The sequence below is a fragment of the Rhodococcus sp. 2H158 genome (assembly GCF_053764755.1).
In genome coordinates, this window is record NZ_JBSNCE010000027.1 from 1 (window position 1) to 57,671 (window position 57,671).

Annotated in this window: 21 protein-coding genes and 1 pseudogene (1 of these 22 running past the window's edge); 17 read left to right on the forward strand and 5 right to left on the reverse strand. The window is 72.4% G+C overall.

Going from position 1 to position 57,671, the window contains the following annotated elements; genetic code table 11:
* The 6 genes and pseudogenes from ACWPOB_RS22855 to ACWPOB_RS22880 all read left to right on the forward strand — a co-directional run.
* Nucleotides 1-4,463 (forward strand): condensation domain-containing protein (locus ACWPOB_RS22855; RefSeq protein ID WP_455402227.1); only part of this gene is annotated, 4,463 nt, incomplete at its 5' end.
* A 220-nt stretch (nucleotides 4,464-4,683) separates the two neighbouring features.
* A pseudogene (locus ACWPOB_RS22860) lies at nucleotides 4,684-12,118 on the forward strand (amino acid adenylation domain-containing protein).
* Between the two features lie 184 nt (nucleotides 12,119-12,302).
* Nucleotides 12,303-24,413, forward strand: coding sequence for an amino acid adenylation domain-containing protein (locus tag ACWPOB_RS22865; RefSeq protein WP_455402228.1), 12,111 nt, complete (start codon nucleotides 12,303-12,305; stop codon nucleotides 24,411-24,413).
* A gap of 613 nt (nucleotides 24,414-25,026) precedes the next feature.
* Nucleotides 25,027-30,837, forward strand: a complete 5,811-nt coding sequence (locus ACWPOB_RS22870; protein ID WP_455402242.1) for an amino acid adenylation domain-containing protein — start codon at nucleotides 25,027-25,029, stop codon at nucleotides 30,835-30,837.
* Between the two features lie 215 nt (nucleotides 30,838-31,052).
* On the forward strand, nucleotides 31,053-44,720 hold the full coding sequence (locus ACWPOB_RS22875) for an amino acid adenylation domain-containing protein (RefSeq protein ID WP_455402229.1): 13,668 nt from the start codon (nucleotides 31,053-31,055) through the stop codon (nucleotides 44,718-44,720).
* A 106-nt stretch (nucleotides 44,721-44,826) separates the two neighbouring features.
* Complete coding sequence (locus ACWPOB_RS22880; protein WP_455402230.1) at nucleotides 44,827-45,891, forward strand: alpha/beta hydrolase; 1,065 nt, start codon at nucleotides 44,827-44,829, stop codon at nucleotides 45,889-45,891.
* An 84-nt stretch (nucleotides 45,892-45,975) separates the two neighbouring features.
* Here ACWPOB_RS22880 and ACWPOB_RS22885 read toward each other — a convergent pair whose 3' ends face one another.
* From ACWPOB_RS22885 to ACWPOB_RS22905, 5 genes are all read right to left on the reverse strand, one after another.
* A complete protein-coding gene (locus tag ACWPOB_RS22885; RefSeq protein ID WP_100057769.1) occupies nucleotides 45,976-46,950 on the reverse strand; it encodes a lipase family alpha/beta hydrolase in 975 nt (324 codons plus the stop codon).
* Between the two features lie 118 nt (nucleotides 46,951-47,068).
* Nucleotides 47,069-47,926, reverse strand: coding sequence for an ABC transporter permease (locus ACWPOB_RS22890; RefSeq protein WP_100057768.1), 858 nt, complete (start codon nucleotides 47,924-47,926; stop codon nucleotides 47,069-47,071).
* Between the two features lie 7 nt (nucleotides 47,927-47,933).
* Nucleotides 47,934-48,785 carry an ABC transporter permease gene (locus ACWPOB_RS22895; RefSeq protein WP_050035539.1) on the reverse strand — a complete coding sequence of 284 codons (852 nt, stop codon included), beginning with the start codon at nucleotides 48,783-48,785 and terminating at the stop codon, nucleotides 47,934-47,936.
* On the reverse strand, nucleotides 48,782-49,783 hold the full coding sequence (locus tag ACWPOB_RS22900) for a daunorubicin resistance protein DrrA family ABC transporter ATP-binding protein (protein ID WP_006947144.1): 1,002 nt from the start codon (nucleotides 49,781-49,783) through the stop codon (nucleotides 48,782-48,784). Before ACWPOB_RS22900 ends, ACWPOB_RS22895 begins: the two co-directional genes overlap by 4 nt.
* Before the next feature lie 131 nt (nucleotides 49,784-49,914).
* A complete protein-coding gene (locus ACWPOB_RS22905) occupies nucleotides 49,915-50,610 on the reverse strand; it encodes a GntR family transcriptional regulator (protein WP_006947145.1) in 696 nt (231 codons plus the stop codon).
* A gap of 142 nt (nucleotides 50,611-50,752) precedes the next feature.
* On the opposite strand from ACWPOB_RS22905, the gene ACWPOB_RS22910 reads away from it, so the two are divergent.
* The 11 genes from ACWPOB_RS22910 to rpmC form a co-directional block, all read left to right on the forward strand.
* The gene (locus ACWPOB_RS22910; protein ID WP_455402231.1) at nucleotides 50,753-52,420 is read left to right on the forward strand and encodes an amidase; all 1,668 of its coding nucleotides are present in this window, start codon (nucleotides 50,753-50,755) and stop codon (nucleotides 52,418-52,420) included.
* 434 nt (nucleotides 52,421-52,854) lie between these two features.
* Nucleotides 52,855-53,160: a 30S ribosomal protein S10 gene (gene rpsJ / locus ACWPOB_RS22915; protein ID WP_003938093.1), complete on the forward strand. Its 306-nt coding sequence runs from the start codon at nucleotides 52,855-52,857 to the stop codon at nucleotides 53,158-53,160.
* A 45-nt stretch (nucleotides 53,161-53,205) separates the two neighbouring features.
* On the forward strand, nucleotides 53,206-53,859 hold the full coding sequence (rplC, locus tag ACWPOB_RS22920) for a 50S ribosomal protein L3 (protein ID WP_006947147.1): 654 nt from the start codon (nucleotides 53,206-53,208) through the stop codon (nucleotides 53,857-53,859).
* Nucleotides 53,856-54,539 (forward strand): 50S ribosomal protein L4, encoded by a 684-nt coding sequence (rplD, locus tag ACWPOB_RS22925; protein ID WP_455402232.1) that lies wholly within the window; start codon nucleotides 53,856-53,858, stop codon nucleotides 54,537-54,539. Before rplC ends, rplD begins: the two co-directional genes overlap by 4 nt.
* Nucleotides 54,536-54,841: a 50S ribosomal protein L23 gene (gene rplW, locus ACWPOB_RS22930; RefSeq protein WP_003938090.1), complete on the forward strand. Its 306-nt coding sequence runs from the start codon at nucleotides 54,536-54,538 to the stop codon at nucleotides 54,839-54,841. Before rplD ends, rplW begins: the two co-directional genes overlap by 4 nt.
* Nucleotides 54,842-54,878: 37 nt before the next feature.
* Entirely contained in the window at nucleotides 54,879-55,712 is an 834-nt protein-coding gene (gene rplB / locus ACWPOB_RS22935) for a 50S ribosomal protein L2 (RefSeq protein ID WP_003938089.1), read from the forward strand.
* A gap of 19 nt (nucleotides 55,713-55,731) precedes the next feature.
* On the forward strand, nucleotides 55,732-56,013 hold the full coding sequence (gene rpsS / locus ACWPOB_RS22940) for a 30S ribosomal protein S19 (protein WP_100058165.1): 282 nt from the start codon (nucleotides 55,732-55,734) through the stop codon (nucleotides 56,011-56,013).
* The gene (gene rplV / locus ACWPOB_RS22945; RefSeq protein ID WP_100058166.1) at nucleotides 56,010-56,408 is read left to right on the forward strand and encodes a 50S ribosomal protein L22; all 399 of its coding nucleotides are present in this window, start codon (nucleotides 56,010-56,012) and stop codon (nucleotides 56,406-56,408) included. The genes rpsS and rplV overlap by 4 nt, the downstream gene beginning before the upstream one ends.
* Nucleotides 56,408-57,205 carry a 30S ribosomal protein S3 gene (gene rpsC / locus ACWPOB_RS22950; protein WP_165037749.1) on the forward strand — a complete coding sequence of 266 codons (798 nt, stop codon included), beginning with the start codon at nucleotides 56,408-56,410 and terminating at the stop codon, nucleotides 57,203-57,205. Before rplV ends, rpsC begins: the two co-directional genes overlap by 1 nt.
* 3 nt (nucleotides 57,206-57,208) lie before the next feature.
* Complete coding sequence (gene rplP / locus ACWPOB_RS22955) at nucleotides 57,209-57,625, forward strand: 50S ribosomal protein L16 (protein WP_100056280.1); 417 nt, start codon at nucleotides 57,209-57,211, stop codon at nucleotides 57,623-57,625.
* Nucleotides 57,625-57,671, forward strand: partial view of a 50S ribosomal protein L29 gene (gene rpmC / locus ACWPOB_RS22960; RefSeq protein ID WP_003938084.1) — the start only. Its footprint extends 190 nt past the window's final position; the window shows 47 of its 237 coding nt (coding positions 1-47); the start codon lies at nucleotides 57,625-57,627; its stop codon lies beyond the right edge, outside the window. The genes rplP and rpmC overlap by 1 nt, the downstream gene beginning before the upstream one ends.

Below are 57,671 nucleotides of genomic sequence, written 5' to 3' on the forward strand. Positions count from 1 at the left end.
ACGTGCTCGACGCGCGCCTGAATCCGGTCCCGGCCGGCGTGCCCGGTGAGCTGTACCTGGCGGGTGCGCAGCTGGCGCGCGGCTACCACGGCCGGGCGGATCTGACGGCGGAGCGGTTCGTCGCCTCGCCGTTCGGCGACGGCGAACGGCTCTACCGCACGGGTGACCTGGTGCGGTGGGACCCGGCGGGTCGCCTGGAGTACGTCGGACGCACGGACTTCCAGGTCAAGATTCGCGGTTTCCGCATCGAGCTCGGCGAGATCGAGGCCGCGCTGCGCGGCGTCGACGGTATCCGGGACGTGGCGGTGATCGTCCGCGAGGACGACCGGGTCGGACCGCAGGCGATCGCCTACGTGGTGCCGCAGCCCGGCGTCGTGCTCGACGTCGCCGACGTGAGCACGCAACTCGGGCGGGACCTGCCGTCGTACATGGTGCCGGCGGCGTTCGTGGTGCTCGAGGCGCTGCCGCTGAACGTCAACGGCAAGCTCGACCGCAGGGCGCTGCCGGCGCCGGTGTTCGAGGCCCGGGAGTTCCGGGCCCCGACCACCGTCACGGAGGAGGCCGTGGCGCGGGTGTTCGCCGAGGTGCTCGGCCTCGAACAGGTCGGCCTCGACGACGACTTCTTCGCCCTCGGCGGCGACAGCATCGTCTCGATCCAGCTGGTCTCGCGCGCGAAGGCCCGCGGCGTGGTGTTCACCCCGCGGGACGTGTTCGAACGCAAGACCGTCGCGGGTCTGGCGGAGATCGCCACCCTCACCGGCGGTGGGGAGGGTGCACCGGCCGAACTGCCCGGCGGCGGTGTCGGCGACGTCCCGCTGACGCCGGCGATGCGTGACGCGCTCGACGCCGCCGGCCCCGTCGAACGGCTCGCCGTGTCCACGGCGGTGACGCTGCCCTCCGGCGTCGACCACGACGCCCTGGCCGGGGCGATCGGCGTGCTCGTCGACCACCACGACGCGCTGCGTGCGATCGTCGAGCACGACGGCGACGGCGCCGTCGCCCTGCGGGTGCGTGCCGCCGGCACCGTCGACCCGGAACCCCTGCTGGCGCAGGCGGAACCGGCAGCCGGCGCGGCCGACGACGTGCGGGCCCGCGCCGAGCGGGCCCTCGGGGCGGCCGTCGAGCGACTCGACCCCGCCGCGGGCCGGATGGTGCAGTTCGTCCGCGTCGACGACGGGCGCGGCGAGGCGCTGCTGATCGTCGCCCACCGGTTCGTGGCCGACGACGCGTCCTGGCGCATCCTGGTCGACGATCTGGCCGCCGCGTACGACGCCCTCGCGGCCGGACGCCCGGTGGTGCTGCCTCCGGTCGGCACCTCCCTGCGCCGCTGGGCGCACGGGCTGGTCGAGGCGGCCGGCCGCCCCGAGCGCCGCACGGAACTCGCACTGTGGCGGTCGATCCTCGACGGACCGGACTTCCCGATCGGGGACCGCCCGCTCGACCCGGCCGTCGATCTCGGCGCCACGGTCGAGCAGGTGCGCAGCACCGTCCCGGCCACGGACACGGAGGCGCTGCTCACCGCGGTGCCCGAGCGGTTCCACGGCACCGTCCGTGACGGTCTGGTCACCGCGCTCGGCCTGGCGCTGGTGCGGTGGCGCCGGGACCGGGGGATCGACATGACGTCCACGCTGCTCGCGGTGGACGGGGACGGACGCGACGCGGCCGTGGTCCCCGGTGCCGACCTGTCCCGGACCGTCGGATGGTTCGCCACCGCGTTCCCGTTCCGCGCCGGGTTCGAGGGAATCGACCTCGACGACGCGTTCGCCGGGGGACCGGCGATGGGCACCGCCGTCAAGGCGGTCAAGGAACAGCTGCGGGCCCTGCCCGACGGTGGTGCCGGCTTCGGGCTGCTGCGGCACCTCGACCGCGATTCCGCCGGGGAACTCGGCGCTCCGCGGCCGCAGGTTGCGTTCCACTACGGTGAGCCGGTCCCGGCCGCCGCGGGCGGCGCGTGGGCGCCGGCGGATGCGTTCGGCGACCTCACGGTCCGCCCCGCCGGCCTGCCCGTCACCGCGACGGTCGACGTCGCGGCGACCGTGTCGTACGGCCCGGAGGGCCCGCAGCTCGAGGCGCGCTTCGGCTTCCCCGCCGGGGTGGTCGAGCGCTCGGAGATCGAGGAGCTGGCACAGCACTGGCACGAGGCGCTCGCTGCGCTGGCCCGCCACGTCCGGGAGCCGGGCGCCGGGGGCCTGACCCCGTCGGACGTGCCGCTCGTGTCGGTCGCCCAGCACGACCTCGACGTGTGGCAGTCGCGGTACCCGTCGGTGACCGACGCGTGGCCGCTGTCGCCGCTGCAGGCGGGTCTGCACTTCCACGCGCTCATGACCGAGGCGAGCGTGGACGTCTACACGATGCAGGCGGTGCTCGAGCTCGGCGGTGTGGTCGATCCGGGACGGCTGCGTGCCGCGGCGCAGGCGCTGCTGGACCGGTACCCGAACCTGCGGGCGGTGTTCGTCACCGATAGCGGCGATCCCGTGCAGCTGGTGCTGGGTGACGTCGAGGTGCAGTGGCGGCACGAGGACCTCGGCGGCCTCGCCGAGGACGACCGCGACGCCGACCTGGCCCGCATCCTGCGCGACGAGCAGGTCCGGCGCTTCGACCTCGGCACCGCCCCGCTGATCCGGTTCCTGTTCGTCGACGTGGCCGAGGGCCGCTCGCTGCTCGCGGTGACGGTCCACCACATCCTGCTCGACGGATGGTCCATGCCGGTCCTCATGCAGGACCTCATGGCGCTGTACGTCACGCACGGGGACACCACTGCGCTCCCGGCCGTCCGCTCCTACCGGGAGTTCCTCGAGTGGCTGGCGGAGCAGGACCGGGAGGCGTCGCTCGCGGTGTGGGCGAAGGCGCTCGCCGGCGTCGAGGAGCCGACCGTCCTCGCCCCGTCGGTGCGGCATCCCGACGCGGACGCCATCTCCTCGGTGCACGTGGTGTTCGACGAGGAACGCGCCGCGGCGGTGACCGCCCTGGCCGCGAGCCTCGGGGTCACCGTGAACACCCTGGTGCAGGCGGCGTGGGCGGTGCTGCTCGGCCGGATCGTGGGACGCCCCGACGTGACCTTCGGCGCCACCGTGTCCGGCCGGCCGGCCGAGCTGCCCGGCGTCGAGTCGATGGTCGGCCTGTTCATCAACACCCTGCCGGTGCGGGTGGACACCGATGACGACGAGACCGTCGCGCAGCTGCTGCGCCGCGTGCAGGCACAGCAGGCGGAACTGCTCGGCCACCACTACCTGGGTCTGACCGAGATCCAGCAGCGGGCGGGCGGCAGGATCGGATTCGACACGCTGCTCGTGTTCGAGTCGTACCCGATCGACCGGGCCGCGCTGTCCTCCGCCGCCACGGACCTCGACGGCATGACCGTCACGGACGTCCGGCTCGACGACGCGACCCACTACCCGCTGACGCTGCTCACCCTCGCGCAGTCGGAGATCGTGTTCACCTTCAAGTACCTGGAGCGGTACTTCGACGAGACGGAGGTGACCGTGCTCTCGCAGCGGTTCGTGCGGGTCCTCGACGCCTTCGTGGCCGACGCCCAGGCGGCGGTGGGGGACATCGACCTCATGGACGCCGCGGAGCGGGCACACCTCGTCGCCGAGGCCGAGCCGGCGGCGGCCCCGGTCGCGAGCACCGGCCGCACGCTCGCCGCCGTGCTGGCCCACGTGGTCGAGGAGGATCCGGAAGCCCCGGCCGTGGCCGTCGACGGCACCGAGGTGCCGTACCGCGAGCTGGACGCGCGGTCGTCGCGGCTGGCGCGGCTGCTCATCGCGGGCGGCATCGGCACCGGCGACGTCGTCGCCGTCGCCGTCCCGCGGTCGGTGCAGTCGGTGGTGGCGCAGTGGGCGGTCGCCAAGACCGGCGCGGCCCTGCTGATGGTCGATCCCGGCGGCCCGTTCGTCGGGACGCCGGGCGCCGCAGGGGTGACGCTGGGCTTGACCGTGGCGGAACTCACCGCCGGCCTGCCCGGCACCGTCACGTGGCTGCAGCTCGACGACGAGCAGCTGCGCGCCGAGCAGGCGGCGCAGGCCGCACACCCCGTCTCGTACGCGGACCGGCTCCGCGTCGTCGAGTCCGAGAGCCCGGCCCTGATCACCGCGACCCGCACGTTCACCCAGGCCGAGCTGATCGACCGGATCGGCGAGCTGCGCGAGCAGTACGGCCTGACGTACGAGTCGCGCAGCGCCGCGGTCGGGTCGACCGCGGCGGAGGCCGGTGCGCTCGAGCCGCTGCTGGTCACGGCCACCGGCGCGACGGTCGTCGTGGTGCCCGAGGGCGCCGACTCGGGGGAGGCACTCGACGCCGCCCTGTACGACGAGTGGGTCACCCACGCCCACCTGACCGCCGACGCGCTCGACACCCTCGAACCCGGGGGGCTCGAGGATCTGGCGGTGGTGGTCGTGGTCGATCGGGCGCCGGAGGACCTGCTCGAGCGGTGGCGCACGGCCAATCGGGTCGTCGTCGACTGAGGTCCGGCCCGCCGCGGGGGGGGTCCCCCTTTTTTTTGGGGGGCGCCCCCCCGCGTCCGGTCCCGGCGGGGGCCCGAGGGTAACGTCGCGGGCGCATCGGTGGATGAACGAGTGGCGGCTACCGGCCGGTACGGTCCCGCCGAGGGCGCCGGGCGCAGTGACTATGCTTGCTCGTTCGCGCGCGAGCAACGGAACCGAAGCGAAGGATGTGGGCATCTACATGCGGTCTTCTCGACACGACGGCAGCCTGGGCGGGAGCGATCCGGCGATCGCTCCCCAGTCGCCGGCCGTGGAGCGCCGCGAACGTCCCGCCCGCAGCCGCCGGCCCGCCCCCACCCGCCCCCAGCGGGGCTCCCGCACCCGCACCCAGGCGACGTTGCTGCCGCAACTGCTGGTATCGGCCGTGGAGGAACGCGGCGACCACCCGGCGGTCGTCGCGGCGGGCGGGGCGACGCTCACGTACCGGGAGCTGGACGAGAAGTCGTCGCAGCTGGCGCGGCTGCTGATCGAGCGGGGCATCGGCCCGGGCGATGTGGTGGCGGTCGCCGTGCCCCGCTCGGTGGAGTCCGTCCTGTCCGTGTGGGCGGTGGCGAAGTCGGGGGCGACGTTCCTGCCCGTCGACCCGAAGTACCCGGCCGAGCGGGTCCTGCACATGGTGTCCGACTCCGGCGCGGCCGTCGGCCTGACCCTCACGGCCTTCGCCGCGGACCTGCCGGGCTCGGTGCGGTGGACCGCGCTCGACGATCCCGGCGTGGCCGGTGACATCGCCGCCCGCCCCGGCCACCCGGTGTCGTACGCCGATCGGATCCGGCCGCTGTCCGAGCTGCACCCGGCCTGGATGATCTACACCTCCGGGTCGACGGGCCTGCCGAAGGGCGTGTCCGTCCCGCACACCGGCATCGCCGGCCTGATCACCGCCGAACGCGAGCACTACCGGGTCACCGCCGAGGCGCGGGTGCTGCACATCTGCTCGCCCAGCTTCGACGTGTCGATGCTCGAGCTGCTGAGCGCCTTCACCGCCGGCGCGACCCTGGTGGTCTCGCCGCCGACGATCGTCGGTGGCACGGACCTGGCGGAGCTGCTCGCGGCCGAGCGCGTCACCCACACCTTCATCACCCCGGCGGCGCTGGGGTCCGTCGACCCGCAGGGCCTGGACGACCTGCGCGTGGTCGTGGTGGCGGGGGAGAGCTTCGGTCCCGATCTCGTCGAGCGCTGGGCCGCGCCCGGCCGCGACTTCTTCAACGGATACGGGCCGACCGAGGCGACCGTCCTCGCGGTGAGCAGTACCCCCTTGCACCCGGGGGAGCCGATCCGCATCGGCACCCCGATTCCCGGCGTGGGGGCATACGTGCTCGACACGCACCTGCGCCCGGTCCCCGCCGGTGTCACCGGTGAGCTGTACCTGGCGGGCGCACAGCTCGCGCTGGGGTATCACGCCCGTCCGGGCCTGACCGCCGACCGGTTCGTCGCCAATCCGTTCGCCGACGGCGGGGCGCGCATGTACCGCACCGGCGACCTCGTGCGCCCGACGACAGCGGTGTGACCGAGTACCTCGGTCGCTCCGACTTCCAGGTCAAGATCCGCGGCTACCGCATCGAACTCACCGAGATCGACGCGGTCCTCGTCCGGCACCCGGACGTCGAGTTCGCCACCACCGTGGGCCGCGCCCTGCCGTCCGGGGAGACCGCGCTCGTCTCCTACGTCGTGCCGGCCGCCGGGGGCGCGGACCTCGACACCGGCGCTCTCGTCGAGTTCGCGGCCGGCTTCCTGCCCGACTACATGCTCCCGGCGGCGGTCGTCCCCATCGCCGAGGTGCCGCTCAATCCCGTCGGCAAGCTCGACCGCGCGGCCCTTCCCGCCCCGGTGTTCGCGGTCCGGGAGTACCGGGCGCCGCAGACCCCGGCCCAGCAGGCCGTCGCCGACGTCTTCGCCGACGTCCTCGGCGTCGAGCGGGTCGGTCTCGACGATTCGTTCCTCGACCTCGGCGGAAACTCCCTCGTCGCCACCCGGCTCGTCGCCCGGCTCGGCGCGGCCCTCGACACCCGGGTGCCGGTGCCGCTGGTGTTCGAGGCGCCGACGGTGGAGGCGCTCGCGGCGCGGCTCGAGTCGCAGGCCGGCTCGGGTGCCGTGGCGCTGGTCGCCCGCGACCGCCCCGAGCGGATCCCGTTGTCGCTCGCCCAGCAGCGCATGTGGTTCCTGAACCGGTTCGCGCCCGAGTCGGCGGTGGACAACATCCCCGTCGCGATCCGGCTCGCCGGGCGCCTCGACGTCGACGCCCTGCACGGCGCGGTCGCCGACCTCGTCGCCCGGCACGAGTCGCTGCGCACCGTCTACCCGGAGATCGACGGCGACGGCTACCAGGTGGTGCTGCCGGCGGGCGAGGTCCTGCCGGATCTCGCTCCCGTCGAGGTGGCCGCCGAGGACGTTCCCGCTCGCGTGCTCGAACTGGTCGGCACCGGGTTCGACGTCACCGCCGCCGTGCCGTGGCGCGTCGCGCTGTTGCGGATCTCCGACGAGGAGCACGTGCTCGTCTTCGTCGTGCACCACATCTCCGGCGACGGTTTCTCCATGACGCCGCTGACCCGCGACGTCGTCGCCTCCTATCGGGCGCGCACCCGCCACGAGCCGAATCCGCTGCCGCCGTTGTCGGTTCAGTACGCCGACTATGCGCTCTGGCAGCGCGAGGTGCTCGGCGACGAGGACGACCCGGAATCCGTGCTGTCGCGGCAGCTCGACTACTGGCGCGCGCAGCTCGCCGACCTGCCCGAGGAACTCACCCTCCCGGCGGACCGGCCCCGTCCCGCTGTGGCGTCCAATCGTGGTGCCGCCCTTCATGTCCCGATCGACGGCGAACTGCATGCGGCGCTCGCCGACCTGGCCCGCACCCACAACGCGAGCGTGTTCATGGTGGTGCACACGGCGCTGGCCGTGCTGCTGGCCCGGCTGTCCGGCACCGACGACATCGCCGTCGGCACCCCCGTCGCGGGCCGCGGCGAGGCCGCCCTGGACGACCTGATCGGCATGTTCGTCAACACGCTGGTGCTGCGCACCGCCGTCGAACCCGGTGAGCCGTTCGCCGACCTGCTCGCCCGGGTGCGCGGCACGGACCTCGAGGCGTTCGCGAACGCCGACATGCCGTTCGAACGGCTCGTCGAGGTGCTCGACCCGCCCCGCTCGCAGGCCCGGCACCCGCTGTTCCAGGTGATGCTCACCTTCCAGAACCTGCCGCAGTCCGCCCTCGAGCTGCCCCACCTGAGCATCTCCGGGGTCGAATTCGACACGGCCATCGCGAAGTTCGATCTGCAGGTCACCGTCGCCGAGCATCTCTCGGAGCGCGGCGCCCCCGGCGGCATGACCGTCGAACTCGCCTACGCCACCGATCTTTTCGACGCCCCCACCATGCGGTCCCTCGCCCACCGGTTCACCCGGATCCTGCGCGGCGTCACCGCGGACGCCGCCACCCCGGTCGGCGCGCTGCCGTTCCTGGACGACGCCGAGGCCGAGCGGATCCTCACCGAGTGGAGCACCCTCGGGCCCGGGGCCCGGGTGCCCGCAGCGGCGACCCTCGTCGACCGCTTCGACGCCGTCGTCCGCCGCAGCCCCGACGCCCCGGCCGTCACGTTCGCCGGACGCACCCTCTCGTTCGCCGAACTCGACGCGCGCGCCAACCGCCTCGCCCGCCGGCTCGTCGCGGCCGGAGCGGGCCCGGAGGAGCTCGTGGCCGTCGCGCTGCCCCGGTCGGCCGAGTTGATCGTGGCGCTGCTGGCGGTGCTCAAGTCCGGTGCCGCGTATCTGCCCACCGACACCACGTATCCGGCGGAGCGGCTGCGGTACATGCTCGAGGACGCACGTCCGCGCTGCGTCGTCACCACCACCACCACCGGTGACGGCGACGCTCTGCCGGACGTCGGCGTGCCCCGGGTGTACGTCGAGGACGACGACCCGCACGCGCCGTCCGGGCCGCTCGCCGACGCCGAGCGGAGCGCGCCGCTGCATGCGGACAACCGCGCCTACGTCATCTACACCTCCGGCTCCACCGGCCGCCCCAAGGGCGTCGCGGTCACCCACCGCAACGTGCTGACCCTGTTCGCCAACGCCGAACCGCTGTTCGGGTTCGGTGCCGACGACGTGTGGACGCTGTTCCACTCCTACGCATTCGACTTCACGGTGTGGGAGCTGTGGGGACCGCTGCTGTACGGCGGCCGGCTCGTCGTCGTCGACTACCTCACCTCCCGCTCGCCCGAACAGTTCCTCGAGCTGCTGCGGGCCGAGCGGGTCACCGTGCTCAACCAGACCCCCTCGGCGTTCCTTCAGCTCGACGAGGCCGACCGGGTGGCGTCCGTGGAGCGGCCCGACGCCGATCCGCTCGCACTGCGGTACGTCGTGTTCGGCGGTGAGGCGCTCGACCTCGGCAAGCTCGACGGCTGGTACCGGCGCCGGCCCGTGGCGCCGACGCTGGTCAACATGTACGGCATCACCGAGACCACGGTCCACGTGTCGTTCCTGGCCCTCGACCGCGGCGCCGCGCGCCCCGGTGCCGCCAGCCGGATCGGCCGCTCCCTGCCGGGGCTGCGGCTGCGGGTGCTCGACCGGCGGCTGCAGCCCGTCCCGGTCGGCGTGCCGGGCGAGAGGTGTACGTCTCCGGTGACCAGCTCTCCCGCGGCTACCTCGGCCGGCCGGGACTGACCGCCGCGCGGTTCGTCGCCGACCCCTTCGGGGCGGGCCGGCTGTACCGCACCGGCGACGTCGCGCGGTGGAACGCCGACGGCGAGCTCGAGTACGCCGGGCGCAGCGACGCGCAGGTGCAGTTGCGGGGCTTCCGCATCGAGCTGGGCGAGGTCGAGGCGGCGCTGCTGCGTGCCGACGCGGTGGCCCAGGCGGTCGCCGTGGTCCGCGACGACGGTCTCGGCGACCGGCTCGTCGGCTACGTCGTGCCGCGCGCCGGCGCGGACGTCGACGTGGCCCGCGTGCGCGAGCAGCTCGGTGCCTTCCTCACCGGCTACATGGTTCCGGACATCGTGGTCGTCCTCGACGAGCTGCCGCTCACCGTCAACGGCAAGCTCGACCGGCGCGCCCTGCCGGTGCCGCAGGCGACCGCCACCACCGCGGGCGCGCGCCGCGAACCGGCCACCGACGCCGAACGCGCCGTCGCGCAGGTGTTCGCCGACGTGCTCGGCGTCGAGCGGGCCGGTGCGGACGACTCGTTCTTCGAGCTCGGCGGCAACTCGCTCATCGCGACGCGGGTGATCGCGCGGATCAACGAGTCGCTCGGAACCGCCCTCGCGATCCGCGAACTGTTCGAGGCACCGACGGTCGCCGAACTCGCGGCCCGGGCCGACGCGCACGCGGAGTCGGCTCCCCGGCCCGCGCTGACCGCCGGGCCCCGCCCCGACCGGGTGCCGCTCTCGCTCGCCCAGCAACGCATGTGGGTGCTCAACCAGCTCGATCCCGCCTCCGCGAGCTACAACATCCCGCTCGCGATCCGGCTGCGTGGCCGCCTCGACACCGCGGCGCTCACCGCCGCGGTGCGCGACGTGATCGAGCGGCACGAGTCGCTGCGCACCCGGTACCCACAGGACGAGACGGGGCCCTACCAGCACGTCCTCGACGCGGACGCGGTCCTGCCCGCGGTCGTGCCGGTCGAGGTGGCGTCCGAGCAGGAGGCGTTCGCCGAGGTCGTCGCCCTCGCCGCCGAGGGCTTCGACGTCTCCGCGCAGGTGCCGGTGCGCGGCCGGATCGTCTCGGTCGGCGTCGACGACCACGTGCTCGCTCTCGTCGTCCACCACATCTCCGCCGACGGTGCGTCGCTGGCGCCGCTGGCACGGGACCTGATGACCGCCTACGCGGCGCGGTTGTCGGGCGGCACGCCGTCTTGGGCGCCGCTCGAGGTGCAGTACGCCGACTACGCGCTCTGGCAACGCCGGGTCCTCGGCGACGCCGACGATGCGCAGTCGCCGGCCGGCGCCCAGCTGTCCTACTGGCGTTCCCGCCTGGCCGGGGTTCCCGAACTGCTCGACCTGCCCACGGACCGGCCCCGGCCGCCGCAACCCTCGCTGCGCGGCGGCACGGTGGCGGTGGAGGTCGACGCGCAGATCCGGCAGCGGCTCGACGCCCTCGCACTCGAGCACCGGGCGTCGCTGTTCATGGTCGTCCACGCGGCGCTCGCCGTGCTGCTCGCCCGGCTCAGCGGCACCCACGACATCGTCGTCGGCACGCCGGTCGCGGGCCGCGGTGACCGGCGCCTCGACGACCTCGTCGGGATGTTCGTCAACACCCTCGCCCTGCGCACGGACGTGGACCCGGCGGCGACCTTCGCCGAGCTGCTCGACCGGGCCCGCGCCGTCGACCTCGAGGCGTTCGGCCACGCCGACGTGCCGTTCGAGCGGGTGGTCGACGACGTGGTGGCCGTGCGCTCCCCGGCCCGGCATCCCGTATTCCAGACGGTGCTGTCGTTCCAGAACACCGAGGCCGCGCGCCTCGAACTGCCGGGTCTCACCGTCGAGGCCCTCGACGCCGGTGAACTCGCCGCGAAGTTCGACCTGCAGGTGACGGTCGATCCGCGTGAGCACCCGGGCGGCTCGGCCGCCGGCGAGCACCCGGGCGGCTCGGCCGCCGGCATGCACGTCGGATTCACCTACGCCGTGGACCTGTTCGAGGCCGGCACCGTCGCGACGTTCGCCGAACGCTTCGTGACCGTCCTGCGCGCCGTCGCGGAGACCTCCGACGCGGTGGTCGGGGACATCGACATCCGCACCGAGGCCGAGCGCACGGCGCCCACGGTCCTCGAGCCCGAGCCGGTGGCGGCCCCCGACCGCGTCGAGCGGACGGTGCCGCAGGAGTGGCAGGTCGCCGTGGAGTCCGATCCCGAGGCCCCGGCATTCGTCGCGGACGGCGTCGAGGTCACCTACCTCGACCTCGACCGCCGGTCGTCGCAGTGGGCGCGGTATCTCATCGCCCAGGGCGTCGGGCCCGGCGACGGCATCGCGGTCGCCGCGCCGGCGGGCCCCGAGCTGATCACCGCGCTCTGGGCGGTGACCAAGGCGGGTGCCGCGATCGTGCCCGCTGTGTCCGGCTCCACCACGCCTGCGGAGACGCCCGGGCTCGGCTTGACGACGACCGGGGCGGATGCCCGTCGGTCCGCCGCCGCGCGCTGGGTGTGCCTCGACGACCCGGCGACGGTGGCCGCCGTGGACACGCTGTCCCACCGGCCGGTCGACTACTCGGAGCGGGTCCGGGTCCTGCAGCCGCAGCACCCCGCGCTGTGGGTGGCCGGCCGCGTGCTCGACCACGGCGAACTGGTCGCCGTCGTCCGCGGCGGTGCGGCCGCGCTGAAGCTGGACTACGAGTCGCGGTCGCTGGTGTGCGACCTCACGGCGGAGCAGTGGCGCATCTTCGCGATCCTTGCTGCCGGGATCGCGGGGGCGGTGGTGATCGTGCCCGAGCCCGGCGCCGACCTCGCCGCCGTCGTGGCCGACGAATGGGTGACCCACGCGTTCGTGCCGTCTTCGCTGGTAGACGCGTTGAACGACGCGCCGGGCGACGACCTCGGGGTCGTGGTCGTCACCGACCGCGACGAGGTCCCGGCGGGGTCCGTCGCGGCGGGCGGGCAGTGGACAACAGTGGCCGCCGTCGACCCATGGAGTATGCGGAACTGAATACCGGCCGGTAGATTCCTCCCGGGCGGGACGAGTTCTCCATGCTCTTCCCGCGTGTGGAAGGAGCTGTATCCGTAGTGCAACGCAGGAGCCCGGTCCGGGCAGATCGAGGTCCGGGCGCGTGAGGCGAGAGCCGGGGGTGCGGCGCCGGGAACCAGGCCGGTCGCGTAATCGGGCCACGCGCGTGGCACTGCTGCCGACTCTGCTGACCTCCGCGGTGGAGGAACGCGGAGACCATCCGGCGGTGGTGGGCGCCGCCGGTGGCCCCTCCCTGTCGTATCGCGAGCTGGACGAGAGGTCGTCGCGGTGGGCGCGGTGGCTGATCGGCCGGGGCATCGGGCCGGGCGACGTGGTCGCGGTGGCGATACCCCGTTCGGTGGAGTCGGTGCTCGCGTTGTGGGCGGTGGCGAAGTCGGGCGCGACGTTCGTCCCCGTCGATCCGCGCTACCCGCTCGAGCGGGTGGAATTCATGCTGGCCGATTCCGGCGCGGCGCTGTGCATGACGGTGAGCGACTTCGCGGCCGCGGTGCCGGCCGGAGTCGAACAGGTGCTGCTCGACGATGCGGCGGTGGCCGGGCAGGTCGGGCAGCTGCCCGGGCATCCGGTCTCGTACGCCGACCGGACGCGCGCGCTCGACGGGCCGGACGTCGCCTGGATGATCTACACCTCCGGCTCCACGGGCCGCCCGAAGGGGGTGGCGGTCACCCACGCCGGGATCGCCGGCGTGATCTCCGCCGAGCGGGAGCACTACGGGGTCGGCGCGGACGCGCGGGTGCTGCATGTGTGCTCGCCGAGTTTCGACGTCTCGATGCTCGAGTTGCTGATCGGGTTCTCCGCGGGTGCGACGGTGGTGGTGGCGCCGGCGTCGGTGGGCGGCGGTGCCGACCTGGCCGAGGTGCTGGCGGCCGACGCGGTGACCCACGTGTTCATCACGCCGGCGGCATTGAGTTCGGTGGATCCCACGGGTCTGGCCGACCTGCGGGTGGTGGTGGCGGCCGGGGAGGCCTTCGGGCCGGAACTGGTGAGCCGGTGGGCCGGTCCCGGCCGGCGGTTCTTCAACGCGTACGGGCCGACCGAGGCGACGATCCTGGCGACCAGCAGCGCGCCGCTGGTGGCGGGCGGGCCGATCACGATCGGCACCCCGATCCCGGGACTGGCGGCGTACGTGCTCGACGGCCGGTTGCGGCCGGTGCCGCCGGGTGTGGTGGGTGAGCTGTATCTGGCGGGCGCCCAGGTGGCGCGCGGTTACCACCGCCGGCCGGGACTGACGGCGGAGCGGTTCGTGGCCGATCCGTTCGGGTCGGATCCGGGAACCCGGATGTACCGGACGGGAGACCTGGTGCGTCGCGCGGCCGACGGCCCGATCGAGTACCTCGGGCGCAGCGATTTCCAGGTCAAGATCCGCGGGTTCCGGGTGGAACTGGGTGAGATCGACGCCGCCCTGACAGCCCGGCCGGACATCGAGTTCGCCGCGACCGTCGGGAAGGTGCTGCCGTCGGGGGAGACGGCACTGGTGTCGTACGTGCTGCCCGCGGCCGGAACCCGGGTGGACGTGCCGGCGGTGCTCGCCGGGTTGGCCGAGACGCTGCCCCGCCATATGGTGCCGGCCCTGGTGATGGTGCTCGACGCGGTGCCGCTGACGCCGGTGGGGAAGCTCGATCGGGCGGCGCTGCCCGAACCGGTGTTCGCGGAGCGGGAATACCGGGCGCCGCGCACCCCGGTCGAGGAGACGGTCGCGTCGGTGTTCGCCGAGGTGCTCGGGCGCGAGCGCGTCGGCGTGGACGACTCCTTCCTCGAGCTGGGGGGAAATTCGCTCCTCGCGACCCGGTTGGTGGCGCGCCTGGGTGCGGCCCTGGAGACGCGGGTGCCGGTGCCGGTGGTGTTCGAGGCGCCGACCGTGGCGGCATTGGCGGCGCACCTGGAGTCGGGTGGTGCGGCGGCACACGCTGTTCCGCTGGTGGCGCGGGAGCGCCCGGACCGCGTACCGCTGTCGTTCGCGCAGCAGCGGATGTGGTTCCTCAATCGGTTCGATCCGGCCTCCGCGGCCGACAACATCCCGGTGGCGATCCGGCTGACGGGCCGGCTCGACGTCGACGCCCTGCGAAAGTCGGTGTCCGACATCGCGGTCCGGCACGAGATCCTGCGGACCAGGTATCCCGAAGCGGACGGGCGCCCGTACCAGACGGTCGTTCCCGCCGCCGGATACACGCCCGACTGGGCGTCGGAATCGGTGCCCGGAACGGATCTGGCGGACCGGATCGCCGACGTGGTGGCCACCGGATTCGACGTGACCGCCGAGGTGCCGTTCCGGGTGCGGCTGTTCCGGGTCGCGGACGACGAGCACGTGCTCGTGTTCGTGGCACACCACATCAGCGCCGACGGCTGGTCGATGGCGCCGTTGACGCGCGATCTGATGACCGCGTATTCCGCGCGTGCCGCCGGCCGGGAACCGGGATGGGAGCCGTTGCCGCTGCAGTACGCGGACTTCGCGCTGTGGCAGCGTGAGGTGCTCGGATCGGAGCGGGATGCGGACAGTCCCCTCTCGGCACAGGCGGAGTACTGGCGGCGGGTCCTCGCGGATCTCCCCGCGGAACTGCACCTCCCGACGGATCGGGCCCGCCCGCCGGTGCAGTCCTTCGCCGGCGGCCGGGTCGAATTCGATATCGACGCCCCGACGCATCGGCGGGCGGGGGAACTGGCACAGCAGTGCGGGTCGACCCTGTTCATGGTCCTGCACACCGCGCTCGCGGTGTTCCTCGCCCGGATGTCGTCGTCGCACGACATCGCCGTGGGTACCGCGGTCGCCGGCCGCGGTGACGCCGCGCTGGACGAGATGGTCGGCATGTTCGTCAACACCTTGGTGCTGCGCACCCGGGTCGATCCCGGTTCCGGGTTCGCGGAGCATCTCGCGCGGGTCCGCGAGAGCGACCTGGAGGCGTTCACCCACGCGGAGATCCCCTTCGAGCGCGTCGTGGAACTGCTCGCGCCGGAGCGTTCGACCGCGCGGCACCCGCTGTTCCAGGTGGCCATCGCCTTCGAGAACCTGCCCCCCGCGGGTCTCGAGCTGCCGGGCCTGAGCGTGGCGGCGATGCCGTTCGATGTGGCCACCGCGAAGTTCGATCTGTCGTTGACGCTGCGCGAACACACGGACCCCGACGGGGGACCGGCGGGAATGTCGGCGGAATTCGTCTTCGCCAGGGATCTGTTCGACGACGAGACGGTGGCCGGATTCGCGCGACGGTTCGTGCGGCTGCTGGCCGCCGCCGTGGCGGACCCGGCCGTGCCGGTCGGTGACCTGGCGCTCCTTGCCGACGACGAAGCCGACCGGCTCACCCGTGCCCCGGACGACGCCCCGAGCGGTGCCCGCACGCTCGCCGAGATCCTGACGGCGGCGGTCTCCCGGGACCCCGAGGCGCCGGCCGTCCGGTACCAGGACCGCACGATCAGCTACCGCGAGCTCGACGAGTCGTCGTCCCGGCTCGCGCGGGAGCTGGCAGCACGCGGCGTCGGCCCCGAGGACGTGGTGGCGCTGGCGCTCCCGCGTTCCTACGAGATGGTGCTCGGCGTGTGGGCGGTCGCGAAGGCCGGCGCCGCGCACGTTCCGGTGGATCCGTCCTATCCGGCGGAGCGGGTCCGGTACATGCTCGCCGATTCCGGTGCGGCGGTGTGCCTGACCACTACCTCGTACGCCCCCGCACTGCCCGAGTCCCCGCCCCGGCTGGAGCTGGACGATCCCGAGGTCGTGCGGGCCGTCGCGGCACGATCCGCCGCCCGGATGTCCGACGCCGAGCGGGTACGGCCGCTGTCGCTGCAGCACGCGGCGTACGTCATCTACACGTCGGGGTCGACCGGGCATCCCAAGGGTGTGGTGGTCACCCACGCGGGTCTCGACCCGCTGCTCGGTGCCGCGGTGACGCTGTACGGCGTGACGTCGCGCGCGCGGTTCCTGCACGTGTGCTCGCCCAGCTTCGATCCGTCGGTGCTCGAGTGGATGGCCGCGTTCTCCCAGGGCGCGACCCTGGTCGTGGTGCCCTCGACGGTCGTCGGCGGACCCGAACTCGCGGAACTGCTACGGGCCGAACGGGTCAGTCACACCATCGTCACGCCGGCGGTGCTGGGGACGGTCGATCCGTCGGGACTCGACCGTCTCGAGGTCGTGTCCGTCGGCGGGGACGTGACATCGCCGCAACTGCTGGCGCGGTGGGCGCCGGGACGGAGCTACTTCAACGGCTACGGGCCGACGGAGACGACGATCATCTCGTCGTTCGCGCGGCTGCAGCCCGGGCGTCGGGTCACCATCGGCCGGCCCGTACCGGGGGCGGCCGCACTGGTGCTGGACTCCCGGCTGCGGCCGGTGCCGTCCGGCGTGGCCGGCGAGTTGTACCTGGCCGGGGCCGCGCTCGCGCGGGGCTACCACCGGCGCAGCGGGTTGTCGGCGGCACGGTTCGTGGCGAACCCGTTCGGAGCGCCGGGCACGCGGATGTACCGGACCGGGGACGTGGTCCGGTGGCGCAGCACCGGCGCGGTCGCCGAACTGGAGTACCTCGGGCGCAGCGACTTCCAGGTCAAGCTGCGTGGATTCCGGATCGAACTCGGCGAGATCGACGCCGCCCTGGAACGGAACCCCTCCGTCGCGCAGGCCACCACGGTGCTGCACACCGATCCGCGCGGCGGGGACAGGCTCGTCGGCTACGTCGTCGGCGCGGCCGGCGTCGTGCCCGACCCGGCGCACCTGCGCGAGTTCCTCGCCGGGGAACTGCCGAACCACATGGTGCCCGGCCACCTCGTCGTGCTCGACGCCCTGCCTCTCACTGCCGGTGGCAAGCTGGACAGGCGGGCACTGCCGGTGCCGCTGCCCGAGTCGGCCGAGTACTGCGCCCCCGCCACGTCCGACGAGCAGGCGGTCGCAGACGTGTACGGGGCCGTGCTCGGGGTCGAGCGGGTCGGCCGCGCCGACGACTTCTTCGCGCTCGGCGGCAACTCGCTGCTCGCGATGCAGGTCATCGCGCGGCTCGATGCCGCCCTCGGCGTCCGGGTCCCGGTGCGGACGTTGTTCGAAGCGCCGACCGTGTCGGCCCTGGCGGCGCGGATGGGGGATCCGGTCGCGGTCCCGTCCCGGATGCCCCTGCGCCGCCGGCGGCGCCCCGAGCGGATTCCGCTGTCGCTCGCGCAGCGGCGGATGTGGTTCTTCAACCGGTTCGACCCGGACTCCGCCGCCTTCAACATCCCGCTCGTGCTGCGATTGACCGGGGCGCTGGATGTGCCGGCGCTGCAGGCGGCACTGCGCGACCTCCTCGCCCGGCACGAGGCCCTGCGCACCGTCTTCCCCGACTCCGACTCCGGACCGTTCCAGGTCATCGTTCCGCTCGAGGACGTACCGCTCGATCTGGCGGCACAGGACGTGGCCGAGGACGAACTGCACCCGCGGATCGCCGCACTCGTCTCCCGGGGGTTCGACGTCACCGGTGCGGTACCCGTCCGGGCGGCCCTGTTGCGGCTCACCGACCGGGACCACGTGCTGGTCGTCGTCGTTCACCACATCGCGAGCGACGGCGGATCCCGGGCCCCGATGGCGCGGGATCTGGCCACCGCGTACCTGTCCCGCAGAGCGGGCAGGGCACCGGAGTGGACTCCGCTGCCGGTGCAGTACGCCGACCACGCACTGTGGCAACAGGACGTGCTGGGCTCCGAGGACGACCCCGATTCGGCGCTCGCGCGCCAGTTGAACTACTGGACCACGGCGCTGGCGGACCTGCCGGACCTGGTGGAACTGCCCACCGACCGCCCGCGGCCCGCCGTGCAGACCGGGCGCGGCGCGAGCGTCGACTTCACCCTGGACGAGGCGTTGGCCGCCCGGCTCGATCGGCTCTCCCGGGATCACGGGGTGACGTTCTTCATGCTCGCGCACGCCGCGCTCGCGGTCCTGCTGGCCCGCCTGTCCGGTACCGACGACATTCCCGTCGGGGCACAGGTCGCCGGCCGCGGCGAGGAGGCACTCGACGATCTCGTGGGGATGTTCGGCAACACCCTCGTGCTGCGTACCCGGATCGACCCGGGCGCCACGTTCGCCGAGATCCTCGCCGCCGTGCGGGAGGTCGACCTCGCCGCCTTCGGCAACCCCGACGTTCCGCTCGAACGGCTCGTGGAGATCCTCGATCCCGTCCGGTCCACCGCGCATTCGGCCCTGTTCCAGGTGCTGCTCGTGGTGCACAACTTCACCCGCTCCGAGATCGCGTTGCCGGACCTGCACATCGCGCCGGTCGGCACGGCCACGGGCGGCGCCAAACTCGATCTCGAGATCCACCTGACCGAGATGCGCGACGAGCAGGGGCGCCGGGAGGGGATCGCCGGATCCGTCGTCTACGCGTGTGACCTGTTCGACGAGGACACCGTGCGGACGTTCGCCGCCCGGCTCGCGTCGATCCTGGAGGTGGCGGCGGACGATCCGGGCGTTCCGGTCGGTGGCATCGACCTGCGCACCGCGGAGGAACGTGCCCGGCTCGACGAGCTGAACCGGACCGCCGCGCCGCTCGGCGACCGGTTGGTACTGGACGCGTTCACCCGGCAGGTGCGGCGCACCCCCGACGCGACGGCAGTCGTCTTCGAGGACACCGCGCTGACCTACGCGCAGTTCGCCTCTCGGGTGGACCAGCTCGCACGGCGCCTCGTCGCGTGCGGCGTCGGTCCCGATCGGCTGGTCGGCGTCCACATGAGCCGATCGGTCGAGATGATGGTCGGCATCTATGCGGTTCTCCGGGCCGGTGGCGGGTACGTGCCGCTCGACCCGGAGCATCCCGCCGAGCGAACGGCGTACGTCCTGGCCACCGCCGAGCCGGTGGTGGTGCTGACCACGACGTGCGATCGGGGCTCGCTCCCCGATTCCGTCCCGGCCCTCGTGGTCGACGAAGCGGACTTCGCCCCGGCGCCGGTCACCGAGTTCGCCGACCACGAGCGCCTGGCGACGCTGCATCGGGCGAACATCGCCTACGTGATCTACACCTCCGGGTCGACGGGCCGGCCCAAGGGCGTTGCCGTCACCCACGGCGCCGTCGTCAACCAGATGACGTGGATGCGCGAGCGCTACGAATTCGGCATCGGGGACACGGCGCTGCAGAAGACCCCCATCACGTTCGACGCGTCGGTGTGGGAGCTGTTCTTCCCGCTGCAGGTCGGTGCGCGGCTCGTGATCGCGGCACCGGGAGGCCATCGCGACCCGGACTACCTGGCCCGCCTGTCGCGGCAGTGGGCCGTCGGCATCCTCGAGTTCGTTCCGGCGATGCTCGCCGTGTTCCTCGCCGATCCCGCACTCGAACTGCCGGCGACGCTGAAGTACCTGTCCGTCGGTGGCGAGGCGCTGCCGGCAGAGCTCGCGGCCCGGTTCGCCGAACGCTCGGATGCGCTGCTGGACAACACGTACGGCCCGACCGAGGCGACCGTCACCGCGACCGTGCTGCGCTGTGCCGGACGTCGCGCCGATGCCGGCACCGTGCCGATCGGCCGCCCGATCCGCAACACCACCACGCACGTTCTCGACGAGCGGCTGAACCCGGTGCCGATCGGGGTGCCGGGGGAGCTGTATCTCGGTGGGGTGCAACTTGCCCGCGGTTACCATGCCCGCCCGGATCTGACCGCGGAGCGGTTCGTCGCGCACCCCGGCGGGGCGCGGCTGTACCGCACCGGTGACCGGGTCCGGTGGTTGCCGGACGGTACCCTCGAGTTCCTGGGCCGCAACGACTTCCAGGTGAAGGTGCGCGGTCTGCGGATCGAGCTGGGGGAGATCGAGGCGGCACTCCTGGCGCAGCCGGAGGTGGCGCAGGCCGTCGTGACCGTCCACGACGGGACCCACGGCGCGCAGGTCACCGCGTACGTCGTGTCCGCGGACGGTGCCGAGGCCGACGCGGACGCCGTTCGCACGGCAGTGGGGCGCCTACTGCCGCGGTACATGGTGCCCGACGTGGTGACCGTGCTCGGGGCACTCCCGCTCACCACATCCGGAAAGGTGGATCGCCGGGCCCTGCCCGAACCGGTCCTTGCCGTGCGGGAGTTCCGGGCGCCCACCACCACGATCGAGAAGACCGTCGCCTCGGTGATCGGTGAGGTGCTCGGCGCGGAGCGGCTCGGTCTCGACGACGACTTCTTCGCGCTCGGCGGGAATTCGCTGATCGCCACGCGCGTCGTCGCCCGGATCGGGTCGGCGCTGCGCGCGTCGGTGCCCGTGCGCGTGATCTTCGAAGCGTCGACGATCGAGTCGCTGTCGGCAGCCGTGGAACGGTACATCGGGTCCGGCGGCCTGCCCGCCCTGGTGGCCCGGCCGCGTCCGGAGCGGATCCCGCTGTCGCCGGCCCAGCAGCGGATGTGGTTCCTCAGCCGATTCGAGGCGACGGCGGCGGCCTACAACATCCCGATGGCCGTGCGGCTGACCGGGCGACTGGATCCGGCCGCGCTGCAGTCGGCGGTCGCCGACGTGGTCGCCCGGCACGAGGTCCTCCGGACCGTCTACCCCGAGGTCGACGGGGTCCCGGTCCAGCAGATACTGCCCGCGGGCGCCGGTGTGCCGGCCCTGCGCCCGACGGACGTCGACGAATCGGAACTCCAGGCCGCCGTCCGGTCGGCGGCGACGGTCGGATTCGATGTCACCCGGTCCGTTCCGGTTCTCGTGCGGCTGTTCCGGCTGTCCCCGGCCGAACACGTCCTGCTCGTCGTGGTGCACCATATCGCCGCCGACGGCTATTCCGTGGCGCCGCTCGTCCGGGATCTCGCCCTCGCGTACAGCGCGCGACGGGAGGGCCGTGAACCCGCATGGCGGCCATTGCCGGTGCAGTATGCGGACTACACGCTGTGGCAGCGGGACGTGCTGGGCAGCGAAGCCGATCCCGCCTCGCGCGTCTCCCGCCAGCTCGCCTACTGGGCCGACGAACTGGCCGGGCTGCCCGACCAGTTGCCCGTGCCCACGACCCGGCCGCGGCCTCCGGTGCAGTCCTACCGGGGAGACCGGGTTCCCGTCACGATCGACGCGGACCTGCACGGCAGGGTGGCCGCGCTCGCGGCGGCCACGAGGACCACCCCCTTCACGGTCGTGCACACGGCCTTCGCGGTGCTGCTGGCCCGGCTGTCCGGCACCGAGGATGTCGCGGTGGGCACCCCGGTGGCCGGTCGAGGTGAGGCGGCCCTCGACGACCTGATCGGGATGTTCGTGAACACCCTCGTGTTCCGCACGCGGGTCGACCCCGCCGCCTCCTTCGCGTCGCTGCTCGCGCAGGTCCGGGAGCAGGACATCCAGGCCCTGGCCCATGCGGACGTCCCGTTCGAACGGCTCGTCGAGGCGCTGGCGCCGGCCCGGTCCATGGCGCGGCATCCGCTGTTCCAGGTCGGATTGTCGTTCCAGAACCTCGGAGCGGTCGCCTTCGAACTCCCGGACCTGGTCGCGGCTCCGGTCGACGTCGCAGGGGAGATCGCCCAGTTCGACCTGCACCTGATCGTCGGCGACAGTTACGGCGCAGACGGGACGCCGGCGGGTATCGGCGGGCATCTGTCCTACGCCACCGATCTCTTCGACGTACGCGCGGCCACGTCCATCGCGGACCGGTTCGTTCGGATCCTGGGCGAACTCGTCTCGGTTCCCGATCGGGCGGTCGGCGACGCCGATCTGCTCGGCGCCGAGGAGCGGCGGGCGCTGCTCGAGGCGGCGAACGACACCCGGGTCGAGGTTGCGGGCGGCGACCGCCTCCCCGATCTGTTCCAGCACCAGGTGCACGAACGCCCGGGGGCGGTCGCGCTCGTCGGGGACGGGGTACAGCTGACCTTCGGGGAGCTCGGCGCTCGCGTCGCCCGGCTGGCCCGCGCGCTGGTGGCGGCCGGCGTCGGGCCGGAAACCCGGGTCGGTCTGATGATGCCCGGCTCCGTGGACCTCGTCGTCGCCATGTACGCGGTGTCCGCCGCCGGGGGCGCGTACGTTCCGCTCGACCCGTCGCTGCCGATCACCAGGCTGACCCGCATGGTCGAGGCGGCGCGGCCGGCGACGGTGCTCGCGACGGCGGTGTCCACGCGCGTCGCGAGGGAGGTTGTGCCGGAGCCGATCCCGGTCATCGATACCTCGAGCGTGGACCTGTCGCGGTACTCGGCCGCCCCGGTGACCGACGCCGATCGGAGTGCGCCGCTGCGGCCCTCGAACCTCGCCTACATACTGTTCACGTCGGGATCGACCGGTGTGCCCAAGGGCGTGGCGGTGGCCCACGGCGCGGTGATCAACCAGTTGCGCTGGATGCATGCGGAGTTCGGGTTCGGTCCGGACGAGGTGACGGTGCAGCGGACCGTGGCGACGTTCGACCTGTCGGTGTGGGAGTTCTGGGGCGCCACGACATGTGGCGGCCGGCTGGTGGTGGCGGATCCCGAGGCTCGCCGCGATCCGCTCCGCCTGCTCGCGCTCGTCGAGCGCGAGTTCGTGACGACGCTGTACCTGGTTCCGTCCCTGCTGAGCGCCCTGATCGCGGGTGCAGACCGAGAGCTGCCGACCTCGGTGCGGCGGGTGCTCTCGATCGGGGAGACGCTACCGGGTGCCGTGGCCGGGACGTGGCGCCGGTCGAGCCGGGCGGAGCTCGTCAATCTGTACGGACCCACCGAGGCGGCCGTGTCGGTGACGGCGCACCGGGTCACGGGAGCGGACACCGACCAGGTGCCGATCGGGGTGCCCGGGTGGAACACCCGCGTGTACGTACTCGACCGGCGGCTGCGGCCCGTGCCGGCGGGAGTGACCGGAGAGCTCTACCTGGCGGGCCGGCAACTCGCGCGGGGCTACAGCGGCAGCCCCGGGGTGACCGCGGACCGGTTCGTCGCCGACCCCTTCGGGGCCGGGGGCCGTCTGTACCGCACCGGTGATCTGGCCCGGTGGACCCCTGCGGGCGTCCTCGAGCACGTGGGCCGCGGAGACTCCCAGGTCAAGCTGCGCGGTTTCCGGATCGAACTCGGGGACATCGAGGCGGCGCTGCTGCGTCTGCCCGCCGTGGCGGCCGCGGTCGCGACGGTGCACCACGACGCCGCGACCGGCGCTCGGATCGTCGCGTATGTCGTTGCCGCGCAGTGCGAGTCGGCCCTCGATGGGGCGGCCCTGCGGAGCGCGCTCGCGGACGAGCTGCCGAACTACATGATGCCGGCCTCGATCATGCGCCTGGACCGGCTCCCCGTCGGAACGACGGGCAAGGTCGACCGCGGCGCGCTGCCCGCGCCGATGCCCGAGCGGGCGTCCTACCGGGCTGCGGCGACGCCCGTCGAGCGCGCGGTTGCGCAGGTGTTCGCGGACGTCCTCGCTGCGGACCGGGTCGGATCCGACGACGACTTCTTCGTCCTCGGCGGATCCTCGCTCGTGGCCGTGGGGGCGACGCGGGAACTCGCGCGCCGGCTCGGCCGTCCGGTGCCGCTCGAGTGGGTGTTCGCCCATCCGACGGTGGGGGACCTTGCGGCCCGGATCGAGCGGTCGGCGGGGGAGAAGCCGCCGGCGAGCGGGTCCGCCGACTCCTCCCTGGACGTGCTGCTGCCGCTGCGCGAGGGCGACGACGGACGCGATCCGGTGTTCTTCGTCCATCCGGTGATCGGCCTCGCCTGGAGCTTCGCCTCGCTCGCCGGCTACGTCGAGCCGGGCCGTGCGGTCTACGGACTGCAGTCCCCGGCGCTGTCCGGGGAGTCGGACCTACCGGATTCGATCGAGTCCTGGGCGGCGCGGTACGTCTCGGAGGTCCGGCGGGTCCATCCGGACGGTCCCTTCCACCTGGTCGGATGGTCCCTCGGCGGGGTGATCGCCCACGAGATGGCGGTCCAGCTCCAGCGAGCCGGACTCGAGGTCGGTTCGCTCGTGCTGCTCGACGCCTATCTGCCCGATGCCGTGCGCGGCCCGGTGGATCCGGTCGCGGTGGCTGCGGCGGCCTTCGGTGCGAACCGCGCCGGCGGCGGGGAACCGGCGTACGCCCTCGGTGACATCGGGATGCTCGCCGACGAGATCGATCCCACCCTCGCCTCGTCCGTCCTCACGAGCATCGACTGCTCGTTCGAGGCGCTCGAGCGGCACGTGCCGGCCCGGTACGAGGGACGCATTCTCTTCGTCGGCGCCGCGCCGCAGACCGTGCCGGATCCCGAATCGGGCCGGGACTGGTCACCGTACGTCTCCGGCGGCGTGCACCGGCACGACCTGCCGACCTCGCATTGGGAGATGACCGGGCCGAGTGCGTGCGCTCGTCTCGGGCCGCTGCTGGCGCGCTGGACGTCCGACGGCTCCTGCCCGGAATGCGAGGGCGTGGATCGCTGACCCATGTGTGAGCGGCGGCCGTGTTCGAGCTCACATTCGACATCGAACGTCTGCTGTCCAACAGTTGGATCAAACGTGTGCATTGTCTAGGCTTGGCGGGGTCCGTGGGTGCGGTCGGAACGGCCGAACGGCCGGAAGGCGGTGCCGAACGGCCGGGAGGCGGTGCCGAGGTCCTTCGCCTCGCGCCACCGAAACCTGCAGGTGACGAGTCGGATCCGGTGCGAGCGCTGGAATCTCCCCGCCGCCGGTCGCGCGCGGTGGTCCGGGCCGTCCGTCCCGTGCGGGGCGGCCCTGTGTCGCGCGACGAACGTCGCGTCCGGGCCGCGCCGACGCTCACGACGGGCCGGCGGCTCCTGTCCGGAATGCCGGTCTACCCGTCGGTAACTTAGTTTCCGGACATACGTACAGGTGGCACGGTTTGTTTTCGTGTGGAATGGTGGCGAAGTGCTCTAGCGCCGGGAATCGTCGGGGTTCCGGTGCGCGAGGCGCAGTGGAGCGGCGACCGCCGGGGGAGGGCGGGCGTCGCCGTAGTTCTTGACACCCCGGCGGTGAACGGAGCCGGGATACGCACGCGCGCAACGGCTCCGGAATTCGGAGGGGAGAGCCGATGAAGGTGATCGACCGAACCGTCCGCGGACGTCTCCGCGGTTCGCGCCGCCGGACGCCCACGGCACTGCTGCCGCACCTGCTGTCGGCCGCCGTCGAACGCGATCCCGACGCGCCGGCCCTCACGTCGGAGGGACGCACCCTCACCTACCGCGACGCCGACGCCGAATCGTCCCGGCTCGCCCGCCTGCTCATCGCTCGGGGAATCGGCCCCGAGGACCGCGTCGCGGTGCTGCTCACCCGCTCGATCCGGTCCGTTCTCGCCGTCTGGGCGGTCGCCAAGGCGGGCGCGGCGTTCGTCCCGGTGGACCCCCGCTACCCGGCCGATCGGGTCCGCTACATGCTGTCGGACTCGAACGCCCGCCTCGCCCTCACGGTGACCGGGCACCGGCACGTCGTCCCCGAGGGGTTCGACACCGTCGTCCTGGACGGCGCCGAGATCCGGAAGGAACTCGACGCCTGCCCGGCCGACCCGCTCGCCTTCGTCGACCGCGTGCGGCCGCTGCGCCACGACCATCCCGCCTACGTCATCTACACCTCGGGCTCCACGGGACAGCCGAAGGGCGTCGTGGTCACCCAGGCCGGGCTCGCCGCCTTCTGCGCCGAGCAGGTCGAGCGCTACCACCTCACCCCCGGCGCCCGCACCCTGCACTTCGCGTCCCCCAGCTTCGACGCGTCGGTGCTCGAGCTGTTGCTCGCCGTCGGCGCCGGGGCGACGATGGTCGTCGCCCCGCCCTCCGTGTACGGCGGCGACGAGCTGGCCGAACTGCTGCGCAGCGAACGGGTCACGCACGCCTTCGTGACCCCGGCGGCCCTCGCCTCGGTGGATCCCGCCGGCCTGGACGACCTCGGTGTGGTGGTGGTCGGCGGCGAGGCGTGCCCGCCGGACCTGGTGGCGCGCTGGGCGCCCGGCCGCCGGTTCCACAACGGGTACGGCCCCACGGAGACCACGATCATGACGAACATCTCCGGGCCGCTACGGCCCGGCGAACCCGTCACGATCGGCCGGCCGATTCGCGGAGTCGCCGCCGAGGTCCTCGATTCCCGCCTTCGGCCCGTGCCGGCGGGCACGGCCGGCGAGCTGTACCTGACCGGGCCCGGCCTCGCCCGCGGCTATCACGATCGCCCCGGACTGACGGCCGCGCGGTTCGTCGCCGCGCCCGGTGGCGACCGACGGTACCGCACCGGTGACCTGGTGCGGTCCCCGCGCTCGGCCCGCGAGGGCATCTCGTATCTGGGCCGGAACGACTTCCAGGTCAAGGTGCGCGGCTTCCGCATCGAGCTCGGTGAGATCGATGCGGCATTCGCCGCACACTCCACGGTCGACTTCGCCGCCACCGTCGGTCACCAGGGCGCGACGGGGGACACCCGTCTCGTCACCTACGTGCACGCCGCCCCCGGTTCCGCGATCGACGCCGCCGAGCTCACGGCCTTCGTCGCCGAACGGCTTCCGTCGCACATGATTCCGTCGTCGGTGATCGCGCTGGAGACCATCCCGTTGACACCGGTGGGCAAGCTCGACCGCGCGGCCCTGCCCGAGCCCGAGATCGCGTCGGCCCCGTACCGGGCGCCGGCCACCGTCGCGGAGATGGCCGTCGCGGAGGCGTTCGCCGACGTGCTCGGGGTGCCGCGGGTCTCGGTCGACGACGACTTCTTCGACCTGGGCGGCAACTCGCTGCTCGCCACTCGCGTGATCGGCCGGATCAGGGCGGCGCTCGACGTCACCGTCTCCGCCGCCGACCTGTTCGACGCCACCACGGTCGCGTCGCTCGCGGCCCGGGTCGAGGCCGCGCCGGCGGCCGTCCGCGGCCTGCTGCCGCGGCGCCCGCGACCCGACCGGATCCCGCTCTCTCCCGCGCAGCAGCGCATGTGGTTCCTCAACCGCCTCGATCCGGACTCGGCGGTGTTCAACATCCCGCTCGCCGTGCGGCTGTCCGGCAGGCTCGACGTCGACGCGATGCGCGCGGCCGTGCGGGACGTCGTCGCGCGGCACGAGACGCTCCGGACGGTGTACCCCGAGGTCGACGGCGTCGGCGAGCAGCGCATCCTCGCCGTCGGCGACGTTCCGCTCGACCTCGGGCCGGAGGACGCGACCGACTCCGACGCCCCGGCCCGCCTCGCCGGCTTCGCGGGCAGGCGCTTCGACGTCACCGGCGAGGTTCCCGTCCGCGCCCGGCTCTTCCGGATCGCCGACGACGAGCACGTGCTCGCCGTGGTCCTCCACCACATCGCCGGCGACGGCTCGTCGCTGGGGCCGCTCGTCCGGGACCTCGTCACCGCCTACACTGCCCGGTCGGCGGGACGGGAACCGTCGTGGGAGCCCCTGCCCGTCCAGTACGCCGACTACACGCTGTGGCAACTCGACGCCCTGGGCGACGAGGACGATCCCCGGTCCGGGACGGCCCGGCAGCTGGCCTACTGGCGGCGTGCGCTCGCCGGCATCCCCGAGCACCTCGAGCTCGCCACCGACCGGCCGCGCCCCGCGGTCATCGGCCATGCGGGCGAACGGGTCTCGGCGCAGGTCGACGAGGCCGCCCGCGACGCGATCGCGGCTCTCGCGCGCGAGCACGGCGTGACCCCGTTCATGGTGCTGCACGCGGTCCTCGCGGTGCTGCTCGCGCGGGTGTCGAACACCCACGACGTGGTCGTCGGCACCCCCGTCGCGGGACGCACGGCCCCCGAACTCGACGGCCTGATCGGCATGTTCGTCAACATGCTCGCCCTGCGGACGGACGTCGACGTCGCCGCGTCGTTCACGACGCTGCTCGGGCAGGTCCGCGACACCGATCTGCAGGCGTTCGCGCACGCCGACGTGCCCTTCGAACGCCTCGTCGAGGTGCTCGACCCGGTCCGGTCCACCGCGCGCCATCCCCTCTTCCAGGTCGGGTTCTCGTACCAGAACTTCGCCCGCGACGCCCTCGAGCTGCCGGATCTGCGGATCGCACCGGTCGAGAGCGGTTCGTACGCAGCGCGTTTCGATCTCCACGTCACGGTGGTCGATCACGGTGCGGGCGGCGGTCCGGGCGGTTTCGACGTCGAGTTCGGTTACGCCACCGACCTGTTCGACGCGCCGTCGATCCAGCGCATGCTCGACCGGTATCTGCGGATTCTGCGGGCGATCGTCGCCGAACCCGACACCGTCGTCGGCGACATCGATCTGCACGACGCCACGGAACTCGCCGGGATGATGCGGGCATGGGAGGCCGAACAGGCCGACCTCACCGTCGGCCGGACCCTCGTCGACCTGTTCGACGAGCAGGTCGCGGCCACCCCGGACGCACCCGCGCTGGTGTTCCGCGGCGGCAGCCTCACCTACCGGGAGTTCGACGAGCGCGTCACCCGGCTCGCCCGTCACCTCGTAGCGCAGGGAGTGGGACCGGAATCCACGGTGGCCCTGTGCATCCGGCGTTCGGTCGACCTCGTGGTGGCGATGTACGCCGTCGCCAAGGCCGGCGGCGCCTACCTGCCGCTGGACCCCGACCACCCCGCGGCCCGCAACGAGTACATCCTCGGCGCCGCGGCCCCGCAGTGCGTGCTGTCGACCACCGCCGACCGGGTCGACGCGCTGGCAGGGCGGACGGTGCTCGACGTCGACCGCCTCGACCTGAGCGACGTCGATCCCGCGCCGCTCGGTGACGCGGACCGGCGGGCACCGCTGCGCGCCGCGAACACCGCCTACGTCATCTACACCTCCGGATCGACCGGACGCCCGAAGGGCGTGGCCGTGCCACACGAGGCGATCGTCAACCAGATCGCCTGGAAGCGGGCGCACTACGAGCTCGGCCCCGACGACGCGGTACTGCTCAAGACCGCCGCGACCTTCGACCTGTCGGTGTGGGAGTTCTGGTCGGCGCTCACCTGCGGGGCCCGCCTGGTGATCGCCGCCCACGACGGGCACCGCGACCCGTCCTACCTCAACGACCTGATCCGCCGGGAGAAGGTCACGACCCTGCACGTGGTGCCGTCGATGCTCGAGGCGCTGCTCGAGGACTCGGCCGGCGAGCTGCCCGACACCCTGCGCCGCGTCCTCGCCATCGGCGAGGTGCTGCCCACCCCGACGGCGGAGCGCGCGCTCGGCGCCTCGAACGCGGACCTGGTGAACCTGTACGGCCCGACGGAGGCGGCCGTCTCCGTGACGGCGCACGCGGTCACCGCACTCGCGCACACGTCGGTGCCGATCGGCGACCCCATCCCCAACACCCAGACGTTCGTCCTCGACGAGCGGATGCACCCCGTGCCGCCGGGCGTGGCCGGCGAACTGTACCTCGCCGGGGTGCAGCTCGCCCGCGGGTACCTGGGCCGCCCCGGCCTGACCGCGGAGCGGTTCGTCGCCAACCCGTTCGGTGCGCCCGGCTCACGCCTCTACCGCACCGGGGACGTGGTGCGCTGGCGCGTCGACGGTGACGACCCCGGCCGCGGCACCCTGGAATACCTCGAGCGCGCCGACTTCCAGGTCAAGGTGCACGGGTTCCGGATCGAACTCGGGGAGATCGAGGCCGCGCTGCGCGCCCTTCCGGCGATCCGCGACGCCGCGGTCACCGTCCACGGCGGGGACCGGCTGGTGGCCTTCCTGGTCCCGGCCGCCGGGCCGGTGGACGTGGCCCGGCTGCGCGCCGCGCTGGCCGAGACCCTGCCCTCCTACATGGTGCCCGCCGGCTTCGTCACCCTCGACGCGTTGCCGCTCAACCCGCACGGCAAGCTCGACCGCGCGGCACTCCCCGAGCCGGTGATCGCCCCGCGGAGCCACCGCCCGCCGCGCACTCCGCTCGAGACGGAGGTCGCCGCCGCATATCGGGAGGTCCTCGCGCCGGCGGGGGGAACCGACACCGGGGCGTTCCCGGTCGGCCTCGACGACGACTTCTTCGACCTCGGGGGGAACTCCCTCAGCGCCGTGCGGGTGATCGCCCGGCTGCGCGAGCGCACGAGCCTGCCGGTGTCGCTGCAGTGGCTGTTCCTCACGCCCACCGTCGAAGCCCTCGCCGCCCGGATCGAGGCCTCCGCCGGCGACCCCGGTCCGGCCGATCCCACCGCAGGGTTCGACGCGGTGCTGCCCCTGCGCCCGGGCGGTTCCGCCGAACCGGTGTTCTGCATCCACCCGGTGATCGGTCTGTCGTGGAGTTTCGCCGGCCTGGCCCGCCACCTCGACCCCGAGCGTCCCCTCTACGGACTGCAGTCCCCGGCCCTGCGCGACGACGAACCGCTGCCCGAGAGCATCGACGCGTGGGCGGCCGACTATGCGGCCCGGATCCGGCATGTCCAGCCGGCCGGTCCGTACCACCTGGTCGGCTGGTCGCTGGGCGGCATCCTCGCCCACGCCGTCGCGGTCCGCCTGCGCGCCGACGGTGACGAGGTCGCCACCCTCGCCCTGCTCGACGCGCATCCGCCCACCGCGCCGACCGGGACTGTCCCCTCCGCGGTCACCGTCGCAGACCTGCTCGGCGCGATCGGAACCGACGTCGGGGCCGACGTCGACCTGGCGGAGTTCACCCCCGAGCGGGCACTGGAGCTGGTCGCCGACCTGCCGGCCCCGTTCGACGCGCTGTCCCTGCCCCGGCTCGAACGCCTCTTCGAGGGCGTGCGCCTGTCCTACCGGCTGCTCGGCGAGCACCGGCCCGCCCGATACGACGGTGATCTGCTGTTCTTCGCCGCGGGGGAGGACGGAACCTCGGCCGCCCGCGCCGCGCAGCAGTGGCGGGCCCACGTCACCGGCACGCTGGCGGTCGAATCGGTCCAGGCCACCCACTGGAAGATGACGTCGCAGGAAGCCCTCGCCCGGATCGGTCCGGTGCTGGACCGCTGGATCGGGGGCGCCCGCTGACCCGTATCCTCCGGCGACCGCGGCGGGTGATCCGCGGTCGACCGCCCGGTTTCGGCCGTAACGAAGCGCCCGACGCCCCGATGGTCTAATGGGGCTGGCGCGTGCCACCCTGCACTGTCGTGTGCAGAGGGCAGCGGCTGGGACGATGAGGGATACGCGAGGTGGATGATGCCTGGAGTGCACGCGCAGGACGACCGGCGACGGAGCACGCGGGGATGAGTGTCGACGGTTCGGGGGACCGACGACCGGACGAATCACACAGCCGCCGGCCGGTCCGGCAGCGGCCCACACGCCGGCGCGGACCCCGCGTCGCCCTTCTGCCCCAGCTCCTGGCCGCCGCGGTCGAACGGGACCCCGGCGCACCCGCCGTGGTGTTCGAGGACCGCACCCTGAGCTACGGCGAGCTCGACTCGGCCTCCTCTCGGCTGGCGCGGCTGCTCATCCGGCGGGGGATCGGCCCGGAGGATGTGGTGGCGGTCGCCGTACCCCGCTCGATCGAGTCGGTGCTGTCGGTGTGGGCCGTCGCCAAGACCGGCGCCGCCTTCGTGCCCGTCGACCCGAACTATCCGGACGACCGCGTCCGGCACATGATCGACGACTCGGGGGCCCGGGCCGGTCTGACCCTCGCGGCCTCGGTGCCCGGCCTGCCCGGCTCCGTGCCCTGGATCGCCCTCGATTCCGCCGAGACCCGCACCGCCCTCGACGAGCAGTCCGCAGCGCCCGTCGCGCTCGACGACCGGGTCCGGACGCTGCGGGCGGAGCATCCGGCCTACGTGATCTACACCTCCGGTTCCACGGGCCGGCCCAAGGGCGTGGTCGTCACCCACACCGGTCTCGAGGGCTTCTGCGCCGAGCAGGTCGAGCGGTACACGCTGACCCCCGGCTCGCGGACCCTGCACTTCGCCTCGCCCAGCTTCGACGCCTCCGTCCTCGAGCTGCTGCTCGCCGTCGGCGCGGGCGCCACCATGGTGATCGCCCCACCGTCCGTGTACGGCGGCGCGGACCTCGCCGAACTGCTGCGCAGCCGGCGGGTCACCCACGCCTTCGTCACGCCCGCCGCCCTGGCGTCCGTCGACCCCGCCGGGCTGGACACCCTCGGCGTGGTGATCGTGGGCGGCGAGGCGTGCCCACCCGACCTGGTCGCGCGATGGGCGCCCGGTCGCCGCTTCTTCAACGGCTACGGCCCCACCGAGACCACGATCATGACGAACATCTCGCACGCGCTGCAGCCCGGCGAGCAGGTCACCATCGGCCGGGCCGTCCGCGGGATGACCGCGCACGTGCTGGACGAGCGCCTCAATCCCGTCCCGGCCGGTGTCGTGGGGGAGCTGTATCTCGAAGGACCCGGCCTCGCCCGCGGCTACCACCGCCGCACCGCGCTGACGGCCGAGCGGTTCGTCGCCGGGCCCGGCGGTACCCGCCTGTACCGGACCGGTGACCTCGTCCGATCGGGCGAGACCGGCCTGATCTACGCGGGGCGCAACGACTTCCAGGTCAAGATCCGCGGATTCCGCATCGAACTCGGCGAGATCGACGCCGCGCTGGCCGCACACCCCGATGCCGACTTCGCCGTCACGGTGGGACGGCCGACCCCGTCGGGGGAGGCCCGGCTGGTGTCGTACGTCCACCCCGTACCGGGTGCGGTCGTCGACCCCGACGCGCTGACCGAGTTCGTCGCCCGTCGGCTGCCGGCGCACATGGTGCCGACCGTGATCGTGCCGCTCGACCGGATCCCCCTGACGCCGGTCGGCAAGCTCGACCGGGCGGCCCTGCCCGAGCCGGAGCTGCCCACCCACGAGTACCGCGCTCCCCGCTCCGTCGCGGAACAGGCGGTGGCGGAGGTGTTCACGGAGCTGCTCGGCACCGAGCGGGCCGGCCTCGACGACGACTTCTTCGAGCTCGGTGGCAACTCGCTCGTCGCCACCCGCGCGGCCGCCCGCCTCGGAGAACGGCTCGCCACCCGGGTCCCCGCGCGGCTGCTGTTCGAGGCGTCCACCGTCGAGGGTCTCGCCGCACTCGTCGAACCCTCCGTCGGTGAAGGAGCGCAGCGATCGCTCGTCGCCGGCCCGCGCCCCGACCCGATCCCGCTGTCGCTGGCGCAGCAGCGGATGTGGTTCCTCAACCGGTTCGATCCGGCGTCGGCCGCGAACAACATCCCTGTCGCACTGCGCGTCCGCGGCGGGCTCGACGTCGATGCCCTGCGCCGGGCCCTCGCCGACGTCGTGGCCCGGCACGAGGTGCTGCGCACCGTCTATCCCGAACACGACGGCGTCGGGTCCCAGCTGGTCCTCCCGCCGGAGCAGGCGGCGCACTCCCTCGACCCGGTGCCGACGCCGCCCGACGAGATCCCCGGAGCGGTCGCCCGGCTCGCGACGGCCGGCTTCGACGTGACCGTCGAGGTGCCGCTGCGGGTCGCACTGCTGCGGTCGGCCGACGACGAGCACGTCCTCGTCGTGGTCGTCCACCACATCGCCGCCGACGGCGCGTCCATCGCCCCGTTCGTGCGGGACCTGGTCACCGCGTATGTCGCCCGCACCGGCGGCACGGCCCCCGCGTGGGAACCGCTCGCGGTGCAGTACGCCGACTACGCCCTCTGGCAGCGCGCGGTGCTCGGTGACGAGTCCGACCCCGCGTCGCCGGCCGCGCGGGAGATCGAGTTCTGGCGCGGCGCGCTCGCCGACCTCCCGGATCGGCTCGACCTGCCGACCGACCGGCCCCGCCCGGTGGAGGCGTCGGGCCGCGGCGCCACCGTCGACTTCGAGGTCGATGCCGCCCTGCACGAGGCGGTCGAGGCCACCGCCCAGGCGACCGGCACGTCCGCGTTCATGGTCGTCCACGCCGCGCTGGCGGTGCTGCTGTCGCGCCTGTCGGGCACCGCGGACATCGCGATCGGCACGCCCGTCGCCGGCCGCGGCGAGCGTGCGCTCGACGACCTCGTCGGCATGTTCGTCAACACCCTCGTGCTGCGCACCCGCATCGAGCCGGACGCCACGTTCGCCGAACTGCTCGGCCGGGTCAAGGACACCGACCTCGCCGCGTTCGACAATGCGGAGCTGCCGTTCGAGCGGCTCGTGGAGGTGCTCGATCCGGTGCGGTCGACCGGGCACCACCCGCTGTTCCAGGTGGCGCTGTTCTTCCAGAACCTCGACCGTGCCGAGGTGACCCTGCCGGACGTCGAGATCGAGCCCGTCGACCTCGGCGGGGCCATCGCCAAGTTCGATCTGCAGCTGACCGTCTCGCCGCGGGAGGACGCCGGGAAGCCGGCCGGAATGTCGGCGCAGTTCACCTACGCCACGGACCTTTTCGACGAGTCCACGGTGCGGGATTTCGCCGGCCGCCTGATGCGGGTGCTCGCGGCGCTCACCGCCGACGCCGGCCGCGTGGTGGGCGACGTCGACCTCCTCGACACCGCCGAGCGCCGCGCCCTCGCCGCCGGCAACGACCGTGCGGTGCATCCGGTCCGGGCGGCCGGGCTCCTCGCCGCGTACCGGGACGCCGTCGCCCGCCACCCGGACGCGGTGGCCGTCGTCTTCGGTGACGAGTCGCTCACCTACGCCGAGTTCGATGCGCGCGTCAACCGGCTCGCCCGGCACCTCGTCGGTCTCGGTGTCGGACCTGAAACCCTTGTGGCCCTCGCGATCCGGCGTTCGATCGAGCTCCCGGTCGCGCTGTACGCGGTCATCGCGGCCGGCGGCGCCTACGTCCCGCTCGACCCCGACCATCCGGCCGAGCGCATCGGGCACATCCTGACCACGGCACAGCCGGTGTGCGTCCTGAGCACCCGCGCGGACGCGGCGGACCTGCCCGGCACGGTCGCCCCCGTCCTGGTCGACGACCCCGACCTGCAGTGCTACGCGCCCGACCCGATCCGGGACGGCGAACTGGCCGGTCCGATCCGCCCGGACACCCCCGCCTACGTGATCTTCACGTCCGGTTCCACGGGCCGCCCCAAGGGCGTGTGCGTCTCGCACGAGGCCATCGTCAACCAGCTCGAGTGGATGGCCCACGAGTACGAGATCACCGGCGGCGACGTCTATCTGCAGAAGACCGCCACCACCTTCGACGTGTCGCTGTGGGGCTGGTTCCTGCCCCTGCGCGCCGGCGCCACCCTCGTCGTCGCCACCCACGACGGTCACCGCGACCCCGTGTACGTCGCCGAGACGATTGCCCGGCACGGCGTGACGCTGACCGACTTCGTGCCCTCGATGCTCACCGTGTTCGCCGCCCACGCGCCGGCCGGCACCTGCTCGACGCTGCGGCACGTGTTCGTGATCGGCGAAGCCCTGCCGCCCGAGACCGTCGACGCGTTCCGCCGCGTCTGCGATGCCGCGGTGCACAACCTGTACGGCCCGACCGAGGCGGCGGTCTCGGTGACCTACTGGCCCGCCGGTGACGAGCGGCAGAGCGTGCCCATCGGCGTGCCCGAGTGGAACGTGCGCGTGTACGTCCTCGACGGTCGGCTGCACCCCGTCCCGGTCGGCGTGCCCGGCGAGTTGTACCTCGCCGGAGGGCAACTCGCACGTGGCTACGTGGGCCGCCCGGACCTCACCGCGGATCGCTTCGTCGCCGACCCGGTCGGCGCCCCCGGCGCTCGCATGTACCGCACCGGTGACCTCGTCCGGTGGCGCCGCACCGCCGGCGGAGAGCCCGTCCTCGACTACATCGGCCGCACCGACTTCCAGGTGAAGTTCCGCGGTCAGCGCATCGAGCTCGGCGAGATCGAGACGGCTCTGCTCGCCCAGCCCACGGTCGGTCAGGCCGTGGCGCTCGTCGTGCCCACGGCCACCGGCGAGCAGCTCGTCGGATACGTCGTTCCCACCCCGGGCACGGCGGTCGAGAGCGCGCAACTGCTCGCCGCCGTCAAGGAGACCCTGCCCGCGTACATGGTGCCGTCGGCGCTCGTCGCGCTCGACGCCTTCCCCCTCAACGCGAGCGGCAAGCTGGACCGCAAGGCGTTGCCGGAGCCGGTGTTCGAAACCCGCGGGTTCCGCGGGCCGCGCACACCCGTCGAGGAGATCGTCGCGGGCATCTTCGCCGACGTGCTCGGCCTCACCCGCGTCGGGCTCGACGACGACTTCTTCACCCTCGGCGGAAACTCGCTCGTCGCGACCCAGGTCGCGGCGCGGCTCGGCGCAGCGCTCGACACCAAGGTGGCCGTCCGCGTGCTGTTCGAGACCCCCGAGGTGGAGGCTCTCGCGGCCCGGCTCGAATCCGAGGTCGGCCGGACCGGACGCGTCGCCCTGCGCCCCCGGCCGCGACCGGAGGTCGTCCCGCTGTCCCTGGCCCAGCAGCGCATGTGGTTCCTCAACCGCTTCGACCCCGACTCCGCGGTGAACAACCTGCCGCTGGCCATCCGGCTCCGGGGTGACCTCGACGTCGGGGCGCTGCGGGCGGCGATCGACGACGTGGTGTTCCGGCACGAGTCGCTGCGCACGGTCTACCCGGAGGTCGACGGGGTGGCGCGCCAGGTCGTCCTGCCCACCGCGGATCCGGCCGCCGGGCTGGAGCCGACGCCGGTGAGCGAGGCCGACCTCGCCGCCGCGATCGCCGCCGAGATCGGTGCCGGATTCGACGTGACCACCGGAGTCCCGCTGCGGCTGACACTGTTCCGGCTGTCCGAACGGGAGCACGTGCTCGTCGTCGTGCTGCACCACATCAGCGGCGACGGATTCTCGATGGGGCCGCTCACGCGCGACGTGATGCTCGCCTACGCCGCACGGGCCGCCGGACGGGAACCCGACTGGGCGCCGCCGGCGATCCAGTACGCGGACTACGCGCTGTGGCAGCGGGAGGTTCTCGGCGCCGAGGACGATCCCCGGTCGGTGCTCGCGCAGCAACTCGGCTACTGGCGCAGAACGCTGTCCGGGATCCCCGACCAGCTCGACCTGCCGGCGGACCGGCCCCGTCCGCCCGTCGCGTCGAACCGCGGCGCCGTCGCCGGCTTCTCCGTGGACGCCGGCACGCACGCGGCGCTGACGGCCCTCGCCCGGGAGCACGGCGTCACGCTGTTCATGGTCGTCCACGCGGCACTGGCCACCGTGCTGGCGCGGCTGTCCGGCACCGAGGACATCGTGATCGGTACGCCCGTCGCCGGGCGTGGCGAGGCCGAACTCGACGACGTCATCGGCATGTTCGTCAACACCCTGGTGCTGCGCACCCCGATCGGGCCCGGCGACACGTTCGCCGCCCTCCTCGCTCGCGTCCGCGAGACCGACCTCGAGGCGTTCGGGCATGCCGACGTGCCGTTCGAGCGCATCGTCGAGGTCCTCGATCCGGAACGGTCCCAGGCGCGGCACCCCCTGTTCCAGATCGCGCTCAGCTTCCAGAACCTGGCGCGCACCCGCCTCGAACTGCCGGGCCTGGCCGTCGAACCGGTCGACTTCGCCTTCGACCAGGCGAAGTTCGATCTGCAGGTGACCGTCTCGGACGTGGTCGCCGAGGACGGTGCGCCGGGCGGGCTGTCCGTGGCGCTGACCTATGCGACCGACCTGTTCGACGCCGGCACCGTGGAGGCCTTCGCCCAGCGGTTCACCCGGGTGCTCGCGGCGGTGGCCGCCGATCCGGCCACGGTGGTCGGGGACATCCCGCTGCTGCCGGACGAGGAGCGGGCCGTCGTGCTCGAGGCGTGGAACGCGCCGGGCACCCGCGCCGCCGGCGAGACGCTCGTCGACCGGTTCCAGGCCCAGGCCGGCCGGACCCCCGACGCGGTCGCCGTCACCGCCGGCGACCGCAGCCTGACCTACGGGGAGCTGGCGTCGCGCGTGAACCGCCTCGCCCGCACCCTGATCGACCGCGGCGTGCGGCCGGACAGCCTCGTGGCCGTGGCCCTGCCGCGCACCGAGGAACTCGTCGTCGGACTCCTCGCCGTGCTCCAGGCCGGCGGTGCCTACCTGCCGTTGGATCTGACGTATCCGGCGGACCGCCTCGAATTCATGCTCGCGGACGCCGCTCCCGTCTGCATGCTCGTCTCCGGCACCGATCGGGAGGCGCTGCCGGACACCGCCGTCGAGGTGATCGACGTGTCGGCGCTCGATCTGTCCGCGGTCCCCGACGCACCGGTCGGGGACGACGAACGACGGGCCCCGCTGCGCGTCGACAACCTCGCGTACGTCATCTACACCTCCGGCTCCACCGGCCGTCCCAAGGGCGTGCAGGTTCCGCACCGGACGGTCCTCGAACTGTTCGAGAACACGTGGCCCGCCTTCGAGTTCGACGAGCGGGACGTGTGGACGATGTTCCACTCCTACGCGTTCGACTTCTCCGTGTGGGAACTGTGGGGACCGCTGCTCTACGGTGGCCGGCTCGTCGTCGTCGACCACTACACCTCGCGCTCGCCCGAGGACTTCCGCGCCCTGCTGGCCCGGGAACGGGTGACGGTGCTCAACCAGACCCCGTCGGCGTTCTACCAGCTCGCCGAGGCGGACCGCGCGGCCGCGGAACACGGCGGCGGCGAGACGGGCCTTCCGGCACTGCGGTACGTGATCTTCGGTGGTGAGGCGCTCGATCTGCGGCGGCTCGCCGGCTGGTACGCCCGGCACGCCGAGGACGCGCCGCGTCTGGTCAACATGTACGGCATCACCGAGACCACCGTGCACGTCTCGCACCTGCCGCTCGCCGCGGCCGACGCGGGACTCGCCGCGAGCGTGATCGGCCGCGGCATCCCCGGGCTGGGCATCTACGTCCTCGACGCGCGGCTGCAGCCCGTTCCCGTCGGCGTGCCGGGGGAGATGTACGTGCGCGGAGCGCAGCTCACCCGCGGCTACCTGGGACGCGCCGACCTCACCTCCGGCCGGTTCGTCGCCGACCCGTTCGGCGCGCCCGGCACCCGCATGTACCGGACGGGCGACATCGCCCGCTGGAACGCGCGAGGGCAGCTCGAGTACGCCGGGCGCAGCGACTCCCAGGTCCAGTTGCGCGGCTTCCGCATCGAACTCGGGGAGATCGAGGCCGCTCTCACCGGCGTCGACGGTGTGGCGCAGGCCGTCGCGGTCGTGCGCACCGACGAACGCACCGGTGACCGCCTCGTCGGCTACGTGGTGCCGCGCGCGGGCCACGACCTCGAGCCCGCGACGGTCCTGGACTCGGTGGCCCGGTTCCTCACCGGATACATGGTTCCCGACGCGATCGTGGTGCTCGAGACGCTGCCGCTGACCGCGAACGGCAAGCTCGACCGCAAGGCTCTCCCCGCCCCGATATTCAAGGGCGACAAGAAGTTCCGTGCGCCCGGCACCCCCACCGAGGTCGCGATCGCGGCGGTCTTCGCGGAGGTCCTGGGAGCGGAGCGGATCGGCGCCGACGACTCGTTCTTCGCGCTCGGCGGCGACAGCATCGTCTCGATCCAGCTGGTGTCGCGGGCGAAGGCCCGCGGTGTGGTCTTCACCCCCCGCGACGTGTTCGAACGCAAGACCGTGGCCGGGCTCGCCGAGGTCGCGCGCGTCGGTGCGGAGGCGGCGGCACCCGCACTGGCCGAGCTTCCCGGCGGCGGCGTCGGCGACATGCCGTTGACGCCGATCGTCCGGTTCATGGTCGAACGCGGCGGCCGATTCGATCGCTACACCCAGACGCTCGCGCTGGAACTGCCGGCCGGCATCGACCGCGACGGCGTCGTGGGAACCCTCACGGCCGTCGTCGACCGCCACGACATGCTCCGGGCCCGGCTGCGCCGCAACGACTCCGGTGACTGGGAGCTGTCGACCACGCCGCCGGGCAGCGTCGACGTCGACGCGCTCGTCGCCCGCGTCGAGGTCGCGGCCGGGACGGACGAACAGGCGCTCGCCGACCTCGCCGCGCGGGCACTCGACGAGGCCGAGTCGCGGCTGCGGCCGGCCGAGGGCGTCGTGCTGCAGTTCGTGTGGCTCGACCCGGGCGCGGCGCGCACCGGGCGGCTCGTCGTCGTCGCGCACCACCTCGTCGTCGACGGCGTCTCCTGGCGCATCCTCGTCCCGGACCTCGTCACGGCGTGGGCGCAGCTGTCGAACGGTGCACCTCCGGAGCTCCAGCCGGTCGGCACGTCGTTCCGGCGCTGGGCGCACGCCCTCGCCGAGACCGCGGTCCCGGCCCGTTCGGCCGAACTCGGGCTGTGGCGCTCGATCGTCGACGGGCCCGATCCGATGCTCGGCGCGCGCCCCTTCGATCCCACCGTCGACCTCGCTTCCACGGTGGAAAAGGTGCGGATCCAGGTCGATCCCGCGACGACCGACGCGTTGCTGACGACGTTGCCCGCACGGTTCCACGGAGGCGTCAACGACGCACTGCTCGCCGCGCTGGCACTCGCCGTCGCCCGGTGGCGCCGCGACCGGGGCGTCGCCGAGCCGTCGGCGCTGGTCCGGCTCGAGGGGCACGGCCGCGAGGAGGAGGTCGTCCCCGGCGCGGACCTCGGCCGCACCGTCGGCTGGTTCACCACCATCTACCCGGTCCGGCTCGACCTGTCCGGGGTGGATCTCGACGACGCGTTCGCCGGGGGCCGCGCCGCGGGCGCCGCGATCAAGGCCGTCAAGGAAGACCTGCGCGCCGTTCCGGACAAGGGCATCGGCTACGGGCTGCTGCGCTATCTCGATCCGGCCGCCGGCCCCGTGCTGCGGGCGCTGCCGTCCGGGCAGATCAGCTTCAACTACCTCGGCCGGATCGACGCCGGCGAGATCCCCGAGGGCGCGGCCGGTCTCGGCTGGCTGCCCGCCGGGGACCTCGGCGACCTGTCGGGTCGCGACGACGCCGACGCGCCCGCGATGGCCACGGTCGACATCAACGCCGTCGTGATCGGCGGCCGGCTCGGCGCGAACTTCGGATACGCGAGCGGTCTGCTCGACCGCGGCGACGTCGAGGAACTCGCGCAGCTGTGGGTGCGCGCCCTGGAGGCGCTCGCCGCCCACGCCGCCCGACCCGACGCGGGCGGCCTGACGCCGTCCGACGTCCCCCTCGTGCACGTCGGCCAGAGCGACCTCGACACGTGGGAGACGCGGTACCCCGCCCTGGTCGACGTGTGGCCGCTCGCCCCGCTGCAGTCCGGTCTGCTCTTCCACGCGATGCTCGCCGACGGCCGGCCCGACGTCTACACCACCCAGGTGCTGCTCCACCTCGCGGGCCGGGTCGACGTGGCCCGGCTGCGCCGGGCGGCGGAGGCACTGCTCGAGCGGCATCCCAACCTGCGCACGGCGTTCGTCGCCGGCGAGTCCGGCGAGCCGGTACAGCTGGTACTCGACGACGTCTCCCTGCCGTGGCGCGAGGTCGACGCCGTCGGCGTGGACGGCTCCGACCTGGAGACGATGGTGCGGGCGGACCAGGACGTCCCGTTCGACATGGCCGCACCGCCGCTGATCCGTTTCCTCGTCGTGCGCACCGCCCCGGACGCGTGGACGCTGGCCGTCAGCAGCCACCACATCCTGCTCGACGGGTGGTCGATGCCGCTGCTGCTGAAGGACCTGCTCACCCTCTATGCGACCGACGCCGATGCGACGATCCTGCCGCGGGTGCCCGCGTATCGCACCTACCTGGAGTGGTTGGCCGCGCGTGACCACGACCGGTCCCGCCGGGCCTGGGCGGACGCGCTGGCCGGCCTCGAGGAGCCGGCCATGCTCGCCGAGGTGCTCGGTGACGGTGAGGCGGGAGCCGTGGGCGGCGCGGAGCACCGCGTCGCGATCGACGCCTGCACCACCGCCGCGCTGACCGAATACGCGAGCCGGCTCGGCGTCACCGTCAACACCGTTCTCCAAGCGGCCTGGGCCGTGCTGGTGGCCCGCTCCACCGGCCGCGACGACGTGGTGTTCGGAACCACCGTCTCCGGCCGGCCCGGCGGGCTCGAGGGTGTCGAGTCGATGGTCGGGTTGTTCATCAACACGATTCCGGTGCGCGTCCGCCTCGACCCGGACATGGCGGTCGACGCGACGCTGCGTGCCCTGCAGGCCGAGCAGGCCGACCTGCTCGACCACCACCACATCGGGCTGGCGGAGATCCAGCAGCTCGCGGGGACCGGCGCGTTGTTCGACACCCTGCTCGTGTACGAGTCCTATCCGATCGACCGGAGCGGCCTCGAACAGGCCAGCTCGATCGACGGCATGACCGTCGCCGGCGTGAACACCCGGGACGCGACCCACTATCCGCTCACGGTGGTGGCCACGGCCGAGGAGTCGCTGGCCTTCGGGTTCAAGTACCGCCGGGACGCCTTCACGGCCTCCGCCGTGCAGAACCTCGCGCAGCGCTACCTCCGGGTGCTCGGCGGCCTCGTCGCCGGGACGGCCGGCACGACCGGGCGGCTCGAGATCCTGGGCGACACCGAGCGCGACGATCTCGTCCGACGGACCGGGCGCCCGGCGGAACCGGCCGTGCCCCTGGCCGACCTGCTGGCCGCGGCCGCCACCCGCGACCCGCAGTCCACCGCGCTGTCGTACCGGGGTCGCGAGCTGACCTACGCCGACCTCGACGCCCGCTCGTCGCGGCTCGCGCGTCTGCTCATCGCCCGCGGCGTCGGGCCCGAGGACGTCGTGGCCGTGGGGCTGACCCGGTCCTTCGAGTCCGTGATCTCGGTGTGGGCGGTCGCGAAGACCGGCGCCGCGTACGTGCCGGTCGATCCCGGCTACCCGGTCGACCGGGTCGTGCACATGGTCACCGACTCGGGGGCGCGGGCAGGACTGACGGTCGTCGCCGAACGCACCGGCCTGCCCGACACGATCCCGTGGGTGGTGCTCGACGACGAGGAGGTCGAGTCCGAACTCGCCGCGCTGTCGCCCGCGCCGGTGACGGACCGTGACCGGGCGCGTCCGCTGCATGTGGACAACCCCGCCTACGTCATCTACACCTCCGGCTCGACCGGGCTGCCGAAGGGCGTGGTCGTCACCCACACCGGTCTGGCCAACTTCGCCGCCGAACAGCGCGATCGTTACGGACTCGGACCGGACACCCGGGCGCTGCACTTCGCGTCGCCGAGCTTCGACGCCTCGGTGCTCGAACTGCTGCTCGCGGTCGCGCCCGGGGCCACGCTGGTGATCGCACCGCCTACCGTCTACGGCGGCGCGGACCTGGCGGAACTGCTGCGGGACGAACGCGTCACCCACGCATTCGTGACGCCCGCGGCACTGGCGTCGGTCGATCCCGAGGGCCTCGACGACCTGCGGACCGTCGTGGTCGGTGGTGAGGCCTGCCCACCGGAGCTCGTCGCGCGATGGGCGCCGGGCCGGGCGTTCCACAACGGATACGGGCCCACCGAGACCACCGTCATGACCAACATCAGCGATCCGCTGACCCCCGGCGGGCCACTCACCATCGGCGGGCCGCTCCGGGGCACGCGCTCGCTCGTCCTCGACGACCGGCTCCGGCCCGTGCCGGTCGGGGTGGCGGGCGAGCTGTATCTGTCCGGCGTCCAGCTGGCGCGGGGCTACCACGCCCGGCCGGCGCTGACCGCGTCCCGGTTCGTCGCCGATCCGTACGGCACCGGCAGCCGCCTCTACCGCACCGGCGACATCGTGCGATGGACCGAGGCGGGCGAGATCGAGTACGTGGGCCGGTCGGACTTCCAGGTGAAGGTCCGCGGCTTCCGGATCGAACTCGGGGAGATCGACGCCGTGCTCCGCCGCGATCCGTCGGTCGACTTCGCCGTCACCGTCGGACGGACCTCGGGGGCGGGCGTCGTGCGGTTGGTCTCGTACGTGACGTCGCGGCCGTCGGCGACCGTCGACACCGCCGCGTTGCTGGCCTCGGCGGCGAGGGCGCTGCCGGGACACATGGTGCCGTCGGCGATCGTTGCCCTCGACGAGGTACCGCTCACGCCGGTGGGCAAGCTCGACCGTGATGCGTTGCCGGAACCGGACACGGCCACGCGGCCGTACCGGGCCCCGGAGACCGATGCGCAGCGGGTCGTCGCGGGCATGTTCGCCGAGGTGCTCGGCCTCGACCGGGTCGGGCTCGACGACGACTTCTTCGAACTCGGTGGCAACTCCCTGGTGGCGACGCAGGTCGTCGCGCGCCTGCGGGACGCGCTCGGGGTGGAGGTGCGGGTGCCGTGGTTGCTCGCGGCGCCGACGGTGGAGTCGTTCGTCTCACGGATCGGGGGCGACGACGCCGGCGGGGACGCGGCGCTCGCCGTGGTCCTGCCGTTGCGCGTCGGCGAGCCCGACGTGACCCCGCTGTTCTGTATCCATCCGATGATCGGCCTGGCCTGGCCCTATGCGCCCCTGGCCGCGCGGCTCGCTCCCGGCCGGCCGGTCTTCGGGCTGCAGACGCCGGCGCTCGCGGACCCGGGATTCGTCCCGGCGTCGATCGAGGCGCTCGCGCGGCGATACGCCGACGAGATCGCGCGGGTCCGTCCCGAGGGGCCGTACCGGTTGGCCGGCTGGTCGCTCGGTGGGGTGCTCGCCCACGCGGTGGCGGTGGAGTTGCAGGCCCGCGGCGCCCGGGTCGAGCACCTCGCGATGCTCGACTGCGTCCCGCGGATCGACACGGACCGCTTCGGCGCCGAGTTCGCCGAGAATCTCCGCAGTCTCGGAGTGGACGCGGATCCGGACGCGCTGCGCGACGGTTTGCCGGCGGAGGCGGCGAACGCTGTGGCCGCCGCGGTGCCGCGGGAGCTGATCGAACTCGACGCGCCGCGGGTGCAGCGCATCTTCGCCGCGGCGGTGCTCTCCCCGGAGCTGATCAACCGGCACGAACCGGGGCTCTTCGCCGGCGACGTCGACTTCTTCAGCGCGCGGGACGAGCACCCGACGGAGGCGGACGCGGCAGGCCTGTGGGCCCCGTACGTGTCCGGCCGGGTCCGGAACCGGTTCGTGCCCGGCGCGCACGGCGCGATGATGGATCCCCCCGCCCTCGACGTGATCGTGCCGGCGTTGGATCGTGACGCGATCGATGTGACGGATGTGAACAGTGAGGTTTCTGGCCCGCCGTCCGCAAGGTAACGTTCGTCCGCGTGCTGTCGATTCAGTACATGCTGCGCCGCAGGGCGCACCCCGGTTCGCCGGGGCTTGGGGACGCCCGCCTGCCGGGCCTGAGGAGGTTGACGGAATGAGTGTTGTCGAGTCGCGGAGCCGCGCTCGGAGGCTGGGAACAGCCGCGATCTCGGCGGCGGTACTCGCGCTGCCGCTGTTCACGGGTGCCTCGTTCGCCTCGGCCGACCCGGTGGCCGACACCCTGCAGCCCATCACGGCCGTCACGTCCGAGAACGGGTCGTACATCACCAAGATCGAGAACTACGGGGAGCAGCAGCTGCTCGTCTGGGTCTACTCGGCGTCCATGGACGAGGAGATCCTGCTGGACGTGTGGCGCCCGGCCGACACCAGCAAGCCCGCGCCGACGCTGTACCTGCTCAACGGTGCCGGCGGCGGCGAGGACATGGCCACCTGGCGGGGACGTACCGATGCGATCGCGTTCTTCAAGGACAAGCACGTCAACGTCGTCTCGCCCGTCGGCGGCATGTTCAGCTACTACACCGACTGGAAGAACCCCGATCCCAAGCTCGGCGTGAACAAGTGGGAGACCTTCCTGACCAAGGAGATCCCGCCGCTGGTCGACGGTGCGCTCGGCACCACCGGCGTCAACGCGGTCGCGGGCATCTCCACCTCGGGCACCTCGGTGTTCCAGCTGCCCCTCGCCGCGCCGGGACTGTACCGGGGTGTCGCCGCCTACAGCGGTTGCGCGCAGACGTCCGACCCGATCGGCCAGCAGTTCGTCAAGACCACGGTCGAGACGTGGGGCAGCGGCGACACCGAGAACATGTGGGGACCGACGAACGACCCGACGTGGGCGGAGAAGGACCCCTACGTCAACGCCGACAAGTTGCGCGGGCTCGAGATGTACATCTCCAACGGCAGCGGTCTGCCCGGTCCGTACGACACGCTGACCGGACCGGAGATCGACGGGGACGCCGGAGTCCTGGCGAACCAGATCGTCGTCGGTGGCGTCATCGAGGCAGCCACTAACTACTGCACCCACAATCTGAAGAACCGGCTCGATGCCCTGGGCATCCCCGCCACCTACAACTTCCGCGACACCGGAACCCACTCGTGGGGCTACTGGCAGGACGACCTGAAGGACTCGTGGCCGGTGCTGCAGCGGGCCCTCGGGGTCTGACACCCGGCCCTCGGGCCACACCGTGATCATGCGAACGGCCCCTCCCGCCGGGAGGGGCCGTTCGCATGCCCGGACCTGCGGGTGTCAGCCGGCGGGCGGCGCCGTGCAGGGCGCGGGCACGGTCTCGGCGTACTGCGGATCGAGAGCCGACTTCACCAGGTGCAGCGATTCCGGAAGTTGCAGGAGGGCGAGGTGATCGGCCGGGCTGGTCGGACACACGTCCTCGACCCACACGTTGTGCACCACGCTGTCCGCGCCCGGTTGCAGGAACGCATTCTCCGGCGGTGTGGCCACAGTGTCCTGACGGGTGGCGATCGACGTGTAGTCGATCCCCGGCAGGGCCTCGGTTCCGGAGTTGAGCCGGGCCAGCACGCGCGATCCGATCAGCTGCTGACGACCGGCGATACCGAACACCATCTGCGCGACGCGCTCGGTGGCCCATTCCTGGTTGGCCAGCCCCAGGCGGGCGAACAGGGAATACAGCTGCTGCAGCCCGTTGAAGGTGGTGCCGTGGTTGGTCGCGCCCAGCATCACCAGCTTGTCGACCTCGTTGCGGGCCGGGTCCGCCGGGTCCGCGCCGCCCTCGAACCGCAGGTACTGGCGGGAGACCGGTCCACCCTGCGAGTGGCCCACGAGATCGACCCGGTCGGCCCCGGTGTGAGCGCGCACCGCATCGACGAACTCGCCGAGCTGCTTCGCGGATTCCTCGATGCTCCCGACGCCCCAGATCATGAGGTCGGGGTCGACGAGCGAGCGGATGCCCCCGTAGTTCAGGGCATAGACGCAGTAGCCGAGGTCGGCGAGCTGCGGGGCCGCCACGGCCCACGAGCTGGTCATGTCCATTCTCGTGCCGTGCACGAGAACCACCGGCCGGGGATGTTCGGGGGAGGGCACGCAGTCGAGGTTGTTCGCCCCCGCGGGGCTCGGCCCCATCGATTCGAGCAGCGCCGGCAACGAGGCGGCGTCGGTGGTGTCCGCGGCGGCCGTGGGCAGCGCCGGCCCGGCGGCGGTCAGGGCGGCGGCCATCACGGCGACGGTGATCCGGCGGGCATACTTCATCGGCATTCCTCCGAGGGGCCGCACTGCGGTGACAGTGCCGTGGCTGCAGCAGCCGTTGTGCGGCCGCGGGTCGGCGGACAGGATAACAGCCGGGGACGGCCGTTCGGGGTCGCCGAGGTCAGCCCTCCTCGGCTGCACGCCGGTAGCCCCGGATCGCCGGAACCGTGAAGACCGCGATCATGAGGGCCGACCACATCAGCGTCTTGATCAGCGGTTCCGCGAGCGGACCGCCCATCGCCAGGGCCTTCATCGTGTCGATCGCACACGACATGGGCTGGTTCTCCACGACCGGCTGCAGCCACCTCGGATAGGCCATGACCGGCACGAACCCGGAGTTGAAGAACATCAGCAGGGTGCACGCGATCGACACCAGTTCCACGAGGGGCAGCTTGCTCGACATGGTGGCCAGGACCGTCACCATCAGGGCGAACCCGATGCCGAAGAGAACGGGGATGACGAGGATCGCGAGTCCGGCGGCGAGACCCTGGGTGAAGCGGAAGCCCAGGCCGACGCCGGCCGCCAGGATGATGAGGGTCGTGGCGAGCACGCGGACGGCCTCGGCGAGCATGCGGCCCAGCAGCCCGGCCGCCCGGTGGATCGGCAGGGTGTAGAAGCGGCCGAGCAGGCCGCTCTGCCGCTCCGTGCGCAGGCCGACGGCGCTGACCACCGACCCGAACATGGCACCGACCAGGATGATCATCGGGACCGTGCCGTAGATCGCGGGCTGTCCGGTGGCGGCGGTGACCGTGTTGCCCAGGACGACCCGGAACATGAGCAGGGTGAGCGCCGGGTAGACCAGCGCCTGGATCATCGTTGCGGGATCGCGCGCCCAGCGCAACAGCAGCCGCTGGCACTGGATGCGGCTGTGCTCCCACAGGGCGCCCCACGATCGCTCCGGACGAGCGTGCTCGGGCGGCGGGAAGGTGAAGGCGGCGCCGTTCGCGTCGACGGGACGGATGTCGGGAGGTCCGTTCATCTGCCGCTCACCCCCGCCTCGTGCTGGCCCACACGGCGAGCGGGGCGAACACCAGCGCGAGACCCGCGCACCAGGCCACGGTGGGGAACAGGACCGACCACGTGACGCCGCCTTCGGCCATGTCCTGCATGGCGAACGAGAACTGCGAGATCGGCTGGTTGCGCACGAACGGCCGGATCCACTCGGGGAAGCCCTCCTCCGGGACGAAGCCGCACGACAGCATGCCGAGAATCAGCTGCGGCAGCGTCAGGGCCTGCGCGGTGGCCTCGGGACTCTTCGACAGCGTGCCGATCGCGTCGGCGCCCAGCGACAGGACGAGGCTGATGGCCAGGGCGGTGACGCAGAACAGGACCGCCTGTGCGAATCCCGCCGAGAACCGGAAGCCGATGGCGTAGCCGAACAGGAGCGCCCCCGCCAGGGACACGACGGACCGCAGCATCGCGCTCGACATTCGCGAGATCAGCGGGACCGCGCTGAACACGGGCATGGTCTGCAACCGCGTCGTCAGTCCCGTCATCGCCTCACCCGAGGACAGCTGCGCCGCGGAAATGGCCGTGAACGCCATCGCCTGCAGGACGATGATCGGCATCAGGTACTGCGCGTAGTCGATGCCCTGCAACGACATCACGAACTTCAGCGGCAGGTAGAAGCCCAGGCCGAACACCACCGGGGTGATCGCCGCGACGACGAGTTCGCCGTACCGCGCCATGGTGCGGACCGTGCGCATCGTGAGCGCGCTCCACTGGTTGAGCACCGTCGGGTCGGCCCGCCGGTGCGAACCCACCCGCTTCTCCGGCAGCGAGATGTTCGCGTCGTGCCGTACCCGCTGGGCGCTGATGCTCTTCGTGTGGACGGTCACGCGGGCTCTCCCGTCGTCGCGGACGTTGTGTCGGCGCCGGCCGAGTGCCCGGTCAGGCTGAGGAACACATCGTCGAGGGAGGGCCGGCGCAGGCCGATGTCGGCCAGCTCGATCCGGGTGGGGGCGAGCCGGCGCAGCGCCTCGGCGAGCGTCGCCGGGCCGTGCGGCGCCGGAATCGAGACGCGGTCGTTGCTGCCCGCGGTGGCCAGCTCGGCGCGCACGTCGGGCGGGACGAGGTTGCCGAGGGCGTGCACCACCCACGGCAGCGCATTCGGGTCGACCGGGACGATCTCGCAGTAGCTGCCTCCGGTGGAGGCCTTGAGCTCGTTGGCCGTCCCCTCCGCCACCACGGTGCCCCGGTCGATGACGATGATGTTGTCGCTGAGCAGGTCGGCCTCCTCGAGGTACTGCGTCGTCAGCAGCACCGTGATGCCCTGCTTCTTGAGCGCACCCACCAGGGACCAGACGCCCTGCCGGCTGCGCGGATCGAGACCGGTGGTCGGCTCGTCGAGGAAGACGACCTCGGGGCGCACGACGAGCCCGCATGCGATGTCGACGCGCCGGCGCATGCCGCCGGAGTAGTGCCGCACCGCCCGCTTACCGGCGTCGACCAGATCGAATTCGCGGAGCAGCTCGTCGGCGCGCTGGCGCGCGGCCGCGCGGTCGAGGCCCATCAGACGGCCGAACAGGATCAGGTTCTCCCGACCGGACAGGGTCTCGTCGAGAGCGGCGTACTGCCCGGTCATCATGATCGAGCGGCGCACGGCGGCGGGGTCGCCGACCACGTCGTGCCCGGCGATCACCGCGCGCCCGCCGGTGGGGCGCAGCAGCGTGGACAGGATCTTCACCGTCGTCGTCTTACCGGCGCCGTTGGGCCCGAGAATGCCGAGGACCGAGCCTCGTGGGGCGGAGAAGGTGATGCCCTTGAGGGCATGGACGTCCCCGAACGACTTGTGCAGGTCGTCGACGAGGACCGCTTCGTCGTGGTATCTCAGCATCACTCTCCGCCGTGGAACTCTCGGTCGGCCGCTTGCGGACCCGTCGACGAGTAGATCCCGCCGTCACGCCGCGATGTTACCGGCCGGTGCCTGCGGCCCCGGCCTTCCGCGAGTGCCGGGACGTGCGTCCGTCAGCTCCAGACGCCGATCTCGTCGAGGTGCCGGACCAGCCGGCCGGCCCCGTCGGTGAAGTGCCGGCGGGTCTCCCGGCCTGCGGAATCGCCGTCCCCGCGGCGCAGCGCGTCCACGAGGCGCTTGTGCGACGCCACCGCGGCGGCGCCCCAGTCGGGGTCGGACGAGTAGAAGTGCACCGGCGTGTAGCGCGTGGCGTTGAGCAGGAACCACGACAGCTTGCGCGCGCCGGTCGCGCGGTTGAGCGTGCGGTGGAAGGCGAACTCGAGGTCCTCGATCCGCGCCCCGTCCCCGCTGCGCACCGCTTCGGCCAGGCGTTCGTTGAGGTCCGCCAGTTCGGCCACGGTGTCCGGCGTGATCACCGCGGCCGCCCGTCGCGCCAGCTCCTCGGCGATCTGCCCCTGCAGCCAGAACAGGTCGTCGATGTCGCCCCGGCTCAACGGAGCCACGACATAGCCGCGGTGCGGAACGAGCTCCACGAGTCCCTCGCCACGCAGTGTGAGCAAAGCCTCACGCACCGGGGTGACGCTCACGCCGAGCTCGGCCGCGGTCTCGTCCAGCCGGATGAAGTCGCCGGGCCGGACCCCACCCGACATGATGAGATTGCGGACGTGCACCGCCACGTCGTCGGACAGCTGGGGCCTGCGGCGCAGCGGCCGGGACCCGGGCGACCGGGACTGGGCAGAGGATGTCATTCGGCACTCCTTCAGTCCCGCGTTCCGGGGCGCGGGTCGCTTCCGTTCGACGGATTATTCCGCACGGGTCGTGCGCCGTGGGGGAGGGGCGCGGGATGCGCGTGCGCTGCGGACTCCGCGACCCGCCGTTATGGTCGGACCGGTGAGTTTCGAAACGTCACGACGTCGTTTTCTCGGAACCATGGCCGGTGGCGTCGTCGGGCTCGGCGTGATGCACCCTGCGCGCGCGGGCGCCCGGCCGGCGGCTCGGCTGCCCGATCCGGGGACCGTCCCGGCCACCGATCCGGCCCTGCTGAGCGCGGTCGAAGCGGCGAGCCTGCTGCAGGCCGGCCTGCTGCACCCGCGCGAACTCCTCGACGCGTGCCTGCGCCGCAGCCGGGCACACGACGGCGGTGTCGGGGCGTGGATCCACCTCTACCCGGAACTCGCGTACGCCGCGGCCGACGCGGCGGCCGACCGGCTCACCGCGGCCGGCCGGGCCTCGGGAACGCCGATCCCCCCGGTGTGCGGGCTGCCGATCGCGCTCAAGGACCTCTTCGCGGTGGGCGGGCTCCCGCTCACCGCCTCGAGCAACGTGCTGCGGGACAATGTGGCCGCGGGGGATTCGGGGGTGTGGCGCCGGCTGCAGGAGGCCGGGGCGGTCCTGCTCGGTCACGTGCACACCGACGAGTTCGCGATCGGCGTGGTCACCCCGCAGGTGGCCAACCCGTGGAACCCGCAGTACTCCCCGGGCGGCTCGTCGGGCGGCAGCGCCGCCGCGGTGGCGGCCCGGTTCGTCCCCCTGTCGGTCGGCAGCGACACCGGCGGCTCGCTGCGGCTGCCGGCCAGCTCGTGCGGCGTCTCGGCGATCAAACCCACGTACGGGCGGATCACCTCGCACGGGATGATCCCGCTCACCTGGACCCGGGACCACCCCGGCCCCATCGGGCACAGCCTCGCGGACGCCTCGCTGCTGCTGAGTGTCCTCGCCGGCGCGGAGGCGGACGATCCCGTGACGGCCGGCGGTCCGGGCGTGCCCGAGGGCGGCTACCCGCTGGTGCCGCCCGCCGGGGCCGCGCCGCTCACGGGCGTCCGTATCGGCCTGCCGCACGGCGCGACCGACCGGCTGGCCCCGGAGCTGCGGCGCCTGTTCGACGAGTTCCTCGCGACGGCGCGTGCGCTGGGCGCCGAAACCGTACCGGTGTCGATGCCCGACCCACCGGATTCGCTCCTGGCCGGCGACACGGCGGAGATGGGGGCCTACCACCGGCAGTTCGTGGACCGGCTCGGCGACTACCGCATCGATCTCGCGCCGCTCGTGAGCGCGGCGGTGGCGTCCCTCGCGCTGCCGGTGGCCGACTACTTCGGGCTCGAGCGCGACCGGCTGCGCTACCAGCACCAGTACAACGCCATGTTCCGGGACCACGATCTCGACGTGATCGCGTTGCCGGGCGCGCTCGACGACGGCTGTCCCCGCGACGCGTTCGCGGGCCTCAGCGTGCTGTCCGGGGTGGCCGGCGACGTCCAGTGGGCCAATTACACCGGCGCCCCTGCCGTTTCGTTCCCGGTCGGCCGCTCGGCGGTGACCGGGCTGCCGTTCGGTGTCCAGCTGGGCGCGCTGCCCTGGCAGGAGGCCGAGGTGATCTCGGTGGGGCTGGCACTACAGGAGGCGTTGCCGGTGTGGCGCGACGTGCCGCCCGTGGAGCCGGCGCCACGGGAGCTGCCGGTGGTCATGCCGGCGGCGCCGGGGCCGGGTCCCGATCCGACCAACACCCTCGGGGCGGCGGCGCCCGTGCGGACGCCCGCGACCCTGTCGACCGGAGGGTTGTGACGGCCGCGGGACCGGGGTGAAGTTGAGAATGCCGACCGGGTCCTGCATACTGGTCGGGTTGCCTTGACCGGGTCACGGTTTTCCGCGGCTCGGAACGAGATCGAGTGACAGTCGCGGATCGAGCCTGACGGCCTGGTCGCGGCCACATGCAAGACGGAAGCAGTACCTCCCTGTACCCGTACGGGTGCATCCGGCAGGTCGATCCGTGGTGTCGGGCGTTGGTTCGACGCTGCGGAGCGAGCAGTAGGGCGACACGCCCGACCGCGTGTGCCGGAGAACAATGACAGATGAACAGCGGCATGCGGATCGGGTGCGCCCGGTCACGAAGTGTGAAGAGTGCTGTTCGCCGTCGCCGTTCGGGCGGAACTGTGCAGACGAGGTGGTTCCCGACTCGTTCGGGTACTACGAAACGCGGCAAGAAAAGGACACTAAGCGTGGCGGGACAAAAGATCCGCATCAGGCTCAAGGCCTATGACCATGAGGCGATCGACGCATCTGCGCGCAAGATCGTCGAGACGGTGACCCGCACGGGCGCCCGCGTGGTCGGCCCGGTGCCGTTGCCCACCGAAAAGAACGTGTACTGCGTCATCCGCTCGCCGCACAAGTACAAGGACTCGCGCGAGCACTTCGAGATGCGGACTCACAAGCGGCTGATCGACATCCTCGACCCGACGCCCAAGACCGTCGACGCGCTCATGCGCATCGACCTCCCGGCGAGCGTCGACGTCAACATTCAGTGACTTTCGAGACCAGCGAGCTTGTAGAAGACGCAGCGGAGACAACACATGACTAACCAGATCAAGGGAATCCTGGGCACCAAGCTCGGCATGACCCAGGTCTTCGACGAGAACAACCGGGTCGTTCCGGTCACCGTCGTCAAGGCCGGACCGAACGTGGTCACCCAGATCCGCACCGAGGAGCGCGACGGCTACAGCGCCGTGCAGCTCGCCTACGGTGCGATCGACCCGCGCAAGGTCACCAAGCCGGTCGCCGGCCAGTTCGCCAAGGCGGGCGTCACCCCTCGTCGCCACATCGTCGAGCTTCGCGTCGACGACACCGAGGGCTTCGAGATCGGCCAGGAACTGACCGCCGAGGTCTTCGAGGACGGCGCATTCGTCGACGTCACCGGCACCTCCAAGGGCAAGGGCTTCGCCGGCACCATGAAGCGCCACGGCTTCGCCGGCCAGGGTGCCTCGCACGGTGCGCAGGCTGTGCACCGTCGTCCGGGCTCCATCGGTGGCTGCGCCACCCCGGGCCGCGTGTTCAAGGGAACCCGCATGTCCGGGCGCATGGGTAGCGACCGCATCACGACGCAGAACCTCTCGGTCCACAAGGTGGATGCCGAGAACGGCCTGCTGCTGATCAAGGGTGCGATCCCGGGCCGCAAGGGCGGCGTCGTGATCGTCAAGACCGCAGTGAAGGGTGGTGCACGGGCATGACCAGCACCGAAACCGCAACCAAGCTGACGCTCGACGTCAAGGCCCCCGGCGGCCAGACCAACGGCACCGTCGATCTCCCCGCCGAGATCTTCGACGCCCCCGCGAACATCGCGCTGCTCCACCAGGTGGTTGTTGCGCAGCTCGCCGCGGCTCGCCAGGGCACGCACTCCACCAAGACCCGCGGCGAGGTCCGCGGCGGTGGCAGGAAGCCGTACCGCCAGAAGGGCACCGGCCGCGCCCGCCAGGGTTCGACCCGCGCCCCGCAGTTCGCCGGCGGTGGCACCGTGCACGGCCCGCAGCCGCGCGACTACAGCCAGCGCACCCCCAAGAAGATGAAGGCCGCCGCCCTCCGCGGTGCCCTCTCCGACCGGGCCCGCAACGAGCGCATCCACGTGATCACCGAGCTCGTGGCCGGACAGACGCCGTCGACCAAGGGCGCGCGCACCTTCCTCGCGGAGCTGACCGATCGCAGGAACCTGCTCCTCGTCGTCGGCCGTGAGGATCTCGCGGCGTGGAAGAGCGTGCAGAACCTGCAGAACGTGCACGCGATCGCCCCGGATCAGCTGAACACCTACGACGTGCTCTACAGCGACGACGTCGTGTTCAGCGTCGAGGCGCTCGACACGTTCATCCACGGGCCGGCCGAGTCCGCCCAGGCAGAGAAGGAGGAGAGCAAGTGAGCACGATCGCGGATCCGCGCGACATCCTGCTGGCTCCGGTCATCTCCGAGAAGTCCTACGGGCTGATGGAGGAGGGCACCTACACCTTCCTGGTGCACCCGGACTCGAACAAGACGCAGATCAAGATTGCCGTCGAGAAGGTCTTCGGCGTCAAGGTGACCAGCGTCAACACCGCCAACCGTCAGGGCAAGCGCAAGCGGACCCGGTTCGGTTACGGCAAGCGCAAGGACACCAAGCGCGCGCTCGTGACCCTGTCGGCCGACAGCAAGCCCATCGAGATCTTCGGAGGGCCGGTCGCGTAGGCGACCGGGTCTCGAGAGATAGAGGACGAGAAGACTCATGGCAATTCGTAAGTACAAGCCGACAACCCCGGGTCGGCGCGGCGCGAGTGTCTCGGACTTCGCCGAGATCACCCGCTCGACGCCCGAGAAGTCGCTGGTTCGCCCGCTGCACGGCCGCGGTGGTCGCAACGCGCACGGCCGCATCACCACCCGCCACAAGGGTGGCGGACACAAGCGTGCCTACCGCCTGATCGACTTCCGCCGCAACGACAAGGACGGCATCCCGGCCAAGGTCGCTCACATCGAGTACGACCCCAACCGCACCGCCCGCATCGCCCTGCTGCACTACGTGGACGGCGAGAAGCGCTACATCATCGCCCCCAAGGGCCTGGTGCAGGGCGCCCCGGTCGAGTCCGGCCCGCAGGCCGACATCAAGCCGGGCAACAACCTGCCGCTGCGCAACATCCCGACCGGTACCACCATCCATGCGGTGGAACTGCGTCCGGGCGGCGGCGCCAAGATGGCCCGCTCCGCCGGCGCCAGCATCCAGCTGCTCGGCAAGGAAGGCACCTACGCCACCCTGCGTATGCCCTCCGGTGAGATCCGTCGCGTCGACGTGCGCTGCCGCGCCACCGTCGGCGAGGTCGGCAACGCCGAGCAGTCGAACATCAACTGGGGCAAGGCCGGCCGCATGCGCTGGAAGGGCAAGCGCCCGACCGTCCGTGGTGTGGTCATGAACCCGGTCGACCACCCGCACGGCGGTGGTGAGGGCAAGACCTCCGGTGGTCGCCACCCGGTCAGCCCGTGGGGCAAGCCCGAGGGCCGCACCCGCAAGAACAAGGCGTCCGACAAGCTCATCGTCCGTCGTCGCCGTACCGGCAAGAAGCGCTAGTCAAGGAGGGAGTTAGAGAATGCCACGCAGCCTCAAGAAGGGCCCGTTTGTCGACGACCACCTCCTGGCGAAGGTCGATACGCAGAACGAAAAGGGCACCAAGCAGGTCATCAAGACCTGGTCGCGCCGTTCCACCATTCTGCCCGACTTCATCGGTCACACGTTCGCCGTCCACGACGGTCGCAAGCACGTGCCGGTGTTCGTCTCGGACTCGATGGTCGGCCACAAGCTCGGCGAGTTCGCGCCGACCCGTACGTTCAAGGGCCACATCAAGGACGACCGGAAGAGCAAGCGTCGATGAGCACTGAAACCACCAACAACAGCGCTCGGGCTGTTGCGCGCCACGTGCGCGTGACCCCGATGAAGGCGCGCCGCGTCGTCGACATCGTCCGGGGCAAGTCCGTGGACGAGGCTCTGTCGATCCTGAAGTTCGCGCCGCAGGCCGCGGCCGAGCCGGTCGCCAAGGTGATCGCGAGCGCCGCCGCGAACGCGCAGAACAACCTCGACCTCGACCCGAGCACGCTTGTCGTCGCGACGGCGTACGTCGACGAGGGCGCGACCCTCAAGCGGTTCCAGCCGCGCGCCCAGGGCCGTGCATTCCGCATCCGCAAGCGGACGAGCCACATCACCGTGATCGTCGAGAGCAAGGCGCCTGCGTCTGCTGGAAACCGTAACCGCCGGAAGGGAGCTCAGTAGTGGGCCAGAAGATCAACCCGCACGGCTTCCGTCTGGGCATCACCACCGACTGGAAGTCGCGCTGGTACGCCGACAAGCAGTACTCGGAGTACGTGAAGGAAGACGTCGCGATCCGCAAGTTCCTGGCCACCGGCCTCGAGCGGGCCGGCATCGCCAAGGTCGAGATCGAGCGCACCCGCGACCGTGTGCGTGTGGACATCCACACCGCGCGTCCGGGCATCGTCATCGGCCGCCGCGGCGCCGAGGCCGATCGCATCCGCGCCGAGCTCGAGAAGCTGACCGGCAAGCAGGTTCAGCTGAACATCCTCGAGGTCAAGAACGCCGAGTCCGAGGCTCAGCTGGTGGCGCAGGGCGTCGCCGAGCAGCTCTCGAACCGCGTCGCGTTCCGTCGCGCCATGCGCAAGGCCATCCAGTCGGCCATGCGCCAGCCCAACGTCAAGGGCATCCGGGTGCAGTGCTCGGGCCGCCTCGGTGGCGCCGAGATGTCCCGCTCGGAGTTCTACCGCGAAGGCCGGGTCCCGCTGCACACGCTGCGCGCGGACATCGACTACGGCCTGTACGAGGCGAAGACCACCTTCGGTCGCATCGGCGTGAAGGTCTGGATCTACAAGGGCGACATCGTCGGTGGCCGTCGTGAGCTGGCCGCCGCGGCCGCCGCCCCGGCCGACCGCCCCCGTCGCGAGCGTCCGAGCCGTCCCCGCCGCTCCGGTGCCTCGGGCACCACCGCGACGAGCACCGACGCCGGCCGCGCCGCCTCCGCCGATGCACCCGCTCCGACCGAGAATCAGGAGGGCTGACGCATGTTGATCCCACGGCGGGTCAAGCACCGCAAGCAGCACCACCCGAGCCGCTCGGGTGCCGCCAAGGGTGGGACCCAGGTGACCTTCGGTGACTACGGCATCCAGGCTCTCGAGCCGGCCTACGTCACCAACCGGCAGATCGAGTCCGCTCGTATCGCCATGACCCGGCACATCAAGCGTGGCGGCAAGATCTGGATCAACATCTTCCCGGATCGCCCCCTCACCAAGAAGCCGGCCGAGACCCGCATGGGTTCCGGTAAGGGTTCGCCCGAGTGGTGGGTCGCGAACGTCAAGCCCGGACGGGTGATGTTCGAGATGAGCTACCCGAACGAGGAGATTGCCCGCGAGGCCCTTCGGCGCGCGATGCACAAGCTCCCGTGCAAGTGCAGGATCGTGACGAGGGAGGAGCAGTTCTGATGGCTACCGGAACCCCCGCCACAGAGCTCCGCGAGCTGACCGAGGA

Coding starts and splice junctions, on each gene's coding strand:
- rpsS (WP_100058165.1), top strand. CDS start 55,732: ATGCCACGCAGCCTCAAGAAGGGCCCGTTTGTCGACGACCACCTCCTG.
- ACWPOB_RS22905 (WP_006947145.1), bottom strand. CDS start 50,610: ATGACATCCTCTGCCCAGTCCCGGTCGCCCGGGTCCCGGCCGCTGCGC.
- rplP (WP_100056280.1), top strand. CDS start 57,209: ATGTTGATCCCACGGCGGGTCAAGCACCGCAAGCAGCACCACCCGAGC.
- ACWPOB_RS22885 (WP_100057769.1), bottom strand. CDS start 46,950: ATGAAGTATGCCCGCCGGATCACCGTCGCCGTGATGGCCGCCGCCCTG.
- rplD (WP_455402232.1), top strand. CDS start 53,856: ATGACCAGCACCGAAACCGCAACCAAGCTGACGCTCGACGTCAAGGCC.
- ACWPOB_RS22875 (WP_455402229.1), top strand. CDS start 31,053: ATGAGTGTCGACGGTTCGGGGGACCGACGACCGGACGAATCACACAGC.
- rplV (WP_100058166.1), top strand. CDS start 56,010: ATGAGCACTGAAACCACCAACAACAGCGCTCGGGCTGTTGCGCGCCAC.
- ACWPOB_RS22880 (WP_455402230.1), top strand. CDS start 44,827: ATGAGTGTTGTCGAGTCGCGGAGCCGCGCTCGGAGGCTGGGAACAGCC.
- rplC (WP_006947147.1), top strand. CDS start 53,206: ATGACTAACCAGATCAAGGGAATCCTGGGCACCAAGCTCGGCATGACC.
- ACWPOB_RS22890 (WP_100057768.1), bottom strand. CDS start 47,926: ATGAACGGACCTCCCGACATCCGTCCCGTCGACGCGAACGGCGCCGCC.
- rplB (WP_003938089.1), top strand. CDS start 54,879: ATGGCAATTCGTAAGTACAAGCCGACAACCCCGGGTCGGCGCGGCGCG.
- ACWPOB_RS22900 (WP_006947144.1), bottom strand. CDS start 49,783: ATGCTGAGATACCACGACGAAGCGGTCCTCGTCGACGACCTGCACAAG.